Raw genomic sequence first — 57,671 nt, forward strand, 5'->3', positions numbered from 1 at the left:
CCCGAGACGCCGCTGTTCGGCGATCACCCATGGCGGGTCATCGCGTTCCGGTGGGTGCTGCTGGTGACGTGCACGGTGCTCGGCTTCTGGAACACCATCGCGGCGGTGATCGACGAACTGCGGGCCCAGACACTCATCCTGTACGTGCCCGTGCCCGTGCCCGTGCCCGTGCTCGTGGTCCTGAGCCTGATCGCCGTCGTCGGGGTCTCGTGGCGCGACTTCGACGAGCCACCCATCCACGACCGGCAGACCGACGTGATCGTCGGAATCGTGGTGATCGTCCTGGCGGTGGCCGGCAAGCTTCTCGTCACGCCGCGCTACGGCCGGGCCTATCTGACGTCGCACATGGATCTGCTGGCGCTGTGGATGTTCGTGCTCGGAGCGTCGATCCTGCTGTTCGGTCTGCGGCCGGTCTCCCGCTACAAGTGGGCCTGGCTGGTGTTCCTGCTCATCTTCCCCATCCCGGTGCGGGGGTTGGTGCTGGCGCTTGGCGGCACCTCGATGGCCGCCGGGTTCGCCCTCGTGCTGATGGCCGTCGCCGCCACGGTCGTCGCGGTGGGACGTACCTGGCGGCGCAAGGCGGTCGCGGCGCTCATCGCCGGTGCGGTGGGCCTTCTCGCACTGCTGGTGCTCAACGCCCTCGAGGCGCCGCGCAATGTGCTCGTCCCCGGACCGGCTCTGATCGCGGCCGTCGCGACCTCCGGGATCATGCTGGTCAGTTACCGGCGACGCGGCGGGCGGAGATGGTCACCGCCGGTGCGAGGGGAGGTCAAGGATCCGACGGTCGGCTTCGTCGGGCGGCCCGTGCTGGTGGTGGTCCTCGCGGCCATCCTGCTGGCATTCATCCCCACCCCGCCGGTGGGCAGTACCTGGCAGAGCAACACATACCCGCAGCTCGAGATCGGCGGGCAGCTCAACATCCCACCGGGCTGGCGTCAGGAATCGGTTCGCGTCTACGGCTGGGTGTCCCGCCTGTACGGTCCCGGTGCGGTCCTCACCCGCCAGGTGCTCGTCCAGAGCCGGGGGACACGGGCATTCGACAAATTCGCCCGACCCCGCCGCGTCGTCGTCGACAGCGTCGACAGCCGGCGACCGCTCGCGCTCGAGGTGTATCCCGACATCTTCCGCTACGACCTGTCCGACGAACGCTCGAACGAACCCGTCGACGTGGCGTTGCCGTTCGGGGTTCGCGGAAAAATGTGGAGCGTGGTCGACGATGCGAGATACCTGACGTACACGGTGGTCTCGTGGTGGTGGAACAACGGGCGCCGCACGCAACAGGTGATGATCTGGGCCGTCGACGATCACGAGCCGGCGGCGTACTTCCCGGAACCGCGGATCACCCTCCTGGAAAACCTCACCTCGCTCATGACGATCCTGTTGCGCGGCAACGCGGTTCTCCTCGACACCGACCCGCAGTACAAGGATCGCGATCTCCTGGTGGGGCTCGCCGGCGGGCTGGTGCGGTCACAACTCGTCGAGGTCGCGAGGGCCGAGCCGTGACCATCGACGAACGCGACGCCGACGCGCCGGGGGGTGGCGCGCAGCACGCGGCCCCGGCGGCCGGTCGCCGAACTGCTCGCCGACGAGGACTACCGTGCGGAAGCGCTCCGCGACGCCGTCGACCGGTTGCGCGAGGCCGATGCGGACATGTCGGCATCGGTGGCGTTCAACCGGATTCAGAAGATCATCGGGTTCACGCTGCTCGGCGTCATCGCCGTGCTGATGGTCTTCTTCCCGGTGGGCACCTGCGCGGCGCTGGTGTCGACGGCGACCGTCGCCTACGTCGTCACTCTCGCCGATCGGCTGGTGATCTTCCGGCGGGGACCGGTGAACGGGGCAATCCGGGTCAGCGACGAGCAGGCCCGGTCGATCCCCGACGAGGAACTTCCCCGCTACACGGTCCTCGTCCCCGCATACGGTGAGCCCGAAGTGGTCGGCGACCTCGTCGCCGCCATGGAGACCATCGAGTACCCCCGCGAGAAGCTCCAGGTCCTCCTGCTGCTCGAGGAGGACGACGAGCCGACGATCGAAGCCGCACGCGGGGTCGAGGCGAATGGCCTTGTCACCGTGGTCCTCACACCGCCGGCACAACCGCGAACCAAACCCAAGGCGTGCAATTTCGGCATGCACTTCGCGACCGGTGACATCGTCACCATCTTCGACGCCGAGGACAAACCCGATCCCCTGCAACTGCGTCGTGCGGTCTACGTGCTGAACAACTCCGACGACGAGTCGGTCGTGTGCGTCCAGGGCAAGCTCAGCTTCCACAACGTCCGCGACAACATGCTCACCGAGTGGTTCACCGCGGACTACGGGATCTGGTTCGGCTTCCTGCTGCCCGGGATGATGGTGAGTCGGGCGCCGATTCCGTTGGGCGGCACGTCGAATCACTTCAAACGCGATGTGCTCGACCGGATCGGGGCGTGGGAGCCCTTCAACGTCACCGAGGACGCCGACCTCGGGTGCGGATCGCCGACCACGGTTACCGCACGGTCGTGCTGGACTCGATCACGCTGGAAGAGGCCAACGTCGACGCCATCAACTGGGTGCGCCAGCGATCCCGTTGGTACAAGGGCTGCATGCAGACCTGGCTCGTGCACATGCGTCACCCGGTCAAGCTGTGGCACATCCTCGGACCCGTTGCGTTCGTCCGCTTCACGCTGCTCATCGCGGGCACGCCGGTGATCGCGTGCGTCAACATGGTGTTCTGGCTGATCCTCGCGCTGTGGATCGCGGGGCAGCCGCTGATCGTCGTCGACCTCTTCCCGGGACCCATCTACTACCTCGCGCTCGTCTCGATGCTGCTGGGCAACGGTGCGGCGATATACATGAACCTGATCGCGATCCGGGAGGACGACCGGAGCGAACTGCTGTTCTCGGCGTTGCTGATCCCGCTGTACTGGCTGATGATGAGCGTCGCGGCCATCAAGGGCATGTGGCAGATCCTGGTCAATCCGTCGTACTGGGAGAAGACCTTCCACGGCCTGTCGACCAGCCATCAGGAATCCGCGGCGGACGATCCCGGTGAGCAGGGCGCACACGGCACGAGTGGGGAAGAGCCCGGAGGCGCCACGTGAACCGGCGGCTTCGGGTCGGGGTCCTGATCTTCCTGGCCGCCTGGTTGCCGTATCTGGTCGTCGGGGTGTACCTGGCGACCGAGGTGCATCTCTTCTTCGGTGACGCGTTGTCCAGGGTCCAGTCGGCGCAGAGCGTGTTGTTCAGCCGGACACCGCGTCTGTCGGCCATCGGCTTCGTCTTCACCCCGCTGACCGCGGTGGTGCAACTGCCCCTCGTCGCGTTGAGCCCGTGGTGGCCGGAGATGACCACCCACGCGCTGTCGGCGGTGATCATGTCGTCGATGTTCATGGCCGGTTCGGTCGTCCAGGTCTCGGGTATCGCTCGCGATCGGGGTCTCGATCCGGTTGTCGCCGCGGTCTTCACGATCTGTTACGCAGCGAATCCGATGGTCGTGCTGTACGGCGCCAACGGGATGAGCGAGGCGCCGTACCTGTTCTTTCTCGCCTGGGCGTCGCGCCGCCTGATCCGCTGGGTCTCCACCGATGACGTACACGAGCTTGTCGTCGCGGGAATCGCGCTCGCACTGTCCTACCTCACCCGCTACGACGGCGGGGCGGCCGCGCTGGCCGCCGGATGCGTCGTCGGATGGGTCACCTACCGCCGCCGCGACGGGCGAAAACGTCTGTCGCGAAGCCTCGTCGACATCACCCTCGTCGTCGCCCCGAGCGCGCTGGCCTTCCTCGCCTGGGCGGCGACCGGCTGGCTGATCACCGGGAACGCGTTCGCACAGTTCACCTCCGAGTACGGCAACGCCGCCATCATCGCGCAATCCGGCGGCAGCGGATCGTCGACGACGAGCGAAGCCATCTGGTTCTCCATCACCGAGTTGGCCATTCTCGCGCCGCTGTTGCCGATCCTCGTCGTGGGGCTGATCGGCGTGCGTGCGCGGCGCCACCGGCTGTCACCCCTGTTGCCGGGGCTCATGATCGTGGCGGTACTGGCCTTCCAGGTCTTCGGCTACGCGCGGGGTTCGACCTTCGGCTTCCTGCGGTTCTACATGACGGTGATCCTCCTGGCCGCCATCGTGGCGTTGATGTCGGTACCGCTGCGCCGGCCGATCCCGATGCGTCGCGCGGGCGCCCACGCGGACCCGGCGCCTGTGCGGCCCTACGCATCGCGGTGGGGGGTACACGATCGCGTGCACGGTGGCCATCGTGGTGATGGCGTCGGCGCTGCCCGTGACCGCGATGGGGATGACGTCACCGAAGTACGCCCCGCAGGAGTTCGCGCTGGGATCGGTGGTGAACCCGCAACCGCAGTCGGTTCAGCAGAAATACCTCGTACGAGCAACGCGTGGTCCGCTCGTTCTCCACCGAACGTGCTCTGGCCGAGTACCTCGACGGGCTTGCCCTACCGGACGGTTCGGTCCTGTGTGACACCGTCTACGGATTCGCGGTGGTCGTGCAGTCCGAGCGGCCGCGACAGTTCGTCATCCCGTCGGACCGGGACTTCGCCCAACGGCTCAACGCTCCCGCGGACCTCGGTGTCAGGTACTTCCTCACCGTTCCGGTCGAGGGTCGAGGTGTGGCCGATGCGATCAACCAGCGTTATCCGACCATGTACGAGAACGGTGCCCAGATCGGGGCGCTCGTCCTCGAGGCGCGCAACGACGGTGCGGACCTGCCGGATTGGCGTGTCTATCAGATCATGAGATGACGACGATCAGCGCGCATGGTCGCGGACGACCTTCCACGCGGGATCGTGTGGGCCGATGTCGTAGGTGCATTCCGAGGTGCGGGGGTCGGGTACATACGACCACAGCAGTGCGCCCGCGGTTCCGGCGTCGCGCTGGCGGGTGATGATGGCGTCGAGCTGCCGCGCCCGGGTGGACAGCGGCAGGCACGATCCGGCTTCGACGCCGATCTCGTTGACCACCAGTGGTTTTCCGAGCTGACGCGACTGGGTGATGCGTGTGGGCAGATTGCTGCCGCGCGGTCCGGAGTGCGTGCCGGAGCTGTAGTCGTGGAAGTCGAGGACATCGATCCCGCTCGACCCGGCGACCTCCGCATAGGCGTCCCCGGCGATTCCGCACTGGTCGCCACCCACCAGTCCGGAGAAGATCGGTCGTGCGTCGTCGAAGGAACGGAGGTGCGCACCGGCCTGATCGAAGAAGCCTCGCAGCACCGCGGTGGCGTCGTCGGGGCACACCCGGTTCCGCCAGTCGCAGGCGGTGCCGCAGCTGCTGGCCTCCGGTTCGCCGACCAGTTCCCAGCCGATGATCGACGGTTCGTCATGCCACCGGGTCACGGCCGTCTGCACCCACTCGGCATAGGTCTGGTGACTTCGCGACTTCTGGGTGCGCCAGCCGTTCACATAGAAGCCACGGTCCTTGAACCGGCCGTCCTCGCAGTCTCCCGATCCGCCCGTGAGCACCGGCAACACCAGCTGCCGATGACGGGAGGCGGCCGCGAAGACCCGGTCGAGCGGTCCGAAATCCATAAGCCCACTGCGCTTGTCGACGACAAAGGACGAATACAGGTTGAAACGGGTGAGCGCGCGCGGCGGCAGTTGCGCGAAATAGTCGTCGAGATCGACCTCCGCGCCACAACCGGTGTTGACCGACCAGTCCGTGCCGAGCTGGTAGGCGTTGAAACCGACGGGCCACCACGGCTTCCCGTCGAGGGCGAGGCCGGTGGGCGTGGCGCGGACTCGGTGGGATTGGGTGGACTCCGGTGGACCGGCCAGCGGGGTGAGGGCGCAGCCGGTCATGCAGATCAGTCCGCCGAGCACGACGACGAGGGCGGCGGCGAGCATCCGCATCGTGCGCCGGTGTCTCACACAGCTGCAGGCTACTCGTCGCCTAGGGTGGCGTCATGAGGAGTACGTCGATGGCACAAACGAGGGCGCGGATCTTCGCTTCTGCCTGCGCCGGTGGTGTCGGCGTCGCGATCGTCCTCGGCGGATGTGGTTCGACCGAACCCGCCGGTACCGGTGCCCCGATCAGCGCCACCCCGAGCAGTACGACGCCGGGCAGTGTCACGCCCAGCGGTGTCACGGCGGGGGCGGCCACGACGACCCACGGGGCGAGCGACTCGCCGACCACTCCGACGGTGGTCTACCGGGCACCCTTCATCGAACGCGTCGAATGGACCGACACCGAGGTCGGTCCCAGCCTCTCGGTGTTCCCGACCACTTCCGGGCGGTACACGCAGGACCCCACGGCCATGGCCGCGGCGTGGCGGGAGGTCGTCGGACTCGACGCCGGCGCCGACACCCCCGGCATGCAGGCGCAGTTCGAGTGCCACTGGCGCTTCGCGCGGATCGTCGAACCCGAGAAACCGAGCTGGAACCTCGAACCGGGACGCCCCGTCGTCACCGAAGAGGACATGATCGGCGCCCGCTGCAATCCGGGGTTCGCCGAGGAGTACTGACGCCAGGAGTACTAGCGCCCAGGAGTACTAGCGCGTGGCGTGCACGCGGCGTGAGCCGATGAAGCGGCACACGACGTAGATCACGAACGAGATGATCGTGACGAACACCGAGACCGGGAGTTTCGGCGCGAGTGACATCAGCAACCCGCCGACCGCGGCGATCTCGGCGAAGACGACCGACAGCACCAGAGCCCGAGCCGGATTCGCGGTCACCCGCGCCGCCGCCGCACCCGGGGTGATCAGCAGCGACATCACCAGCAGCGCGCCGATGATCTGGACACCCTGGGCCGCCGCGAGTCCCATGATGACCGCGAAGACGACGGACAGCGTCCGGACGGGCACGCCATGCGCCTGCGCGACCCGCGGATCGGTGGATGCGAACAGGAGCGGTCGATAGATCACCGCCAGCACCGCGACGACCACGGCGGTGGTGATCGCGATCGCCACGAGACCGTCGATCCCGACGCTGACGACCTGTCCGGTCAGCAGCGCGAAACCGGTACCGATGCGGCCGTAGAGGGCGAGGAACAGGACACCGATTCCGAGGCCGAACGCCATCACGACACCGATCACGGAGTCGCGTTCGCGGGCCTTGTTGCCGAGGAACCCGAATACCGCGGCCGCGATCACCGCACCGATGACACCACCGAGATTGACACTGAAGCCGATCAGCAGAGCGGCCGCCGCACCCGTCACGGACAACTCGCTGCAGCCGTGGACCGCGAACGACATCTGCCGCGCCACGATCAGCGGTCCCAGCAGCCCGCCGAGCAGTCCGAGCAACATCATCGCGAGCAGCGCCTGCTGCATGAAGTCGTAGCCGAGCAGGTTCACGGTTTCGGAGAAGTCCCAGAGGTCGCTGAACCGACGTTCGACGGCCAGCGAGGTCACGCTCATGCGGACTGGCTTCCGGCGTCGGCGATGTCGACGCAGTGGTGTGCGTCCTCGCCGCCGATCACGATGAGTCGACCATTGACCCGGAGCACCTCGACGTCGCTGCCGTACAGCTCGCTGAGCGTCTCGGTGGTCATCACCTCGTCGGGGGTGCCGATGCGGAACCGCCCGCCGACCAGGTAGAGCACACGATCGACGTAGGGGAGGATCGGGTTGATCTCATGCGTGACGAACACGACCGCGGTCCCGGCCTGACGTCGACGCTGGTCGATGAGGTCGACCACGACCTGCTGATTGGTGGGATCCAGGCTCGCCAGCGGCTCGTCGCACAAGAGGAGGGCGGGATCGCTGACGACGGCCTGGGCCACGCGCAGTCGCTGCTGTTCGCCGCCGGAGAGGACGCCGAGCGGTGCGTCGGCGTAGGGGAGCGAATCCACCGCGGCGAGCGCCCGGTCGACGAGTTCGCGCCTGCGCGACCGGCCGCGCAGGCCGAGACCCCACCGGCTGCCGTCGACGCCGAAACCGACCAGGTCCCGGCCGCGGATCGCCATGGGGTCGGCGTCATCGGCGTGTTGCTGCGGGATGTAGCCGATCGCGCCGGTGGTCGCGACGGCGCCGCTGTCGAGAGGGTACTGACGCAGCAGGACACGAAGTAAGGACGTCTTGCCGGAGCCGTTGGGACCGAGCACGGCGACGAACTCACCCGGGCGGATCGTCAGGTCGAGGTCGTCCCAGAGCACGCGGTCGCCGAAGCCGAGTCGCGCACCCGAGAACGTCACCACCGGGTCGGTGCCCACCGTCATCGCGGTCACCTCTTCTCGGTGTCGAGGGCTGCCGCGAGCGCGTCGATCTGTGCGCGCTGCCAGGCGAGGTAGTCGGTGACGCCGTCCGGGAGGGTCTCGGTGAACTCGACAACCGGCACCTTCGAGGATTTCGCGACGTCGAGCATCGCCTGGGTTACCGGGTCGATGGCCTGGACGTTGTAGATCAGGACGGCGACGCCGCGGGATGCAAGGAGATCCTGCATGGCGGCGCGGTCCGCGGCGGACGGCGACTGACCCTCCTCGACGGCCTGGGTGAACCCGGCGGGAGCCGCGTCGGCCAGGCCGGCCTCGGTGAGCAGGTAACCCGCGAGCGGCTCCGTCTGGGCGACCTTCGTGCCGTCGTGCGCCTTGCGGATGCCGGCGAGCTCGGTCCGCAGACCGTCGATGCCGGAGGTGAAGGTCTCGGCGTTCGCACGGTAGGTCCCGGCGTTCTCCGGGTCCTGCTCGGACAGCGCATCGGCGATCTTGCCGGCGACCTCCGCGACCACCGGCAGGTCGTAGAAGACGTGCTCGTTCTCGGTGCCGTGGTCGTGACCTGCGTCGCCATGGTCGGTGTGGTCGCTGGCATCGTGCTCGTCGCTGCCGGCGAGTTCGAATGCATCGACGACGGTCGCGTCCGAGGACTTCGCGGCCTGCTCCATGTAGGCGTCGTAGTGACCGCCGTTCATCACGAGGATGTCGGCGTCGGCGACCGTCGCGGTGTCGGCGGCGGACGGCTCGAACTCATGGGGATCGCCATCGGTGCTGGTGTACAGGGCGGTGACGGTGGCCTTGTCGCCGGCGACCGCGGAGGCGACCGAGCCCCAGACGTTGGTCGACGTCACCACGGTCGGGGTGCCGTCTCCGTTCCCGGAGTCGCTCGAGCAACCGGTGAGCACCAGCGCGGCGGCGGACAGAACTCCGGCCGCGGCCAGAAGCGATTTCCTCATGACACCCTTTTTCGCAAATGACAATCGTTACCGAAAACAGTGTAGGGGATCGTCGGGCCGGACGCGAAGCCGCGGGACTGCTCGGGTGAGCGCTGGTGGAAGCGGAGGGCGCGCGTCACCGTCGACGCCATTTCTCTAAGGTGGAGGCCATGACCTCCAGCCCGTTGCCGCGGCGTGTCGCGCTGATCTCCGTGCACACCTCGCCGTTGGCGCAGCCGGGCACCGGTGACGCGGGTGGGATGAACGTCTACGTGTGGCAGACCGCGATCCGGCTGGCGCGGCGCGGTATCGAGGTCGAGATCTTCACCCGGGCGACGTCGTCGTCCGATGCGCACTCGGTCGCGGCCGCTCCGGGCGTGACCGTCCGTAACGTGGTCGCCGGACCGTTCGAGGGCCTCGACAAACGCGACCTCCCCGCTCAGTTGTGTGCCTTCACCGCGGGGGTGTTGCGGGCCGAGGCGGCGCAGGCGCCCGGCCACTACGACGTGATCCACTCGCATTACTGGCTGTCGGGACAGGTCGGCTGGCTCGCGCGCGACCGATGGGGTGTGCCGCTGGTGCACACCGCCCACACCCTGGCCGCCGTGAAGAACGCCGCACTGGCCGAGGGCGACACCGCCGAACCGCAGCTGCGGGTCATCGGCGAGCAGCAGGTGGTCGGCGAGGCCGATCGGCTGGTCGCGAACACCGAAACCGAAGCGGTGGAACTTCTCTCGATGTACGACGCCGACGCCGACCGCATCGACGTGGTGACGCCGGGCGCCGACCTCGAGTGCTATACCCCCGGATCGTCGGCGGAAGCCAGATCGATCCTCGGCCTCGACCCCGACGAGACGATCGTGACATTCGTGGGACGAATCCAGCCGCTCAAGGCGCCCGACCTCCTGGTCTCGGCGATCGCGCCCCTGATCAAGGATGCGTCCGCGTCCGGGCGACAGCTGCGGCTCCTGATCGTCGGCGGGCCTTCGGGTTCCGGGCTTCAGCGGCCGACCGCGCTGATGGATCAGGTCGCCGAACTCGGGATCTCCGAGTCCGTCACCTTCCTCCCGCCGCAGCCGTCGGACCGCTTGGTCCAGGTGTACCGCGCGTCAGATGTGGTCGCGGTGCCGAGCCATTCCGAGAGTTTCGGGCTCGTGGCCATCGAGGCGCAGGCCTGTGGGACGCCGGTCATCGCCGCCAACGTGGGAGGTCTTGGCGTCGCCGTCGACGACGGCCGCACCGGCGTGCTGGTCAACGGTCACGCGGTCGGTGACTGGACGAATGCGCTGGAAAAGCTTCTCGCGCAACCCGATCGGCTGGCTGAACTCGGCCGCAACGCCCGTCGGCACGCCGAGAGGTTCTCCTGGGAGCACACGGTTGACCAGCTGATCGAGAGCTACCGCCACGCAATGCACTCCTTCGCCGCCCAGTCGGATGCCGCCCACGCAGAGGCCGAACAGGCGGCGGCGCAAGGCCCGGGTGGGCCCGCACGAGTACGCCGGCGCTGGCGTCGGCGGCGTAACCGGGTGACCGTCTGAACGGTCTCGCCGAACCCCGTTCCCCAGCTGAGAGGATGTCGTGAGTCGCACCGAGGTCGTCGACCTGCTCGAAAAGACACTGACCGAGAACGAGATCGCCTACTCGCGGAAGAGCGGCGGTGGCGCCGACGTCGACCACGTCATCCTGGAACTGCCGGGTGAGCAGAAACTCAAGACGACGGTGCTGCTCACCGCCAGTGAGCACGGGGTCAGGGTCGAGGCCTTCGTGTGTCGCCGGCCGGACGAGAACCACACCGGCGTCTACAGATACCTCCTCAAGCGCAACCGTCGGCTGTACGGCGTCGCCTACACCATCGACAACACCGGGGACATCTACCTGGTCGGCCGGATCTCGGCCGACGCGCTCGGCTCGGATGAACTCGACCGCGTCCTCGGGCAGGTCCTCGAGGCGGCCGACGGTGACTTCAACACCCTGCTCGAACTCGGGTTCCTCACCTCGATCCAGCGCGAATGGGCGTGGCGCGTCTCGCGTGGCGAATCCCTGCGCAACCTCCTGGCTTTCGAGCACCTCATCGACAAGGACGCGCTACCCGAGGCCGGCGCTCCGCTCGAAGGGCGTTATGTCCCAGGCGAATCCGTGGTCGAGGGGGCTCAGACCTCCAGCGACCAGGAGGATTCCGGCGCCTGAGGAATCCTCCTGGCCACCTCGGGTAACCGGATTTCCACTGTGGAGTTGTCAAGGAACGGATGCGGTCCCGGCTGGTGGCCGGGTGCCTCTGCTGGTTGAGTAGGTGAGGAGCTTGCGACGAGCCGTATCGAAACCCGCTGCGCGTGAGTCTGTTTTGTCAGGCGGCGATGTCGTCTAGGCGCATGATGCGGCGGTTGTAGGCGGGTAGCGGTCGGCGCTGAGGGTCGATGTCGGCGGGTGGGATGAGCCAGGGGTGGCGGTCGTAGCCGAGGAGGATGTCCCAGCCGTTGTGGTGGACTTGGGTGTGGCAGCGTTGACAGAGCAGGCAGCCGTTGTCGAGGTCGGTGTCACCGTCGGCGGTCCAGTGCTGGATGTGATGGACCTGTGTATGGGATGGCGGCGCACCGCATTTGATGCAGGTCTGGTCGCGGATGATGATCGCTTTGCGTAGGTGGGCTGGGAAGAGTCGTCGTTCGCGGCCCATCTGCAGTGGCACGGTCTCGCCGTCGATGATGATCTCGGTGAGGGTCCCGTCGCAGGACAGTTGTTTGGCGATGGCGTGGGTGACCGGTCCGGTCCAGGGTAGGAATGCTGGGTTGCCGCCGTCGGCGGGGATGGTCAACGCCACTTGGGTTCTGGGGGTGCCGATGGTGTCCATCGCCGCACCTGCGGCAGCTTGATCTAACAGCACCTCCAGTGCGTCCGCGCGGATCTGGGCGGCCGAGCGTCGATCGGGCGACCCGTCGGGTTCGGGCTGGGGGAGCTGCGTTCGTCGATCATCGCGATGAACTTCTCGCCCACGAGTTGCGTCACGTTGGCATGGATTTCGACTCGACTGTCATCGGTCGTGTGGTGGGAGAGGGTGTCGAGGGTGCGGTCGTCGCTGGCTGGGATGCCGCCCTGATCGTCAGCGATGGTGTTGCCGATGGTCTGGGCGTGTTTCTGTATTTCGGTGGGTGTGGCGCCGGACAGGGCCTGGGTGAGGAGCTCGGTCTCGTAGATGGCGTGGTCGCCGTCGGAGAGCTGTGTGGGGGAGCGTTTCTTGATGGTCGACATTCCGCGCACCATGGCGTCGACGACCTCGGCGGAGAGACGTCCGTCGGCCGCGCAGGCCTCGACCTTGCCCAATGTGTCCATCGCGTCGGCGATGCGGGTGGTGCGTGTTGATACTGCGGGGGCGAATCCCATCTCGATCAGCAGCTTCTTGGTGGTGGAACCAGCCTTTCTGCAACGCGTAGATCATCGAGTTTTTCTGCATGCGTTGCGATCTGGTGGTCGGCGACGTTGCGTATCAACCGCCAGGTGTCGAGTTGTTCGAGAGTTGTTCGGCCGGTGGGGTCGTCGGTGGGTGGGGTGATCTCGATGAGCTGGTCGAGAAGTGTGGTGAGCTCCGCCATGACTCCAATGTACTCGAACATGCGTTCGATGGCCAGGCTTCTCCACAACCGATTGGTTGGCGAAACCATGCTTGTGTCAGGGTGTTTCGCATTCGTGAAGGATGCTCGCGCCACTGGTGAACACCAGTCGCACGAGGTGCACGAGTCGCGGAATTCCGGGCGAAGTTGGCGCCGTGATGGCGGGGGCAGGCGGCAATGTCGAGAGATCGGCACCGGCCTGACTGTGGAGGCTGTGGTGGCCGGGTGGTTCTCATGGTGCCGTCCGGAACTCTCGGCCGCGCGACTCGTCCCGAAATACTCGACGCCGCGGAGGTGATTCGGGAAGACTGGGCGATGAAAGAGGTCCAGGTCACATCGTATTAACGAGTGTTGATACGATGCGCAGGCGAAACCCACCCACCACTGGAGGTGCCATGAGCTTCACGAGTCCTTTCCCCGACGTCGAGATCCCCGATGTGAGTGTCTTCGACTACCTGTTCGGGTCGATCGCCGACGAGGACCGCGAACGGATTGCCCTGGTGGACCCGAAGTCGGGTACGACGACCACCTACGGTCAGCTCGTCGGGCAGATCGAGGCCGCCGCCGGGGCCCTCGCGTCGCGCGGAATCGGGGTCGGGGACGTGGTGGGCATCCTGTCGCCGAATATTCCGGCGTTCGCGACGGTGTTCCACGGCATCCTGCGGGCCGGCGCGACGGCGACGACGATCAACGCACTGTTCACCGCGCCCGAGATCGCCAAGCAGTTGCGGGATTCGGGTGCGAAGATGCTGGTCACGATATCGCCGATGTTCGAACAGGCCAAGGCGGCCGCCGACGAGGTCGGGCTGCCCGCGGAGAACCTGATCGTCCTCGACGGTGAGGGGCAGGAGGCCTCGGGTCACCCGAACGCGGTGGATCTGCTGGGTGCGAATCTCCCCGCCCCGGATGTCTCCTTCGACCCGAAGACCCATGTCGCGGTGCTGCCGTACAGCTCGGGGACGACCGGAAATCCCAAGGGCGTTGCACTGTCTCACCGCAACCTCGTGGCCAACGTCGCCCAGCTGCGTCCGCTGCAGGGCATGACCGCCGACGACGTGGTGATCGCGGTGTTGCCGTTCTTCCACATCTACGGCATGACGGTGTTGCTCAACGCGGCTCTGGCCGCCCGCGGATCGCTGGTCATCATGCCGCGTTTCGACCTCGTCGAGTTCCTGGAGAACATCCAGAACCACAAGGTGACGATGGCCTACATCGCGCCGCCGGTGGCGGTGGCGCTGGCCAAGCACCCGATCGTCGACAACTACGATCTGTCCTCGCTGCACACGATGATGTCGGGGGCGGCCCCGTTGGATGACGAGCTCGGTCAGGCGGTGGCGAAGCGTCTGGATCTGCACATGTTGCAGGGCTACGGGATGAGCGAGCTCTCCCCGGTGTCCCACACCATCCCGTTCGACACCCAGGCGACGCTGGGGCGTGAGGATCCGCCGTTGTCGTCGACCGGCTGGCCGGTGCCGAACACGGTGAACAAGATCGTCGATCCGGCCACCGGCGAGGACCTCCCGCTGCCGCAGGAAGGGCTCTCGGAACCCGGCGAGCTGTGGGTGAAGGGCCCGAATGTGATGCTCGGTTACCTCAACAACGAGCAGGCCACCGCGGACACGATCGATGCCGAGGGGTTTTTGCACACCGGTGATCTGGCGCAGGTCGATCCGACGGGGTGTGTCTACATCGTCGATCGGCTCAAGGAGCTCATCAAGTACAAGGGTTATCAGGTGCCGCCGGCGGAGTTGGAGGCGTTGTTGTTGACCCATGAGGGGGTCGCCGATGTTGCGGTGATCGGGGTGATCGATGCGGAGTCGGGGGAGGAGATCCCCAAGGCGTTCGTGGTGCGGCAGCCGGATGCGCAGCTCACCGCTGATGAGGTGATGGGGTTCGTGGCGTCGAAGGTGGCTCCGCACAAGAAGGTTCGTGCGGTGGAGTTCATCGAGGCGATCCCGAAGTCGTCGTCGGGCAAGATCCTGCGCAAAGACCTGCGCAAGTAGAGGCCCAGGCCTCGCTCGGGCGACCGATTAGGTCTGCTGCCGTCCCGCCGATAGTGTTGCTCACTGCAACGCGGGGTGGAGCAGCTCGGTAGCTCGCTGGGCTCATAACCCAGAGGTCGCAGGTTCAAATCCTGTCCCCGCTACGAGAACACCGACCCCCACCCGGGTGATCACATCACCGGGTGGGGGTCGGTGTATTCGGCCCGGTCCGCGTTGGCCGCGAGGACGGTCATTTCATCTGATGCGGCGGAACCTCGTCGTAGCTGACGGCATGGCCGCCGGACCGCTTGTGCCACCAGTACGTCAGCGCCCACAGGACCACGCCGAGCAACAGGAGCCAGCCGGCGATCACATACTGTTCGGGGTCACGGCCGGTGAACGGCAGGGTGAGGTAGCCGCACGTGATCGCGCCGACCACCGCGACGGGTGTGGAGGTCCGGAAGTGCTTGTGCTCCACCTTGTCCCGCCGCAGGACGAGGACCGATACGTTGACCACGGTGAACACCGCCAGCAACAGCAGCGCGGTGGTGCCACCGAGCAGTCCCACGACCGAACTATTCGGATCGGAGCTCACATAGGTGAGTAGTAGCAGGGCGATGACCGTGGTGAAGAGGACGGCCGCGAACGGCGTCCGGCGACCCGGGTGCACGTACGACAGGACCTTGGGCAGCACGCCTCGTTTGGCCATGCCGTAGAGCAACCGGCTGGCCATCATCATGTTGATCAGTGCGGTGTTGGCGACGGCGAACATCGAGATCCACGGCAGCAGGTCCGACATCGGGAAGTCCGGTGCCGCTGCCTGCACGACGTCGACGAGCGGCGTCTCGCTCTCGGCCAGCACGCCCACCGGCACGATCGCCACCGCGCAGATCGCGATGAGGACGTAGACGAGTGCGGTGATGCCGAGGCCGCTCAGCATCACCTTCGGGAAGATACGGGTCGGCTCCTTGCACTCCTCGGCCATGTTGACCGAATCCTCGAAACCGACGAGCGCGAAGAAGGCCAGCGAGGTCGCCGCGGTGACGGCGACGAAGGCGGTCTTGTCATCGGGACTCTCGAAGGCCACCACCGCATCCCAGTGTTCGGCGTTGCCGCCGACGATGAACCAGTACCCGATGAACAGCACGAGCAGCAGACCGGAGAGCTCCACCAGCGTCAGCACCACGTTGGTGCCGACGCCCTCGGCGACGCCGCGGAAGTTGATGAACATGACGAGCAGCAGGAAGCCGATGGCCACCGCGTACAGGGCCGGATTCGTGGCGTCGGGGGTGTCGCCGCTGAACGCGGTCAGCATGTTGACCGCGAAGGCACGAGACGCCGTCGTCGCCGATGTGATGCCCGAGCACATCACCGTGAACAGGACGATGAAGGTGACGAAGTGGATACCGAAGGCCTTGTGCACGTACAGCGCTGCGCCTGCGGCCTCCGGATACTTCGTCACGAGCTCGAGATACGAGAACGCGGTGAGCGTCGCGACGGTGAAGGCGATGAGGAAAGGTAGCCACGCCGCGCCCCCGACCTCGCCGGCCACCTGTCCGGTCAGCGCGTAGATGCCGGTGCCCAGGATGTCGCCGATGATGAACAGGAGCAGCAGCTTCGGACCGAGTACGCGTTTGAGTTCGGGCTGCTGTTCGGCATTCTTGCCGGTCTCCCCGGCATTTGTGCTGGCAGTCATGGGATCACGCTAGCCCTCGGATACCAGGGCCGCCGAGCGAATTGCGCCGGTCACCGCCGATTCGTCGGACGGGCCGATCCGGGGGTGGGAGGGGTCGGGGCGACGGGAGAGGGCGGGGTCGGGGGCGGTGGGAAGTGGGCCCAGCGCGTCTGTGCGAAACTATCGCCCATGAGCAACGGCACCCTGATCCTGATGCGTCACGGCGAGAGCGAATGGAATGCGTCCAACCAGTTCACCGGATGGGTGGACGTGGCGCTCACGGACAAGGGAAAGGCCGAGGCCGAGCGGGCCGGCGAACTGCTCGTCGAGCATGACCTCCTGCCCGACGTCCTGTACACCTCGGTTCTGCGACGCGCGATCTCGACGGCGCAGATCGCCCTCGACCGCGCCGACCGCCACTGGATTCCGGTGGTCCGCGACTGGCGTCTCAACGAGCGTCACTACGGTGCGCTCCAGGGCCTGAACAAGGCCGACACCCTGGAGAAGTACGGCCAGGAGCAGTTCATGCTGTGGCGTCGCAGCTACGACACCCCGCCGCCGGCCATCGAGCCCGACGCGAAGTACAGCCAGGTCGGCGATCCGCGGTACGCCGACCTCGACCAGGTGCCGCTGACCGAGTGCCTCAAGGACGTCGTGGCGCGCATGATCCCGTACTTCACCGAGACGATCGCCGCCGATCTCCGGGCGGGCAAGACCGTGCTCATCGCCGCACACGGCAACTCGCTGCGGGCGCTCGTGAAGTACCTCGACGACATCTCCGACGAGGACATCGCGGGCCTGAACATCCCGACCGGCAACCCGCTGCGCTACGACCTCGACGAGAACCTCAAGCCGCTGAATCCGGGTGGCACCTACCTGGACCCCGAGGCGGCTGCCGCCGGCGCGGCTGCCGTCGCGGCCCAGGGTCAGAAGTAGGCCTTCACGGCGGCGCGCCCGCCGTCCGGGAGGCCGTGCGAGGAGCGTGTAACATAATCGCCATAGCTTCTTTGGTGTGACCCGCGCTACATTAGACGCTATGGCGGATGTGGGCACCCTGCGGATCGATCATTCCCCCGCTCAGGAAAGGTATGAGGCGGTTCTCGTCTCTGATTCCTTCGGCGAGGACGAGGTCGTCGGCTATCTCGACTATGTCTCCGAGTACTACCAGGTCGTGCTGACCCACACCGTGATCCGTGAGCAGTACAGCGGGCATGGCTATGCGGGACAACTCGTTCGGTTCGTCCTCGAGGACATCCGGGCGAGCGGCAAGCAGGTGGTCCCGGTGTGTTCGTACGTTCAGCGTTTCATCGAGCGCCACCCGGAGTTCGCGGACATGGCGGTCCCGGTCCCGCAGTGACCTCGCGCCGGCGGCGGGGTCATCACCCGTCGACGGTCATCCGCGCCGACCGCCACCTCTTCGGCCAACGGCGCGTGAACAGCTGCCGAACAGCTGCGACCTATGTGCGACCGGAGTTGGTTCGGCCGTAAGCTGAGCGGGTGGCCGCCGCAATCTCAGCCGCGACGATCGCGTTCGTACTCGCGCTCATCCTCGGAGTCATGCTGGGCCGTCGACTCGACGCACCCCGGCGGTCCCGACGCCTCGCGCTCCGCTCATCGTCCAGCCGGGGACGTGCACCCGCGGAATTCCAGTGCTCTCCAGACGCTGCCCTGCCGGTTCCGGCCACCGACCGCGCGCTGGTGCCGCGGGCCGTGTCGGCATCCGCCGAGATCCGCGATTCCGACGTCGCGTCGACGACCGCCGACGGCCGCATGACCAAGGCCGGCCTGTTGAGCATGGTGGTCCGCCATTCGTCGACCGCCGTCGCGGTGGTCGACGAGTTCCGGGATGTCGTGATGTTCAACCAGCGGGCCGTCGAACTGGGCATCGTCCGCGAGATGCTGCTCGCCGACCCCGTCTGGGATGCGGTCAAGGACGTCCTCGACTCCCACGTCGATCACCACTTCGAGTTCAACCCGCCCACCTCGACCCTCGGCTTCGTCTCCACCGGCCGCACCCCGCGACCCATCGTCGAACACGTGCGGTGCCTCGCCAAGGTGGTGGCACAGGACGACGAGCGCTACGCCGTGGTCTACGGCCTCGACGACACCGAACACAAGCGTCTGGAGGCCACCCGGCGCGACTTCGTGGCGAACGTGTCGCACGAACTCAAGACGCCGGTCGGAGCCATCGGATTGCTGGCCGAGGCCCTCCTGGAATCAGCCGACGACGTCGAGTCGGTCCGGCACTTCGGGCAACGGGTGGTCGGGGAGACCAAACGCATGGGCAGGCTGGTGAGCGAGCTGCTGGCCCTGTCCCGCCTGCAGGAGGGCGACACCCCCGAGTTCACCCCGGTCGGTGTCGACGAACTGATCGACGACGCCCTCTCGGCGGCGACGCTGACGGCGGAGGCGGCGGCGATCGAACTGCGGTCCGACGACCCGATCGGCGCGACGATCCGCGGCGACCGGCTCCTGCTGCTGACCGCTCTCAACAACCTGATCACCAACGCCATCGCCTATTCGCCTCCGGACACCGTCGTCTCGATCAGCCGCCGCATCATCAAGATCGACGGCCGGCCCATGGTGGCGATCGCCGTGACCGACCGGGGCATCGGCATCGCGCGCGCCGACCAGCAGCGTGTCTTCGAACGGTTCTTCCGCGTCGACCAGGCGAGGTCGCGGATGACCGGTGGTACCGGACTGGGCCTGGCCATCGTCAAACACGTGGCCGCCAATCACGGCGGCACGATCAACCTGTGGAGCGAACCCGGTACGGGCTCCACCTTCACGCTGTGCATCCCCGAGGACCTCTCCGACATGGACTGGTCCACCGAGGATGGGGGGTCCAGGTGAGTCCCCACCATCTGCCGATCCGATCGGCCACCCCTGCGGTGACGACAACGAAGGAATCTGAGAGTTGACCCACGTGCTGATCGTCGAGGACGAGGAATCGCTGGCTGATCCGCTGGCGTTCCTACTGCGCAAGGAAGGGTTCGAGGCCAGCATCGTCAACGACGGTGCGCAGGCGCTGCCGACCTTCGACCGCGTGAGCCCCGACATCGTGCTCCTCGACCTGATGCTGCCCGGGATGTCGGGGACAGAGATCTGCAAGGCCCTACGGGCCCGGTCGAATGTGCCGGTGATCATGGTGACAGCCCGCGACACCGAGATCGACAAGGTCGTCGGCCTGGAACTCGGTGCCGACGACTACGTGACCAAGCCGTACTCGGCACGGGAACTCATCGCCCGCATCCGGGCGGTCCTGCGACGCGGGGGCGACACCGCCGAGGAGGACCTCGATCTCGGTGTCCTCGAGGCGGGCCCGGTCCGGATGGACGTCGAGCGTCATACCGTCGCGGTCAACGGTGAATCGATCACCATGCCGCTCAAGGAATTCGATCTCCTCGAATACCTTCTGCGCAATGCCGGCCGTGTGCTGACGCGCGGGCAGCTGATCGATCGCGTCTGGGGTGCCGACTACGTCGGCGACACCAAGACCCTGGACGTGCACGTGAAGCGCCTGCGCTCCAAGATCGAGCCGGACCCGGCCAACCCGAAACACCTCATCACCGTTCGCGGACTCGGATACAAACTGGAGGCCTGAGCCGGGTGCGCGGGGTGTCCCCGCGCACCCGTGTCACTCCGGCGGCTGCAGCTCGTATTTGACGTCGGTCTCGCGACGCGCGGTCGCGGCTGTTGTTGCCGGGTGAACGGCGATGAGCCCCAACCCGTTCCGGCGCCGGCATGCGGCCGCGAGGGCCTCGTAGGCGGCGGCGCCGATGAGCTCGGTCAGCTCGGGCGCATAGGACTCCCAGACCTGCTTCGCGCCGACGTGTGCGTCGGGCGATCCCGAGCAGTACCACTTGAGATCGTGCCCGCCCTCGCCCCAGCCACGGCGGTCGAACTCGGTGATCGTGGTCTGCAACACCTGGGTGCCGTCGGGACGTTCCACCCAGTCCTGCTCACGGCGCACCGGCAGCTGCCAGCACACGTCGGGCTTGACGGTGAGCGGCTCGAGGCCCTTGCGCAAGGCCATCGAGTGCAGTGCACAACCCACGCCGCCGGCGAAGCCCGGACGGTTCAGGAAGATGCACGCGCCCTTGTGAAGTCGCGTCTTCAGCGCGGGCTCGTCATCGAGGTCACCCTCCTCGAGGTAGCCCTTGGGGCCGAGTGGGTTCTTGCCGGAACCCTTGTTGTGGAACTGCCAGTCCTCGGGGGTGAGCATCGAGACGCCGTGGGCGAGACGTTTGCGGTCGTCGGAGTCGGACAGGTAGGCGCCGTGGCTACAGCAGCCGTCGGTCTCGCGTCCGGGCAGGATGCCCTGGCAGGCCGGGGTGCCGAAGACGCACGTCCAGTGCGACAGCAGCCAGGTCAGGTCGGCTCTGATGTGGTGTTCGGGATCGGCCGGATCGACGAATTCGTACCATTCGCGCGGAAAGTCGAGTTCGACCTCCGGGGCGGGGGTGATTCGTGGCGCGGACGGCGAGATGGCGGTCACGACCACAACGGTAGCCGGGATCGTGCCGCCACGACGCCTGCACTACCGTTGACGCGTGCGCTTAGGAGTTCTGGATGTGGGTAGCAACACTGTCCACCTCCTGGTGGTCGACGCCCATCGGGGCGGTCACCCGACCCCCATGAGTTCGACCAAGGCGGTTCTACGGCTGGCCGAACAGATCGACGACGACGGCCGGATGAGTGACAAGGCCGTGGCGAAGCTGATCGACTCGGTTGAGGAGTTCACCCACATCGCGGCCACCTCCGGATGCGAGCAGATGATGGCCTTCGCGACGTCGGCCGTCCGGGACGCCACCAACTCCGACGATCTGCTCGACGAGGTCGAGAGGTGCACCGGTGTGCGCATCGCGGTCCTGTCCGGCCGTGACGAGGCGCGGCTCACCTCACTTGCCGTCCGCCGCTGGCGCGGGTGGAGCGCGGGACGCATCCTCGCCCTCGACATCGGCGGCGGGTCCCTGGAGATGTCCAACGGCGTCGACGAGGAGCCCGATGTCGCGCTGTCGCTGCCCCTGGGCGCCGGCCGGCTGACGCGTGAGTGGCTGCCGGACGATCCACCGGACCGGCGTCGGATCGGTGTCCTGAGGGACTGGCTCGACGCGGAGTTGCGTGGACCGGCCAAGGAACTCCTCGGGCCCGGTTCACCAGACCTCTGTGTGGGCACCTCGAAGACCTTCCGCAGCCTCGCCCGACTCACCGGGGCCGCGCCGTCGAGCGCGGGACCCCGCGTTCGTCGCGAACTGACCACAGGTGGCCTTCGTCAGCTGATCTCCTTCATCTCCCGGATGACCCGCTCCGACCGCGCCGAGCTCGAAGGCGTCAGCGCCGATCGTGCCGGTCAGCTGGTTGCGGGGGCGCTCGTGGCGGAGGCGGCTATGCGGGCCTTCCAAGTCGATACACTGGAAATCTGTCCGTGGGCTCTGCGGGAGGGCGTCATCCTGCGTCGACTTGACGCGGAACCGGCCGACTCGTTCGAGCCCTCACAGACGACTGGCGCCCGTGGCGGCGTCGGCTGATCCGGTCTGCGATGCCCACGGGTGCGCGGGATGGGGGAGAAGGTCGACGGTGTGGTCCACGAGCGCCGAGAGTTACCCAAGCGGATGCGCTCGACCGGCATCCGGTGACGTTCGAGGACGGAGAGCCACTTCATGTCGAAGGATTCGGAACCCGAATCTCGACCCATTTCGGTATCGGAACTACTCGCCCGGTCGCAGGCGGCCGGCGGTACGACGCCGACCCGGCGTGACGGTCGGGGACGGCGGCGTGCGGGTCGCGACGGCTCGGTCTCGGTTTCCGAACTGACCGGAGAGATCCCGAAGATCAACGACGCGTCCGCACCGCAGGCCGACGAGAAGATCGCGCCCGCAGACAAGGGTGCGTCCGCGGAGGCCCGGGAGGCCGAGGCTCCGACGGTCGAGGCCCCGGAGGCCGAGCCCACCGAGGCGACCACCACCGAGGCCGAGGCCACCGAGACCACCGAGGCCGAGGCCACCGAGACCGCGACCCCGGCTGCGCCCGAATCCGCCGCGCCCGACGCGTCCGAGGCGAAGCCGACCGAGGCGAAGGCCTCGGAGCCGAAGGACACCGGGACCTCCGCCGACAAGACCGCATCCGGGCCCGCGACCCGCGGATGGAGCCCCACGGGCCGGTCGGGGACCGAGACCCCGGGCGGTCCGTTCCCACGGTCGGGGAATCCCGTTGCGCGTCGCGCCGCCGACGACCGCCCGGTCGCCGATCGGCCGCGCCCGGACCGGCCGTTCGCGCCGGGAGGTCGCACCGCCAGCGGGATGCCCGGCTTCGGCGCGACGCCGCCGGCCACCCGTGACTTCAGCTCGGACGCCGTGGCCCGCCGCATGAGTCCGCCGCGCGATTCGGAGCCCGTCGACGAGGAGTCGGCGAACGCGGTCACCGGGATCATCCCGATGGTGGACGGGGCCGATGGCGGCACCGACGAAGGTCTCGTCGTCGTCGAATCCGATGATGTGGTGACCCACGACCTGACCGAGGTCGACTCCGGTTCCGGACCGCGTGAGCGCGGTGACAGCGGGTTCTCCGACGTCATGGACTTCGACGCCTACCGCAACTTCGCCGACGTGGAAGGCGACGCCGGCCCCGGTGCACAGCCGACCGGTACGAGCAGGCTCAAAGGCGCCAAGGCGCTCGGCGGGCTCGCACGCAAGCTCTTCGGCCGGAAGGGGGCCGTCGGTTCCGGGACCCAGGCCGGCACGTCGGCGGCCGAGGACACCGGCACGCGGTCCGTTCCGGGTGGCCGTGCGCGAGCCGCCGCGGCACGGGCACGCCGTGACGACGACAACCCGACCGAGATCATCGAGCCCATCGCGCCCCCGGAAGACGACTCCACGCGCGAGGACACCGCGCGGGACGAGACCCGGCCGGAGGAGACCCGACCCGAGGAAACAGAGGCCTGGCAGGCGTCGGCCCAGTGGTACGACACCGAGGCGTGGTCGGCGCCGGTCGTGGACGAAGAGGACAACCAGCAGGACGAGACGACCCCCGAACCGGCCGAGGGCTCCGAGGCGGTGGTCCTGTCCAAGCACGAGACCGCACGCGTGGAGGAGACCACTGATCTCGACGAGACCCCCGACGTCGTCGCCGACGGGTCGTCGGAGGAGACCGCCGCCATCTCGGCGGGCGCCGCGGACTCCGAGCAGGGCAAGGTCGAGAAGCCCGCGGTCGCCGGCAGCGAGGTCGGCGAACCGGAGGCTGGGGAGGAGCGGTCACCGGCCCTCGCCTGGCTCCTGATCCTCGGTCAGGCAGTCGTGGGTCTGCTGGTCGGCATCGGTCTGTTCTGGGGATTCACCGAGCTGTGGCGCTGGAACCCGTACTTCGCGCTGGTCCTCGCGGTGCTGGTGATCTTCGGGATCGTCACGCTCTCGCACGTCGTGCGGCGCACCAAGGACCTGGCGACGACGCTGCTCGCATTGGGCGTCGGGCTGTTGGTGACCATCGGTCCACTTGTGTTGCTGGCAACGTGACGTCGTCCGAGCCACCCCTTCTCCCCAGACCAGAGATACCCATCGGTCTGTCCACCGCCTCGGTCTACCCGCAGAACACCGAGGCGGCCTTCGCCTACGCGGCGGATCTCGGTTACGACGGGGTCGAGCTGATGGTCTGGGGCGACCCGGTCAGCCAGGACATTCGCCGCGTCGGATATCTGTCGGACCACTACCAGGTCCCGGTGTTGTCGATCCATGCCCCGTGCCTGCTGATCTCACAGCGCGTCTGGGGCCGGGACCCGGTGGTGAAACTGGCCCGATCGGTGCAGGCGGCCGAGGATCTGGGTGCCCCGACCGTGGTGGTGCACCCACCGTTCCGCTGGCAGCGCGGCTATGTGTCGGCCTTCGACGACCTCGTCGGCGAGCTCGAGGACGACAGCGGGGTCGCGATAGCCGTGGAGAACATGTTCCCGATGCGTGCCGACCGTTTCTTCGGATCACGTGAACCATCCGTGCGACGACTCCAGAAGCGGGGCGGTGGGCCCGGTCTCGCCGCGTCCGCATTCGGCAAGTCGATCGATCCCACCGACGACGGATACGCGAACTACACCCTCGACCTCTCGCACACCGCGACGGCCGGGGTGGACGCCCTCGATCTCCTCGATCGCATGGGACGCAACCTCAACCACCTCCATCTCGCCGACGGGCACGGTGCGGCGACCGACGAACACCTCATCCCCGGCGACGGTGGACAACCGTGTGCCGAGGTGTGCCGCCGGATCGCGGCGAGCGACTTCGCCGGTGCCGTGGTGCTGGAGGTCAGCACCGGCAGCGCCCGGACCAAGCCCGAGCGCGGTGCACTCCTGGCCCGTTCGCTAGATTTTGCGCGGCAGCATCTCAAACGGGAGCTGCACCCCGAGAGCGCCGGCCGGCGCAACAACTGACGCCGGAGATCGTCGCGTTGCGGTCTTCGCCGGCGTCGGGGTCGGCACGACGAAAGCGGGGACCATGACCAGCAAGATCACCGAGGTGCAGATCCTGACCGAGGTGGACCGCGGTGGTCCCGACGCCATCACGCTGCGTGCGCACATCGACGAGACCTTCACCATCGGACCCAAGGTGCACGGCGGCACCCTGCAGATGGTCGTGGCGAAGGCGGCGCGCACCGCACTCACCGCACTCACCGCCCTCACCCCGTCCGACGACCCGAAAGTCGCGGATGCGTCCGCCGCGATGATCCCGGTCGCCATCGCCAGTGACTACCTGACCGCCCCGGACGCCGCGGACATCGATTTCGCGATCACCGTGCGCAAACGCGGCCGGACCGTGACGGTCCTGCACGTCGACGCGGTCCAGCAGGGTCGTACGGTCGTCTCCTCGTCGGTGACGATGGCGCGTCCCGACTCCGGGACCCCGCACCACTCCGGTCCGAACGTGCTCGACGGCACGCCAGTCGAACCGCCGTCGACCGGCATCCCCCTCGACGGTTCGCCGATCGCCGAGGTCAACCACCTCGGCGCGGCGATCGACCTGGTCCTCGACCCGGAGACGTTCCCGATCGTCCGCGGTGAGACCGGTGAGCCGCTCGTGCGCGGGTGGATCCGTCCGAAGGACGTCGATCCCGACGAATACTTCTCGGTCCTCGTCTGCGACATCTCGCCGCCGGTGGTCATGAATCTCGCGTTGTTCGGTTGGGCGCCGACCGTGCAGCTGACCACCTATGTCCGACGGCATCCGGCGCCCGGGTGGCTGCGCTTCGCCGCGACGAGTACCGAGGTCGGGCCCGGAATGTTCGAGGAGGATCATCTCGTGGTGGACTCGACCGGGACGGTTGTCGCCCAGTCCCGCCAATTGGCACTCATTCCCGCAGGAAGGTAGACATTCGTGACCGAACGCATCGCCATCATCGGTGGAGGCAAGATCGGGGAGGCGCTCCTGGCCGGCCTGATCGGCGCCGGAACCCCGACGAAGGATCTCGTCGTCGCGGAGAAACTCGAATCCCGGGCGTCCGAGATCGCCGACGAGTACGGGGTCCTGGTCACCGACGTGAAGACGGCCGCCGAATCCGCGCACTACGTCTTCCTGGCCATCAAGCCGGACGACGTCGACTCGGTGCTCCACATCCTCGCCTCGGCGGAGGACAACGCCGAGAGCGAACGCGTCACCGTGACCCTGGTGGCCGGCATCCCGCTGGAGCGCTACGAAAGCGCCCTACAGGCCGGTTCGCCGGTCATCCGTGTCATGCCCAACACCCCGATGCTGGTCAACGAGGCCATGTCCGCGGTCGCTGCCGGCCGCTACGTCGGCGAGGAGCAACTCCAGGCGGTCGTCAGACTCCTCAAGACCGTGGGGCGGGTGGCCGTGGTACCGGAGAAGCAGATGGACGCGGTCACCGCCGTGTCCGGGTCCGGACCCGCCTACGTCTTCCTGCTCGCCGAGGCGATGATCGACGCCGGTGTCGGGCTCGGACTCACCCGCGCCCAGGCGTCCGAGATGGCCATCCAGACCATCCGCGGTGCGGGGGTCCTGCTCAGCGATTCGGGTATGTCACCCGTCGACCTGCGGGCCGCGGTGACCTCTCCGGGCGGGACCACCGCCGAGGCGATCCGCGAGTTCGAGGCGAACGGTCTACGGCACGCCGTCTACCAGGCGACTCGCGCGTGCGCGGCCGCCAGCGCACGAGGCGGACGTCGAGTGGAAGTCGAGGGTTTGGCGTCGGGACACGCGGTTTCCGACACCCCATGAGTAGTGGTCGACAGGCAGCTAAACCCCAGCATGTTGGGGTCGAGTCACAGAAATCTCAGGAATCACGGCCCCTCACGTCGCTTTTTTCACATCTGCCACGCTAAGCTGCTTTAAGCACGTGCGTGTCTGATGTCCGCAGGAGGGGAAGCCTGCGGCCGCGACGCGTGCACCGGAGGTATGAGTGATCAATGGCACCTGCAGACACTCCTGGTGACAGGACGGCCTCGGTGAGCAACGCGACCTCTGGGTCGCAGTTCCTCACCGTCGCCGAGGTTGCGTCGCTGATGCGCGTTTCGAAGATGACCGTCTACCGTCTCGTCCACAACGGCGAACTGCCTGCGGTTCGGGTCGGACGCTCGTTCCGTGTGCACGCGAAAGCGGTGCACGACTACCTGGAGACGTCGTACTTCGACGCCGGATAGGTTCGGTCTCGGCTGACGCGCCGATCAGCAGTTTCACACAGCACTCCCGAGGGTGGCCCCGTCGCCGCCCCGGGAGTGTTGTGTCTGGAGCGGCTGTTCGCCTGTGCCGGCAGCCGGTTTCGCGCCGTCATTTCGGACACCGCGATTTCCTGATCCGACACACGGCCCGGTAGGCTCAGTGGTCGCGTACCTGGATGTACCGGTGAGCTCCTCGACCCGGGTCGTCGACGCCAGTCGACGATCACTGACGAAGCCGATCGAGTGCAGGCCAGGGTCGGTCAAGTTCATCAGTGTCAATCGTGAGGAAGCGCCCCGATGGGTTCAGTGATCAAGAAGCGCCGCAAGCGCATGTCGAAGAAGAAGCACCGCAAGCTGCTGCGTCGAACCCGGGTGCAGCGCCGCAAACTCGGCAAATAAGCACTCGCATGGCACCAGGACCCGCCTCGGCGGGTCCTTTTGCTGTTGCAGACCCGCCTCGGCGGGTCCTTTTGCTGTTGCAGACCCGCCTCGGCGGGTCCTTGTGGTGTCCGGGGCTGTTGCCGCTGGGGTCTTTTGTCACACGAATGATGTGGTTTCGGGGTCGTTCGTCACCGATGACGCCGATCTCCGCCCCTCGGCGGGCTGAAACGGGTTGATGCCGTTAGCCTCGACGCCATGGCCGAATCCTCCGCAGTGCTACCTCGGGTCGTCCTGGTCACGGGAGCGTCGACTTTCCTGGGCGGGTATCTGGTCGCGCGGCTCGCAGCCAACCCACAGATCGAACGTGTGCTGGCCGTCGACTCCCGGGTGCCGCGCAAGGACCTGCTGCGCCGGATGGGGCGGGCGGAGTTCCTGCGCCTGGACATCCGGCGTCCCACGATCGCGAAGGCCCTGGCGTCGTATGGGGTCGACACGGTGGTGCACGCCGCCACGTCGATCGCCGACACCGCGCCGCACTCGGCGGCGATCAAGGAATTCAACGTTCTCGGCGCGATGCAGGTCTGCGCCGCCTGTCAGCGGACGCCGTCGGTGAAGCGTCTCGTGCTGCGGTCCACGGCGATGGTCTACGGGGCCAGTGCACACGACCCGTCGCACTTCTCGGAGGAGACCCGCGCGCGCCGCGAGCCCAAGCGCGGCTATGGCCGCGACCTCCTGGACGTGGAGGGCTACGTGCGCGGTCTCGGGCGCCGGCGCCAGGACATCGACATCACGATCGTGCGTCCGCAGGCGATGTTGGGTCCGCGGATCACCACGCGTATGGGTTCGTATCTGTCGGCGCCGGTGGTGCCGACGGTCCTCGGCTACCAGCCGCGTCTGCAGTTCCTGCACGAGGAGGATGCGCTCGCGGCGATGGAGCATGTCACCCTGGCGGGCAAGCCGGGCACGTTCAATCTCGCGGGCGAGGGCGTGGTGACGCTGACGCAGGCGATCCGTCGGCTCGGGCACATCGAACTACCGGTCCCGAGCGGTCTCCTCGCGCCGATCTCCGGCGTCTTCCAGGATCCGCGTTCGGCGAAGCTGCGTTCGTCGCAGACCGAATTCCTGACCTATGGCCGGGTGCTGGACACCACCAGGATGCGCACCGAACTGGGTTTCGTGCCGCGGTACACGACCATGGAAACCCTCGATGACTTCGTCGAACGCAGCGGCGTGACACCGGTGATCGGGTCCGACGCGTGGCGTGCGTTCGATCAGCGAGTCGTGTCTGCCGCACATCAACTCCAGTGAAATGCGAGACGAGATTTGTACGACGAGTTCCGGTCAAGGTGCGCAACGTCACTGCTACCTCTAGACTGGGTCATCAGACCCACACTGCGCGCAGGGGCAGCCACTCCACCGCGGGCGAGGGTGAGGACTTCGGGAACATGCCGGCGATCACGCGGGGAAGATCGTGGCCGTTCCCAGGTCCCGTTTCATGTCATCGACAACGCGGCGCTGCGTCTGTAGATCCGAAGGAATGGCCTGTGACGGAACGATTGCCAGTAGTTCAGGCAGCCCCGGTTCAAACCGTCGAGCGGGGGTTCGCCGACACACGGACGATCCTAGGAACAGGAACAAGGGGTGAGCGCCTTGGCAGGTAGCGGAGCGACAGATGCACGTACCGCGAAAGTCATACAGCTCTATGCGTCATCGTCGGGACCAGACGCCACCGCGGATCGCCGCGGTGCACGTGATTCCGGCCGTCGCCGACATCCGAGCCAGCAGACGCCCGAGCGGCGTGTGAAACACGGTGTCACGCAGGGAGATTCGACGGGCCTCGGTCATCCCAACACCGATGGATTCGGACGTCCGCCCGCGCGGGTGACCCCGATCAGCAGCGAGATCGCCCTGTCGGACGAGGCGCTCGGTGTCGAACACCGAGGGCCGTCGAAGTCGAGCCCGCTGTTCAGTCTCGGTGGCATTCGGAACGCCGTCGCCGACACCTTGACCTCCACCGCCGGCTTCATCCGCGAGCGGATGACAGGCGAGTACGAGGTCGACGAGTTCGGATTCGATCCCCATTTCACCGAATCGGTGTGGTTTCCGGCAGTTCGGCAGGTCTATGAGAAGTGGTTCCGCGTCGAAGTGACCGGAATCGAGAACCTGCCCCTCGAGGGCGGTGCGCTCCTCGTCGCCAACCACGCCGGCACCATCCCGGTCGACGCGATCATCACCTCGCTCGCCGTCCGCGACAACCATCCCGACCATCGGTACCTGCGTGTCCTCGCCGCCGACATGGCCTTCGACTCGCCGGGCATCAGTGAGGTCGCGCGCCGGATCGGTGCGACGCTCGCCTGCAACAGCGACGCCGACCGGTTGCTGCGTGCCGGGGAGCTCACCGCCGTCTGGCCGGAGGGGTTCAAGGGCATCGGCAAACTCTACAAGGACCGCTACAAGCTGCAGCGGTTCGGCCGGGGCGGCTTCGTGACCACCGCACTGCGCAACGCGGCGCCGATCATCCCGGTGTCGATCGTGGGCTCGGAGGAGATCTATCCGATGCTCGCCGACCTCAAGCCGCTCGCCAAGGTGCTCGGCCTTCCGTACTTCCCGATCACGCCGCTGTTCCCGTTGCTGGGCCCGCTGGGCATGGTGCCGTTGCCGTCGAAGTGGCACATCCACTTCGGCCGCCCGATCGAGACCGGTTCCTACGACGAATCGTCGGCCGACGACCCGATGGTGGTCTTCGACCTCACCGACCATGTCCGCGAGGAGATCCAGCAGACCCTGTTCCGGATGCTGAGCCGGCGGGGGAGTGTCTACTTCGGCTGACGGGATCCCCGTGCGGCTGATACTCATGAGGCATGCGTGCAGTCGTGTGTCGAGCCGGTGAGCTGACCGTCCAAGACGTCCCCATGCCCGTTCCGGAGACCGGACAGGTGCTCCTGCGGGTCCTGCGGGCGGGGATCTGCGGGTCTGACCTCCATGCCCGCGTGCACTGCGACGCGACCGCGGACGTGTCCGACGAGGTCGGCTATGGCGCGTTCATGCGTTCGGACCAGTCGGTGGTGTTGGGCCACGAATTCGCCGGCGAGGTGGTGTCCTACGGGCCCGGATGCCGCAAGCGGTGGGCGCCGGGGACGCCGGTGGTGTCGGTGCCGATGATCCGGCACGGCGACGAGGCGCATCTGACCGGGCTGACGGCGTCGGCTTCGGGCGCCTACGCGCAGTTCGTGCTGGTGTCCGAGGACATGACTTTTGAGATTCCCCACGGCCTGTCGGTCGAACTCGCGGCCCTCACCGAACCCCTGGCCGTCGCCCATCACGCGGTCCGCCGCGGCGAGGTCGGCCGGCGCGACGTGGCCGTGGTGATCGGCTGCGGACCCATCGGGCTCGCGGTCGTCGCGATGCTCAAGGCGTCGGGCGTGCGCACCGTGATCGCGAGCGATCTGTCCGCGGGGCGCCGGGCCCTGGCCGGGCGCGTCGGCGCCGACATCGTCATCGATCCGGCCGTGGAGTCACCGTTCGACCGGTGTGCGCGCGAGGGCAAATACGTCACCGCGGCGCAGGACCTGCTGGGCACCGCCTTCGATGCGATGCACACTCTGCGTCGAATCCCGTTGGCGCCGTGGGACTCCCTGTTCCGAATCGCCGATCGGCTCGGCGCGACGCCGAAGGGGCCGGTGATCTTCGAATGCGTGGGCACTCCGGGCATGATCGAGCACGTCGTGTCGAATGCCCCGTTCCGCTCACGTGTCGTCGTGGTCGGTGTGTGCATGGAACCGGACACGTTCCGCCCGGCGATGGCGCTCAACAAGGAGATCGAGCTGCGGTTCGTGTTCGTCTACGATCCGGCCGAATTCCACGAGACCCTGCAGATGATCGCCGAGGGCAAGGTCGACGTCGGGCCGATGATCACCGCGACCGTCGGGCTCGAGGGGGTGGCGCCGGCGTTCGACGCGCTCGGCGCGGCCGCTCACCATGCGAAGGTGCTGATCGACCCGATGAGTGAGATCGACTCGCTCTGACGAGGTTTCAGAGGGTGAGGTCGAGCGCGGCGCGGACGATCGAGTCGGTGTCGATGCCGTGGAGGCGGTACACGTCCTCGAGCGAGCCGACCTGACCGAATCGCCTGACGCCGAGCGCCGCGCCGGGCACGTTGTTGACACCCGTCAGGAAGGCCAGCGTGTGCGGGTGCCCGTCGAGGACGGTGACCATCGGTGCCGCGCGGCCGGCCGGGAACACCTGGTCGAGAATCCACGACGGTCCGTCGGCGAGTCCGCGGCGGGCCTGCAGTGCCTCGAAGATCAGTCCGGGACTCGTCACGCACACGACGTCGGCGGCCACACCCTGTGCACCCAGTCGGTCGGCGGCGGCGAGGGTCTCGGTGATCACCGCCCCCATCCCGACCAGTGTGACCTGTGGGGATTCGCTCCGGCGCAACAGGTATCCGCCGGCGACCACCTGGCGTCGACGACGTTCGCGGGCCGCCGCGTCGGTGGGGACCGCGGCGAGTCGCTGATCGACCGGGCGGGTGGACAGGCGCAGATAAGACGAGGTCCCGTCCGGACGTCCGAGCTTTCCGATGCACGACAACAGCGTCCATTCGACGTCGACCGCGAAGGCGGGTTCGTAGCTGACGCAGCCGGGTTGCTCCAGGCCGATCGATGGCGTCGTGATCGATTGGTGCGCTCCGCCTTCCGCGGCCAGGGTGACGCCGGACGGCGTGCCCACCAGGATCGACTGCCCGCCGGCGTAGATCCCGTACGACCAGGGCTCGAGGGTGCGTTCCACGAACGGGTCGTAGAGCACGCCGATCGGGAACAGCGGTTCGCCCCAACGACTCCAGGTGGCGCCGAGCTCGCCGATCAGGCCCGCCAGATTCGTCTCGGCGATACCGAGTTCCATGTGCTGGCCGGTCGGGCGTTCCCGCCAGTGCATGATCGTCTCCGCGTCGTCGGCGAACCAGTCGCGCCGCTCGTCCGGCGACCACACCCCGACCTTGTTCAACCAGCCGGCCAGGTTGGTCGTCGAACTGACGTCGGGGCTCACCGTGACCACCCGGGCCGACGCCTCGGGAGCCTCGCGGGACAGGGCCAACAGCGTACGGCCCAGTGCCGCTTGCGTCGTCGACGTTCCCGACGGTGTCTTTCCGGTGTCGACCGGAACGGCGGGCGGTGTGGTGAGCGGAACGGGCCGGCGCCGGAGTCGCTCGGCCACCTGTGCGCACAGCAGGGCCTCGTCGGTGCCCTCGTCGAACCGGCCCCACGGGTGTGCCGGGTCGAGCCCCAGTGATGCCGCCAGCTCGTCGTACTGATCGACGGTGAGCAGTGAGGAATGGTTCTGCGGGTGGCCTTCGATCGGCAGGCCGTTGCCCTTGATGGTGTAGGCGAGGATGACCGTCGGACGGGTGTCGACGATCTGCGCGTAGGCGCCCATCAGGGCATCGAGGTCGTGTCCGCCGAGATTGCGGATCGCCTTCAGGAGCGTCTCGTCGTCGACGTCGGCGATCAGCGTCGCGACGGCATTCGCGTCGGGACCCGATCCGGGCAGACGTACACGGACCTCGTCGGCGTCGCATCGCAACAGCCGCTGATACTCCGGATTCGGCATGTCGAGGATGCGCGCGCGCAGCGCCGTCCCACCCGGGCGGTCGAACAGTTCCTCCAGCAGCCGGCCGAATTTCACCATGATCACCTGCCATCCGGCGGCGGCGAACATGGCCTCGAGGCGCCCGGCGGCGATGTTGGGGACCACCCGGTCCAGCGACTGGCGGTTGAGGTCGACGATCCAGACGATCTCACCGAGCTCGGCCACCGAGGGGTCGAGGATCGCCTCCCAGACCGCGCCCTCGTCGAGTTCGGCATCACCGACGAGCGAGTACTGCCGGGCGAGCACGGTGGGTGAACGGCGGTCGGCGGCAACCGCATCGGGGCCACCGATCGTCGTGTCGAGATAGCGGCGGGCCACTGCGCCCCAGATCGGTGCGGTCGCACCGATTCCCACCGATCCGGTCGAATAGTCCACTGCATCGGGATCTTTGGTGCGGCTCGGATACGACTGCAGTCCACCGAACTCCCGCAGCGTCGTCAGGTACGACTCGTCGAGCCCACCGAGCAGATAGTTGATGCCGTGCAGGACCGGTGACGCATGCGGTTTCACCGAGACCCGGTCGCCCGGCCGCAACTGGGAGAACCACAGCGAGGTCATGATCGACACCATCGAGGCACACGACGCCTGGTGTCCACCGACCTTGAGTCCAGACGGATTCGGCCGAACCCGGTTGGCGTGGTGGATCATCGACGTCGCGAGCCACAACACGCGCTGCTCGAGCGTGCGGAGCGTGTCGGGTGTCCCGGTCTCGACTGCGCTGCTTCGGAGATCGGTGAGGGTCTCGTCGGTCATGGGGGTCCTCTCCGGGGTGGGGGTCTCTCCGGGTGCGGTCACCGGCGCCGCGACGAGGCTCGGTCAGCGGTGCCGCAGCAATCGTGCGGCGGCCGCGGCACCGCCACCGGCGGCTCCCAGCACGATGGCGGTACCGGCACCGTACTTCGCCGCCTTGCGCGCTGTCCGGAAGTCGTACATCTCCCATCCGCGGACCTTTGCGACGTCGCGCAGGTCGGTGTCGGGATTGATGGCGACGGCCTTGCCCACCAGCGACAGCATCGGGACGTCGTTGTGTGAATCCGAGTAAGCGGTACAGCGTTTGAGGTTCAGGCCCTCGCGGATGGCGAGTGCGCGCACCGCGTGGGCCTTGCCGGGCCCGTGCAGGATGTCGCCGACGAGGCGTCCGGTGAACACGCCGTCGACGCTCTCGGCGACCGTGCCCAGCGCACCCGTGAGTCCGAGTCGGCCGGCGATGGTCTGCGCGAGCTCGACGGGTGTCGCGGTGACCAGCCACACCTGCTGGCCGGCGTCGAGATGTCGCTGTGCGAGAGCGCGTGTGCCGGGCCAGATCTTGTCGGCGATGTAGTCGTCGAAGATCTCCTCGCCGAGTTCGGCGAGCTCGGAGGTCTGCCGGCCGGCGATGAACGACAGCGCCTTGTCCCGGCCCTCGGCGACGTCGCGGGCGTTCTCCTTGCCGGTGATCCGGAACTTCGCCTGGGTCCACGCGAATTCCATGATGTCGCTGTACGTGAAGTACTTCCGTGCGGCGAGACCGCGGGCGAAGTGCACGATCGACGCGCCTTGGACGAGGGTGTTGTCGACGTCGAAGAAGGCGGCCGCGGTCAGGTCCCGCGGGGTCTCGGTGGGCTCGACGTCGGACGGTTCGCGCAGCCGGAGCGAATCGACGGCGGCCTTCGCGCTCGCCTCGCCGGCGAGGGTCTGGCGGAGCTCGTGCGCGGTCTGGCGGAATCGGCCGGTGGCCGCGGAGGCACGCTGCGAGATCCACGTGGTGACCCGGTTGGACTCGTCGTCGGTGAGGTCGTGGAGTTCGGCGTCCTCGTCGAAGTCGTCGTCGAAATCGATGCGCGCGGCCTGCGACTCCCAGTCGTCACCGGTGTCGAGCGGGGTGGCGGCGAAGCTCTCGTCACCCAGGGCATCCGGTCCGGTGGTGTCGTGCGCAGGACCATCTGGTGTGTTGTCGGGTTGCTCGTCTCCCGGGCTCGGGGTCTTGCCCACTGCCCACCTCCCACGCTTGGCGCCAGCACTGCCTGCGCGGACCAGCCTAGCCGGACCGCCCCTCGTCGCCGGTGAGGTGGATGCCCGGCGTCTCAGGTCCTCGGGGAACCGCCGGAAATCGCCTCGAGGCGAGCGTGGCCGGCCCCTCGGAGGCGTCTCACACGGACCAGTCGGACAGCGTGCAGTCGTGTGGGTACGGCCGGGCGTGGGCGATCGGGGTCGCGTCGTGGGCGACAGGCAGCGCTGGGAGGATGGTCGGCATGACCGTCGAACTGCTGACCCGTGAGGGATGCCAGATGTGTGCGACTGCTCGTCGCGATCTGACGCGGATCTGTGGCGAGCTCGGAGTGGAGTTCACCGAGGTCGACGTCGACCGCGCCGCGGCCGACGGCCGCCCCGAGATCCGTGCGGAATTCGGGGACCGGCTGCCGGTGGTGTTGCTCGACGGCGACGAGCACAGCTACTGGGAGGTCGACGAGCCCCGACTACGCGCCGACCTCACCCGTCAGGGCTGAACCGGCCGGTCCGGCGACGATCCGCCATCGCGTAGAAACGATGATGTCTAACACAGCCCGGCGAATCATGAGGGTCCATGTGAAGAGTTTCACAGGGGGTTGTATCCTCGATGGGTCGTGGTGTGTGAAGGGGAGTGGAGGTGAGCGTGGGCGCCGATCGTCAGAAGCCGGGCGACGCCGAGCCTCCCGCGTCCGCACTGCCACCGCCGGCCCCGGAGGTCGCAACGGACATTCCGGCGCCCACAGTGGCCCGGCTGGCCACCTATCTGCACGTCCTGCGCTCGTTCAGTCAGCGCGGCATCCTGGTGGCCTCCAGCGGGGAACTGGCCACCGCGGCCGGCGTGAACCCGGCCATCCTCCGCAAGGACCTCTCCTACGTCGCCGCGAACGGTGTGCGCGGCGTCGGATATGACGTCGGTCGTCTCACCGCACGGATCTCGATGACCTTGCACACGGACAGCATCCACACGGTCGCCCTCGCCGGTGCGGGGCAGCTCGGACGTGCCCTGCTCGCCCACACCGGCTTCGGTCGTGGGTTCCGCGTGGCGGCGATGTTCGACGCCGATCCGGCCCTCGCGGGCACATCGTTCGAGGTCGGCGGGCCGCGGATCGCCCCGCTCACCGAGATCGCGTCGGTCTGCGCCGAGGTCGAGCCCGCGGTGGAGATCGGTGTCGTGGCCACCGCCGACGAGGACGCCCGAAGTGCCTTCGATGCCTTCGTCGGCGCCGGGATCCGGCAGGTGCTCAACGTCACCCCGGTGGCCCTGACGACGGAGGCGGATGTCGTCGTCAGACAAGTTGATCTAGCCTTGGAACTACAGGTGTTGGCGTTCCAGGCATCCCGTGGCACGACACAGGCCCCACGGAACGACCTCAAGATCTCCTCACGCAGCGACGTCGGTGCGCCTCGCGAGGTGAAGGCGGCCGATGGGCGCCGCGGAAACGCAATGGGTGAAGAAACGGTGACAGCGTGAGTGTTCTGTTGTTCGGGGTGTCGCACCGCAGTGCGCCGGTCGAGGTGCTCGAGCGGTTGGCGGTCTCCGACCACGACCGTCCGAAGCTGGTCGACGAGCTGCTCTCGTCACGGGCGATCTCCGAGGCCATGGTGGTGTCGACGTGCAACCGCGTCGAGATCTACGCGGTCGTCGACGCGTTCCACCCGGCTCTCGAGGCGGTCGGCGAGGTCCTCGGCGACCACTCGGGCATGACCGTCAACGACATGACCCGGCACGCCTACGTGCGTTACTCCGAGGCCGCTGTCGAGCACCTCTTCACGGTGGCTGCGGGCCTGGACTCGCTCGTCGTCGGCGAGCAGCAGATCCTCGGCCAGATCCGCAACGCCTACCTGAGCGCGGACGCCAACGACTCGGCCGGACGTGTCCTGCACGAACTGGCCCAGCAGGCGCTGCGGGTGGGCAAGCGGGTGCACACCGAGACCGGCATCGACCGTGCCGGCGCGTCGGTGGTGTCGGTGGCCCTGCATCGCGCCAAGTCGCTGCTGACCGATCCCGCGACCGGGGCGCACCGCCTGCGCACCGCGGTGGTCGTCGGTGCGGGCGCCATGGGTGGTCTCGCGACCGCCCAGCTGGCCCGTGAGGGCGTCACCGAGATGTCCGTGGTGAACCGCACGGTCGAGAATGCGCGCCACCTGGCCGACAACATCGCCGCCAACCACGGCATCACCGTGCACGGCGTGGGCCTCGACCAGTTGCCGGCCGCCATGGCCGCCGCCGACGTCGTGGTGAGCTGTACCGGTTCGGTCGGCTCCGTGGTCAGTGTGGGTGCCGTGCATTCGGCTCTCGCCGAGCGAAACCTCCGCGGGGATACCACGCCGATGGTGATCTGCGACCTCGGGCTGCCACGCAACGTCGATCCGGCCGCGGCCCGCCTGCCCGGTGTGCACGTCGTCGACATCGAGGGTCTGCGCGGCGACTCGGAGACCCAGGCCGCCGAGAACGACACGCTCGCGGCCCGGTCGATCGTCGCCGCCGAGCTCGCCGACTACCTGACCCATCAGCGTCAGGCCGAGGTCACGCCGACCGTCGCAGCGCTCCGTCAGCGCGCCGCCGACGTCGTCGAGGCCGAGATCCTGCGTCTCGAGACCCGGCTCCCGAACCTCGAGAACAATCAGCGCGACGAGGTCGCCAAGACCGTCCGACGCGTCGTCGACAAGCTCCTGCACGCACCGACGGTGCGTGTGAAGCAGCTGGCGTCGACTCCCAACGGTGACCACTACGCGGAGGCGCTGCGCGAATTGTTCGAGCTCAAACCAGGTGCTGCAGAGTCGGTCTCGGCGCCCGATCGGCTGGGGACCACGGACTCGGCCGGCGAGCAGGGTGACCGATGAGCGAAACTCGAACCGCGCCGATCCGGGTCGGTACGCGGGGTTCCCTGCTGGCCACCACCCAGGCCCAGACCATCGCCGACGGGCTGACCGACGCCGGGCACCCGGCCGAGCTGGTGATCATCAAGACCGCCGGTGACGCGTCGGCCGCACCGGTCGCCGAGATCGGCGTCGGGGTCTTCACCACCGCCATCCGCGTCGCACTCCGCAACGACGAGGTCGACGTCGCGGTGCACTCCTACAAGGACCTCCCGACCGCTCCCGAGGACGACCTCACGATCGCGGCCGTCCCGACCCGCGTGGACCCGCGAGATGCGCTGGTCAGCCGGGACGGGCTGGTGCTCGGGGAGCTACCGCCGGGGTCGGTGGTCGGCACCTCGGCGCCCCGCCGGGCGGCACAGCTTAAAGCATTGGGTCTCGGTTTGGAAATCCGCCCCCTAAGAGGCAACCTAGATTCTCGGTTGGGCAAAGTCGCCAGCGGCGAACTCGACGCAGTCGTGGTCGCCCGCGCCGGCCTCGTGCGGATCGGACGGACCGAAGTGGTCTCCGAAGCGCTCGATCCGGTCGTCATGCTGCCGGCTCCGGCGCAGGGTGCTCTCGCTGTGGAGTGCCGCTCAGACGATGCCGAACTGGTGAGAATACTCGCCGAGTTGGACGACCCGTCCACCCGGGCGGCCATCGAGGCCGAACGGTCGGTGCTCGCGGCTCTCGAAGCCGGATGTACCGCACCGGTCGGAGCGATCGCCGAGGTGGTCGAGTCGATCGACGAGGACGGGCGCATCTTCGCCGAACTGTCGCTGCGTGCGGCGGTGGCGGCCGAGGACGGATCCGATGTGATCCGCGCTTCGGTGGTGGGCCCGGTCGATCGGGCCGTCCAACTGGGTAATGATCTCGCCGCCGAACTGCTGGAGCTGGGAGCGGGCGAACTCGTCAACTCTCCCTAGCAGAGAACGAACTGCAGCCCTCCACGCGAGGGCAGGAGAGTGCGAACCCATGAGCCGTACGAAGAAGGCAAATCCCGGACGGATCCTGTTCGTGGGGTCGGGTCCAGGTGATCCCGATCTGCTCACCGTGCGGGCGCGCACCGTGATCATCAATGCGACCACGGCCTACATCGATCCCGATGTGCCGGCTGCCGTGGTGTCGCTGATCGGCAGCGCACACCGCGAAGAACCCGCACCGAACACCCGCCGGTCGGCCAAGAAGGCAGACAAGGCGGACGAGAAAGCCGATACCGACGCCGCCGGCACCGCGTCGTCCGACGGCACCACCGCCGCGGCCGCACCCGAGGCCGGCCAGTCCGACGAGGAGTCGGTGGTTCGTCCGGCGCTGGGCGACCCGACCGAGGTCGCCAAGACCCTCGTGGCCGCCGCTCGCAACGGTGACGACGTGGTCCGCGTCGTCGCCGGCGATCCGCTGACCACCGATTCGGTGCTCGCCGAGGTCAACGCCGTGGCCCGGCACTCGGTCACCTTCGAGGTGCTGCCCGGCCTGCCCGCCGCCTCGGTCGTCCCGAGCTACGCCGGCATGCCGCTGGGTTCGACCCACACCGAGGCCGACGTGCGCGGCGAGGTCGACTGGGCCGCCCTGGCCGCCGCCCCGGGCCCGCTGGTCCTGCACGCCACCTCCGGCCACCTGGCCGAGACGGCGAGCGCGCTGACCGAGCACGGGATGGCGCCGCAGACCCCTGCGGCCATCACCATCAACGGCACCACCTGCGCTCAGCGCACCATCGAGGCCACCCTCGCCACCCTCAACGAGCAGGGCAACGCACTGACCGGACCGCTGGTCGTGACCGTCGGCAAGGTCGTCGGTTCGCGTGGCAAGCTCTCGTGGTGGGAGTCGCGTTCCCTCTACGGCTGGACCGTGTTGGTGCCGCGCACCAAGGATCAGGCCGGTGACATGAGCGACCGCCTCGTCAGCCACGGCGCCATGCCCAAGGAAGTGCCCACGATCGCAGTCGAGCCGCCGCGCAGTCCCGCGCAGATGGAGCGCGCGGTCAAGGGACTCGTCGACGGTCGCTACCAGTGGGTGGTGTTCACCTCCACCAACTCGGTCCGCGCCGTGTGGGAGAAGTTCGCCGAGTTCGGACTCGACGCCCGTGCGTTCTCCGGTGTGAAGATCGCCTGCGTCGGCGAGGCCACCGCGGACAAGGTGCGTTCCTTCGGTATCAACCCCGAACTCGTGCCGTCGGGTGAGCAGAGCTCGCTGGGCCTGCTCGAAGAGTTCCCGCCCTACGACGACGTGTTCGATCCGGTCAACCGAATCCTGTTGCCGCGCGCCGACATCGCCACCGAGACCCTCTCCGAGGGGCTGCGCGACCGCGGCTGGGAGATCGACGACGTGACCGCGTACCGCACCGTGCGCGCCGCACCGCCGCCCGCCGAGACCCGCGAGATGATCAAGACTGGCGGCTTCGACGCGGTCTGCTTCACCTCGAGCTCGACGGTCCGCAACCTCGTCGGCATCGCCGGAAAGCCGCACGCGCGCACCATCGTTGCGTGCATCGGCCCCAAGACCGCCGAGACCGCAACGGAATTCGGTCTGCGCGTGGACGTCCAGCCGGAGAACGCCTCGGTCCTCGAACTGGTCGACGCGCTCGCCGAGCACGCCGCCCGGCTCCGTGCCGAGGGCGCACTGCCCCCGCCGCGCAAGAAGTCCCGTCGATCGCGTTCGTGACCGCCCTGCTCCCTGAGGTGTGAGGAGCGATAGCCGCCGGGCTGAGTGAGCGACGAAGGAGTGAATCGAAGTCGACGAGCCTCGAAGGGCCCGGGAGACGAAGGAGACGACATGCCGCCCGTGATCCGTCCCCGCCGGTTGCGCACCACGCCGGCGATGCGTCGGCTGGTCGCCGAGACCACCCTCGCGCCAAGGCAACTCGTATTGCCGATGTTCGTCGCCGACGGCATCGACGAGCCGAAGCCGATCTCGTCGATGCCCGGCGTCGTGCAGCACACGTTGGACTCGCTGCGCGCCGCCGCGGCGGAGGCGGTCGAGGCCGGCGTCGGCGGTCTGATGCTGTTCGGCGTGCCCCGTCCGGAGGACAAGGACGCGGCCGGCTCGTGTGCCGACGCCGAGGACGGAGTCCTCAACCGGGCACTGCGCGCGCTGACCGACGACCTCGGTGACTCGACGGTCCTCATGGCCGACACCTGCCTCGACGAGTTCACCGACCACGGGCACTGCGGCGTGCTCGACGGCCGTGGACGCGTCGACAACGACGTGACCCTCGACCGCTACGTGTCGATGTCGCTGGCGCAGGCCCGCGCCGGGGCCCAGCTCCTCGGGCCGAGCGGGATGATGGACGGCCAGGTCGCCACCATCCGCGACGCACTCGACGCCGAGGGCTTCACCGACACCGGGATCCTGGCCTATTCCGCCAAGTACGCGTCGGCCTTCTACGGGCCGTTCCGGGAGGCGGTCGGCTCGTCGTTGCAGGGCGACCGACGCACCTATCAGCAGGACGCGGCCAATCGGATCGAGTCGCTGCGGGAGGTGCGCCTCGATCTCGAGGAGGGCGCCGACATGGTGATGGTCAAGCCCGCGATGAGCTATCTCGACATCGTGCTCGATGTCGCCGAGATGAGCGACGTCCCCGTCGCCGCCTATCAGATCAGCGGTGAGTACGCGATGATCACGGCCGCCGCGGAGCGGGGCTGGATCGACCGCGACGCCGCGATCCTGGAGTCGCTGACCTCGATCCGCCGTGCCGGAGCGTCGGTCATCCTGACCTACTGGGCCACCGAGGTCGCGAACCGGCTGTCCTGACCCTTCCGCACGGGACCTCGCCGGACGTGTGCGCGGGCCGGTGACGCGTCCCACTAGGCTGGTGCCATGTCCGCACCGTTCGACCCGATGCGCGCCTCGTCAGAGTCCGACGCGGAGCTGCGCCCGAGGATCCCGGATTCGATCTCGATCGCCGTCGAACTGTGGGCGGTGGTCGTCGTCGGACAGGTCGTCGCGCTGTTCGCGCAGACGGGCACCTTCGTCGACCTCGTCCGTGATCAGGTCCGCGACAACCCGCCGAACGGCGTCTCCGAGGACCAGCTGCAGTTCATGACGTCGTCGGGTTTCGTCATCGGGATCCTCGTCGCGATGTCGGTGTTCCTGACCGCGATCACCGCGCTGGTCGTGTGGTTCACGCGCAAGGGTTACAACTGGGCCCGCATCGTGCTGGGTGCGATGGGTGTCTACATCGTCGTCAACCTGGTCTTCTCCCTGTTCGGCGACACCGACCCGGCGTGGGCGATGGTGCCCCTGGTCATCAGCGGCGTCGCCGCACTCGGCGCGACCGTGCTGTTGATGCGCGCCGACTCCGAGAAGTACTGCCGGCGCATGGCGGAAGAGCGCAAGCCCCGGCCGGTGCCGCCGCCCGCACCGCCGTATCCGTACGGCCAGAACCCCTACGGCCAGAACCCGTACGGCCAGAACCCGTACGGCCAGAACCCGTATGGCCAGAACCCGTACGGCCAGTACCCCTACGGCCAGAACCCGTCACAGCCGGGGATACAGCCCGGTGACACACCGTATGGTGACAGTTCACCCGAGGCCGCCGCCCGCGGCGGGTCATCCGAGGCCGGCGGCGCCGGAACACCCGACCTCCGCAAGCCCGAGAGCCCAAACCCCGAGAACACCGACTCCGACAGCGAAGGACCGAAGAAGCAGTGACAAGTCCCGACCCGGCGAAGCGTCCGAAACTCGTCGTCTGGGCCTACCGGTGCTGGGTGGTGTCGGGAGCGCTCCTGGCCCTTCTCGGTGTCCTCGTCGTGGTGCTGTCCGCGGTCGACGACTCCGGGTCGATGGCCTCGGCGATGCTCGGCATACTCGTCCTGCTCGTCGGTGTCGCCTACATCCTGCTCGGCAGCAAGGCGTTCACCGGTGATGCCCGGTGGCGGTCGTCCCTGTCGGCGCTGACGCTCGTCGTCGTTGCCATGCTGCTGTTCCTCAGCGTCGGCCTCGGATCGCCGGTGTTCGCCCTGGCACTGCTGGCCGCCATCATCGGTCTCTTCGGGTCGCTGCTGGCCTACCGGCCGGACTCGGAGACCTGGTACACGGGCAAGGCGCCCGAACCCAAGAAGCAGCGCACACAGCGCAAGAAGAAGCCGTGACCGACGAGGCGCCAGACCCGGTCGACGGAACCGAACCCGGCGAATCCGATCCGGGAACGGATCCGGGTGAGGTCCTGTTCTACGAACCCGGCGGGAGCAGGTGGGTGGTCCTCATCGGTCCCGCGCTCGTCCTCGCGGTCCTCGTCATGGAGATCGTCGGACCTGGACAGGTGCACTGGCCGGTCCTGATCATCTTCCTCGTGATCCTGTTCGGTTTCTCGCTCGTCCAGGTGACCGCGGCGCGACGACACGTCAGCGTCGAACTCACGGAGACGACGCTGCGTCAGGGCGCGGTGACGACCCCGCTCGCCGACATCGAGGAGATCTACCCGCCCAACAACTCGCCGACGCCCGAGGACTGGGAGAGTGCTCCGGCGCTCGGTGAACTCCACGGTGTGCCGCGACGCCGGAAAGGTGTGGGGGTGCGGCTGACCTCCGGGAAACTCGCGCAGGCCTGGGCCCGGGACGTCGAGGTGTTCCGCAGTGAACTCGCGCAGGCCCACGCCGCCGTGCGGATGGGGCTACCGCCCTCTGGCCGGAAAGCGGACGCCGGCGAGCCCGAGTCCGGAAGATCCGAGGAGAAGGATCAGGACACCACCGAGTGACGTCCCTTTCGGCTGTCGCGGTAGGCGCGTCGACGCAGGTCACCCAGCCATGACGGCGCGAACTCGACCCCGTCGGGACGGTGGAGGATCGGATCGAAGTCGATGTCGAGCCCGGTCAGCACGTGGTCGAGTTCGATCCGGGCCAGGGGAACGAATCGCCTGCACCCGGCTTCGAGGATGATCACGACCGGCCGCTTGGTGCGCAGGCACGCGGCGAGATCCTCGACATCCAGACCGGACGGCCCGGTCGGCTCGATGATGCGGGCACGAATCCAGTACAGCTCGCCGTCGTATCGGTAGGGCGTGAGGCTCGAGACGGCGGTCGGGGCCCAGTGCGTGGCCGGGAGCGGGACGGGGAGGCGGCCGGACAGCGGTGCCGGTCCGGCCAGCAACAGGTCCCATGCGCCGGACGCGGCGTGGCCGGTGCCCTTCGCCGGCGTCGGGGCGTCGGCCGGGACGTTCGTCGGGGCCGAGGCGGGGAACCGCACGGCCACGCCGACGATGTCGGGCAGGCCGCCCGGGGTGCCGATTCCCTTCGACAGACGGACCGTGACCGGCCCGGAGCGGAAGGGCAGCGGGTGGTCCCCGGAGACCGACGCCTGGCCCCCGCACAGCAGACCGTCGGGATGGAACACCCGCGCGTGCCGCAGCGCACCGAGCCAGCGGAACGGCGTCGTGATGAGGTCGGGCAGGTCGGTCATGGCACCTCCGTAGATCGGGCGACACCGCCGTCGGCACGGCAGGCCGCGAACGCTCGGGGAGTCCGCGGCCTGCCGCACCGGCGACGGGTCTCTATCCGGTCGGATCGGGATCGACGACGTCCTTGATCTTGCCCATGACACCCTTCTCAGTGCCGAACTTCGGCTTCTGCGGGGTCCCCATGGCGCCATCGTAGGTCGCATAGAGCTTCGGATCCGGCGGCGGGCCGGATTGGCGGTCGCCGAGGGGCTGCGGATCGGCGAGGAACTTGAACTCGTGCTTCCCGTCAGGGGTGGGACCGCTCGCCCAGCCGCCCTTGTCCGAGTCCGCACCGTCCGACAGATGCCACAGCGTGCTCGCGTGCTCGCTGAACTCCTCGTCGAACAGGTCGTCGGGGGCGATGGTGCCCTCGAGGCCGTCCGCCTTGAGTTCCTCGATGGCCTTCAGCCACAGGTTCTGGTGATAGGTGTCGCGGGCCAGGTTGAACCGCAGCATGTCCTTCACGCCCGGGTCGTCGGTCATGTGCCACAGTCGCGCGGTCTGGACGCGACCCTGCGCCTCGGCCGTGACGTTCGCGTGGAAGTCGGCGAGCAGGTTGCCGCTGTGCACGATGTAGCCCGCGTTCCACGGCACGCCGTTGCTGTCGGCGAGGCGCGGGCCGCCACCGGAGAAGACGGCCTGGGTGGGATCGCTGCCGCCGAGGACCGCGGCGACCACAGGATCGCCGAGGGCGTTGGCGGTGGAGTCGGTCACCGGAGCGCCCTCGAGGAGGCGGGCGACCATCGTGGCGATCATCTCCACGTGACCGATCTCCTCGGTCGCGATGTCCATGATCAGGTCTTTGTACTTGCCCTTCATGCGGCAGTTCCAGCCCTGCATGAGGTACTGCATCGTCACGGTCATCTCGCCGAAGGCGCCGCCGAGCAGCTCCTGCAGCTTGCGCGCGTAAACGGGGTCGGGCTTCTCGGGTTTGACGTCGAACTGCATGTAATCGGTGTGGCGGAACATGATTCCCCTGACAGTCGTGTTGGGTGGGCGGCGAGCCAGCGAGAGGCGTCGACGACGACGGGCTTTCTGCGGGCAGTGTTGATCGCAGTGGCCGCGCGAAGCAGCGAACCCCTGTCGGCGACGAGTGTGCTCTGTTCCCAGGACGATTCGCGTCCACGTCCTGGGCCGAGTCGACCCAGCGGCGCAGTGCGAGACCGTCCGGGTCACGTCGCGGCGGGTGTTTTCACAGCGGCGTCGGGAGCAGTGTGCCCGGGTTGTGACAATTCAAACCCGAACATCGAAGAAACCGCGCCCGGCCTGTGCGGGTACAGGCCGGACGCGGTGGGGTCGGATCGATGCCGGGTCGCGCAGGTGGTCGGGTCAGCCGTTCTCGAGCATCGGCGCACGCAGCAGTTCCTCGGGGACGCCGAAGGCGTCGACCAGCGAACGTGCGTGCGGGCGCAGTTCCTGACACAGCTCGTTCACACCGCGCCGGACCGCCTTGGCCCGCTCCACCGAGATGTGCCGGTGCATCATGAACCAGGACAGGTCGGCTTCGAGCGCGGAGTACACGAACAGGTCGCACACCTTGCCCAACAGTTCTGCAGCAGAACGTGAATCACAGTTCTCGATCGCCTCGACGAACGCTTCGAGCACCACCCGCTCGATGTGCGCGTGCCCGACCTTCAGCAGGTGGTCCTGCGCGTTGTTGAAGACGTCGAAGGCGTCGTTCTCGTCGTCGAGCGCACGTCGCAACCGCTGCGCACACGTGCGCACCAGGTGGTCCTCGCGGTTGCGAAACAACCGGATCTGCGTGCTCCGGTCGGTGAGCGCCGACTTCTCGGTGTCCTCGTCGGAGCTATCGAGCAGCGTCTGCACCACCTGGCGGACGGCGGTCTTCTCGGCGACCACGTCGCGCGCCATCCCGGCGATGAAACGGACCCATCCGCCCGCCGAAAGGCCCTGCACGTCATCGGAATACGACGACAGCAGTTCCTTGGCGATGAGCTGCATCATGATCGTGTTGTCACCCTCGAAGGTGGTGAACACATCGATGTCGCCGCGGATGATCGAAAGCTGGTTCTCGTCCAGGTATCCCGCGCCGCCGCAGGCCTCGCGGCTGACGTTGATCGAATGTGAGGCGTGCCAGGTCGCGTAGGCCTTGAGGCCTGCGGCCTGTCCTTCCAGCTGGCGTTGCCGGCCGGCGTCGGAATCGTCCGGCGCCACCGACTGGACCTCGTGCAGTTCGGCCACGATCTCGTTCTGGGTGAACGCGATGGCGTACGACTTCGCGATCAGGGGCAACAGCTTTCGCTGGTGGCCCAGGTAGTCCATGACGGTGATCTCGTCGGTGGCGTCGGGCGCCTCGAACTGCTTGCGGATCAGGCCGTAACGGGTGGCGAGGGTCAATGCCTTGCGGCCCGCCGCACCCGCGGTTGCGGCCACGCTCACGCGTCCACGGATGAGGGTGCCGAGCATCGTGAAGAAGCGACGGTTGATGTTCTCGATCGGCGAGCTGTAGCTGCCGTCCTCGGCCACGTCGGCGTAGCGGTTGAGCAGGTTCTCCGCCGGGACCCGCACGTTGTCGAACATGATGCGGCCGTTGTCGACACCGTCGAGACCGCCCTTGTGGCCGCAGTCGCTGGTGGTGATGCCGGGCAGATCGTTGCCGTCCTCGTCGCGGATCGGCACGACGAAGCAGTGCACGCCACGTCCCTCGGGCTCCTCGTCGGGACCGCCGGTGATCAGCTGGGCGAAGACCGCGGCGAAGCGGGCGTGTTCGGCCGCCCCGCCGATGTAGTCCTTGCGCGACGACGGGGTGGGGGAGTGGATGACGAATTCGCGGGCGTCGCGGTCGTAGGTGGCCGTGGTCTCGATGGCCTGCACGTTGGAGCCGTGACCGGTCTCGGTCATCGCGAAGCAGCCCAGGATGTCCATGTTGATGATGCCCGGTACGTACTTGTCGTGGTGGCGCTTGGTGCCCAGGTTCTCCACGGCACCGCCGAACAGCCCCCACTGCACGCCGGCCTTCACCATCAGCGACAGGTCGGCATATCCGAGCATCTCGATGGCGGTGATGGAGGCGCCGATGTCGCCGGTGCCGCCGTGGTCGGACGCGAAGCCGGCCGCAGCAAAGCCCTGCGACGCGAGTTCGCGCATCACCTCGAGGGTGTGGGCGCGTGCCTCCTCCAGCGTGCGGGAGGGGTCGGGCAGCAGATCGGCTCGGTTGGAGTTCTCGCGGACCGTTTCCCGGGTGGCACGCCAGCGTCCGTCGAGGACGAACCGGAGGTTGTCGACGAGCAACGCCCGTTCGTCGGCCGACAGTTCGTCGTCGGCGGAGACTTCGGCCGGGGCGACCGGATCATCGACGGTTGGTTCCTTGGCGATCGGAGTGGGTCGCGACGGGGTGGGACTCTCAGTGGGAGTTGCCATGGATCCACCGTACGTAGTGCACCGGGCTCCGTCCCACATTTTGTGGTGCCCGCTATCCGCGCGGTGCGTGCACCGATCCGGTCACGGTGTCGGGCTCGAACCCCCTCTTCGGAGGGTGCAGGCGTTTCGATGTGATCAGTACCCTAGATCGCCGTCGCACGTACGGGCCGTCACAACCTCGGGCCCGGTCGCACGGTCGCGAGAAAACGGAGGAACGATGTCGGTCTCCACGCCCGATGCATTTGCGACGGGCACGGGCCCGTCGACCACGGAATGGGGCGGGGCCAACCGCTCCGAACTGAGCCCGCTGCGCTTCCTGGAGCGTTCGGCGGCGGTCTTCCCCGACCGCGCGGCGATCCTCTACGGGCAGCGTCGACTCACCTACGCCGAGTTCGCCGACCACGTGCAGCGCCTCGCTCGCGTCCTTGCCACGAAGATCCACTCGGGGGACCGCGTGGCCTACCTGGCCCCCAACATCCCGGAGATGCTGATCGCGCACTACGCGGTGCCGCTCGCCGGGGGCGTCCTCGTCGCACTCAACTCGCGGCTCGCCGGACCCGAGTTGGTCTACATCCTCCAGCACTCCGGGGCCAAGGCCCTCTACTTCGACGCGGAGTTCCGCGACACCGTCTCTGCGATCATCGGGCAGGTGCCCGAGGTCGAGACGGTCGTCGAGATCGCCGACCCCGAGTTCGGTGTGACCCCCGGTCCCGTCGTCGACGCCGGCATCGACGGCCTCGTCTCCTACGACGACCACCTGACCGCCGCCGACGACCTCGATCCGGCGCCGATCGCCTGGACGGTCGACGATGAAAACGCGATCATCTCGATCAACTACACGTCGGGAACCACCGGTAAACCCAAGGGCGTCATGTACACCCACCGGGGTGCCTACCTGAACTCCTTCGGGGAGACCTTCCACAACCAGTTCACCGGGTCGTCGCGCTACCTGTGGACGTTGCCGATGTTCCACTGCAACGGCTGGTGCACGCCGTGGGCGGTGACCCACGCCGGTGCCACCCACGTCTGTCTGCGGGCCGTCCGCGCGGACGCCATCTGGGACGCCATCGACGATCTCGGCGTCACCCACATGTGTGGTGCGCCGACGGTCTGCACCACCATCGTCGGCTCGCCGCGGGCGCATCTTCTGAACCGTCCGCTGCACATCACCACCGCGGGTGCGCCGCCGTCGCCGACCGTGATCGGTGCCCTCGAGGCGATCGGCGTGACCGTGGTCCACGTGTACGGCCTCACCGAGGTGTACGGCCCGTACACCATCTGTGAGCATCAAGAAGCCTGGAGCGCACTGGAACCCGCCGACCGCGCTGCGAAGCTCGCCCGCCAGGGCGTGGGGATGGTGCAGGCCGAGACGGCCCGCGTGGTGGTGCCCGAGCAGGTGCCGCTGGTCGATGTACCCGCCGACGGCGAGACCATGGGCGAGATCGTGCTGCGCGGCAACAACGTGATGGCCGGATACTTCCGCGACGCGGACGAGACCCGAAAGGCCTTCGCGGGCGGCTGGTTCCACACCGGCGACCTCGGCGTCATGCATCCCGACGGTTACATCCAGCTCCGCGACCGCGCCAAGGACATCATCATCTCGGGCGGTGAGAACATCTCCACCATCGAGGTCGAGCAGGCGCTGGTGAGTCACGACGCCGTCGTCGACGTCGCGGTGATCGGTGTACCGGACGAGAAGTGGGGAGAGCGACCGCGTGCCTACGTCCTGTTGCAGCCGGGTGCGACGCTGACCGGCGAGGAGCTCATCGAGCACGGTCGTCGACTGCTCGCCGGCTACAAGGTGCCGCGCGACATCATCTTCGCCGACGAACTCCCCCGTACCCCCACCGGCAAGGTCCTGAAGGGCGAGCTGCGTGACCGTGCCCGCGCCGAATAGGGCGTCGCAGCAACCCAATCCGAGTCGAAAATCGGCCACTGCTCGGGACCTCGCGGGCAAACGGTCGCGTCTCGGGCCGCGTCGTGGATTCCGGGCGGACGCCGGCCTCGACGTGAGCCCGCGGCCGACCGGTGCATTCGGGCGCCGGGAACATCGTTCGGCCGGCTACTGATTCGGGTGGTGCGCCCGTGCGGGCGCTCATGTGGTGATACTTGACCCATGTCAGTTGCCGATGTCGACAGCGCGGGTTTCCGCATGCGCGTCGTCGCCGAGTCGATCCGGCTGTTCAGCGAACACGGCTACGAGTCGACGACGGTCGAGCAGATCGCGTCGGCCGCCGGGATGTCCCGTCGCACCTTCTTCCGGCAGTTCGGGTCCAAGGAGGACGTGATCTTCGCCGATCACGAGTCCCTGCTGGGTCAGGTCGACGACACCCTGGCGTCGTACGTCGGGGATCCCTGGTCGGCGGTGTGTGCTGCGGCCGAGGTGGTGTTCCGGCACTTCGAACGGGACCGCGATCTGGCCGTCCGGCGCGCCCAGGTGGTGCAGGAGGTCCCGGCGCTGCGTGATCGCGAGCTCGTCACCACCTACCGCTACCAGGGCGCCTTCGAGGAGTTCCTGCGTCGGCGACTGCCCGACGAGCCGCCGGTGCACATCGTGGCCTACGTCGCGGCGATCACCGGCACCCACAACTATCTGCTCCGGCAGATGATCCGCGGTGACGCCGACGCGACCCTCGAACGCCTGCGCCGCGAGCTCGCCCGGATCGCGGTGGCACTCGGTGCCCGAGGCTCGGTGGGCGGTGCCGTGGGCGATCCCGAGTTGCTGCAGCAGCAGGTCACCGTCGTGACCTATCCGGCCGGGACGTCGCCGGACGAGGTGGCCCGTCGTGTGGCCGATGAGCTGCGAAAACCCTGAGCATCTGGGGCAGGTTCGGGACAACGCCGGACCCGGCGAGGAGAATCGATGACGTGGGTGGCATTCCCGCTGTGTCGCGGCGCGTTGACATGGCACTGAGTGCCGTGATGCACTGGTAAGTAACCACCAATTTGGCACCCCGTGCCGTGAGGAGTTGTCATGGGTTTCGGAAATCCCGACTTCGACGTCTTCCAGCTTCCGGAGGAGCATGTCGCTCTGCGTGAGGCGATCCGCGCGCTCTCCGAGAAGGAGATCGAGCCGCACGCCGCCGACGTCGACGAGAACTCGCGCTTCCCGCAGGAGGCCCTCGACGCGCTGAACGCATCGGGCTTCAACGCCATCCACGTCCCCGAGCAGTTCGGCGGCCAGGGCGGCGACTCGATCGCAGCCTGCATCGTCATCGAAGAGGTCGCCCGCGTGTGTGCCTCGTCGTCGCTGATCCCCGCCGTCAACAAGCTCGGCACCATGGGCCTGATCCTCAACGGCTCGGACGAGCTGAAGCAGCAGGTGCTGCCCGGCATCGCCTCCGGCGAGGCCATGGCCTCGTACGCGCTGAGTGAGCGCGAGGCCGGTTCCGACGCCGCCGGCATGAAGACCCGCGCCCGCAAGGACGGCAACAACTGGGTTCTCAACGGCTCCAAGTGCTGGATCACCAACGGCGGCAAGTCGACCTGGTACACCGTCATGGCGGTGACCGACCCGGAGAAGAAGGTCAACGGCATCTCCGCGTTCATGGTCCACAAGGACGACCCCGGCTTCACCGTCGGCCCGCTGGAGAAGAAGCTCGGCATCAAGGGTTCGCCCACCGCGGAGCTGTACTTCGAGGACTGCACCATCCCGCTCGACCGCATCATCGGCGACGAGGGCACCGGCTTCAAGACCGCCCTGCAGACCCTCGACCACACCCGCCCGACCATCGGCGCCCAGGCCGTCGGCATCGCGCAGGGTGCGCTCGACAAGGCCATCGAATACGTCAAGGACCGCAAGCAGTTCGGCAAGCCGATCAGCTCGTTCCAGGGCGTCGAGTTCATGATCGCCGACATGGCGATGAAGGTCGAGGCCGCGCGCCTCATGGTCTACACCTCGGCCGCCCGCGCCGAGCGTGGCGAGAAGAACCTCGGCTTCATCAGCTCGGCGTCGAAGTGCTTCGCCTCCGACGTCGCCATGGAGGTCACCACCGACGCCGTCCAGCTCTTCGGCGGCGCCGGCTACACCCGCGACTTCCCGGTCGAGCGCATGATGCGCGACGCCAAGATCACCCAGATCTACGAGGGCACCAACCAGATCCAGCGCGTCGTCATGAGCCGCGCGCTGCTGCGCTGATCACCCACACCGCTGGTTGAGCCGCGTCGAAACCAACGCGATTCGCCCCGTCGGCTTGTGCCGGCGGGGCGTTTTCGTTCCCGCGGAGCCGTTTCCCTCCCGCTGATTAGATCCGACAAGCGGAAGGGAAACAGGTTGGGCGGGAGGGAAACCTGCACGCGGAGAGTGGTCGCGGCTTGGCTCACACCGCGGCGAGACTCACGGCCGGGGTGTACTTTTCCCGCCGAATACGACGCGGCGGAATGCGCCGGCGCTTGAGTGCCTTGACCCCCGCCTCGACCATCGCGGGTGGGCCGCAGAGATAGGCGGCGTGATTCCGGCAGGACGGAAGGTCCTCCATCATCGCGTCACCGACGTATCCGGTTCGCCCGGGCCACTGTTCGCGACTCAGGCACGGGATGTACCGGACAGCGGGATAGGTGGTCGCAAGTCCTTCCCAGAAGTCGACGTCATAGAGCTCGGCCCGGGTGCGGACGCCGTGGTAGACGTGGATCTCACGTTCGGGGTCGTCCTGAAGCGCTGCCCGGGCGATGGCCTTCAGCGGAGCCAGGCCGGTCCCGCCGACCAGCAGGACCAACCCGACGCCGGACTCCTCCGGCTCGTAGCAGAAATCGCCCCACGGGCCGGACATTCGTGACCGGGTCGCCGACGTCCAGAGACTCGAAGATCCAGCCCTCCGTCGCCAACCCGCCGGGCTGTCGCCGGATGTGGAACTCGAGCTTGTCGGGTTCGCTCGGCGGATTGGCCATCGAATACGGCCGTGTCTCAACGGTTCCCGGCACCGTCAGCTCGACGTACTGGCCGGCCGTGAACTCCAGCGGCTCGTCGAAGAGTACCGTCACCGACACGGTGTCGTCGGCAATCGAAGTGACGGCACCGACGGTTCCGGCGATGTCGCGCAACACATGTCGTGGTGAGCCCGTTTCTTCGGCCGGCGGGTCGATGACGACGTCGGAGGCGGGCGTGGTCTGGCAGGAGAGCACGAAACCCTGTTCCTGCTCGGCGATCGACAGCACCGTGTCCGGGGCCGGTGGGTGGTCGACGGTTCCGCGCACGACGCGCACCTTGCAGGTGCCGCAGGTTCCCTGGTTGCACGAGTTCGGGACCCACACCCCGTTGCGCAGGAACGCATCGAGCATCTTCTGGTCCGGTCCGCACTGCACCGACGACTTCCCGGCCTCGACCGTGAAGGTGTCTGAGCTGCACATGATGATCACACCTCCCAGGTGGTGTGCAGCGAGGTCGGGCCGCGGAAGCCCCAGCCCCAGAACTCGACGTCGGAGCCGGTGTCGCGCTCGAGGTTGGGGATTGCCTCGAGCAGTTCTTCGAGCCCGATCCGGCAGACCTGATTGGCGAAGTAGATACCCGCACATGCGTGGTTGCCGGCGCCGAATGCCAGGTGCCGCAGCGGGGGTCGGGTGAGGTCGAATTCCGAGGGGGCGTCGTAGACGGCGTGGTCGTGGTTGGCCGAGCCGTAGGACATCAGCACCACTGATCCCTCGGGGAGTTCGACCCCGGCCACCTCCACGTCCTTCGTGCTGATGCGGGCGGTCGCCGACCAGATCGGCGAGGTCCACCGCATGCCCTCCGAGATGGCGCGGGGGATCAGGGCGGGCTCGTCGATGACTCGCTCGAGCTGGTCCGGTGGATTGAACAGCCCGACGAGCGTCGAGCCCATCGCGTGCCCGGGCTCCTGCATGGCGCCGAGGAGATAGACGTAGAGGGTCGGGTAGATGTACTCGCGGTCGCGGGTCTGACCTTCGGGCATGCCGTCGTGCAGCCAGTGGGAGATCGCGCTGTCGTCGGGGTTGACGATCCAGTTGTCGAGCAGGGGGTCGACGATGGAGCGGATCTCCTCCTTGGCGGCATCGGCCTCGGCGAATCCCTCGGGGTTGGTGAACGCGCCGTTCTCGTCGACGCCCGCATTGGTGAACGAGTTCGACAGCTTGTGGAACCATTCGCGCAGCTTGTCCGAGCTGACCGAGTGCAGTCCGAGCAGGTCGCCGAGAGCGCGGACGCTGACGGGCTCGCAGTACTGGGCGATGAGTTCGGCACGCCCGGTGTCCTCGAACTCGCTCAGGTAGCGGCGCGCGATCGGGCGGACCAGATCGTCGATCCAGCGGTCGACCTCCTGTGGCTGCAGGGCGGGATCGACCATGGAACGGAGGTCGTCGTGGATCGGTCCGTTGACACCGATGACGGCAGGGTGGCCGAATGTGCGTCCGCCGGCCTTGGTGATGACGGCCTCGAAGTCGGGGCTGGTGGCGATCGAGCGGCAGATGTCGGCCGTGGTGGCACGCAGACCAGTGATTGGGAGGCGGCACACCGGGCCATCGAGCAGGTGTACTTCCCGCATGAGCTGACCGCGCTGTCGTCGCCCGACCACCTCGAGCTGAATCTGCAGACCGTCGACCTGGGCCCGGTCACAATCGGCCGGCTGAACTGGGGAACCGAGGTGTCGATCGCCTGCGACTACCCCGACGCCTACGAGATCAACATCCCCGTCAGTGGCGTCCTGGAGTCACGCGCCGGGTCGGTCCGCACGACGTCGGAGGCCGGGCAGGCCACCGTGTTCGCCGCCGACCGGCCGTCCCTCATCACCCGATGGTCTGCCGACTGCCAGGTCGTCGGGGTGAAGTTCGACGCCGAATACCTCGAGCGTGAGGCCGATCGGGTCCGGGCCGCCCCACTTCGCTCGAGACTTCTCCTCCCGGACCAGATCGACCTCAGCGGGCCCGACGAGAAGTCGTGGTTCGCGCTCGTCCGCGCGCTCACAGCGCAGCTTCGGGAACCGGCCGACCTGCTTGCGAACCCCCTCGTCGGTCCGCAACTCGCCAGTGCGGTCAGCAGCGCGTTTATCCTGGCGGTCTCACCGGAGGAGGCCGGTACCGGCCTGCGACCGCGGATGGTGAAGCGGGTCCTCGACGCGTTGCACGACGATCCGGCTCGCGACTGGCGGCTGGCAGACATGGCCGAGGTCGACGGATCGAGCCTGCGGCGACTGCAGGAGGGTTTCGCCGAGCATGTCGGCGCCACCCCCACGGAGACGCTGCGCGACATTCGTCTGAGTCGGGCACGCGCCGACCTGACGTCGTCGGATGATTCCGGAACTGTCGCCGAAGTCGCTGCGCGGTGGGGATTCTCGAGTGCGAGCAGGTTCGCTGCCGCTTACCGGAAGAGGTATGGGATCGCGCCGTCGGAGCATCGTCGTCGGTGAGCCGGACGCCCAGTTCGGCACGAATCCCGTTCCCGCGGAGCCGTTTCCCTCCCGCTTATTGGATCCGCTGACTGCCAGCCTGGTCGTGAGACAGAAGGTCGGTGTCGGTGGGGAGACGGTACGTCGGTGGGCCGTGCAGCGCAGGTCGATGCCGGCGCCCGCTCCGGGACCACCTCGAAGGAGTCCGCCGAGATCAAGCGACTCAAGGCGGAGAACAAGCTGTTGCGAGAGGACGTTGCCATTCTGAAAGCGGCGACAACTTTCTTCGCGGGGGAACTCGACCCCCGCAACCGACGATCGTGACGTTCATAGATCAGATGCGCGCCAACGGTTTTGCGGTCGAGTCGATCTGCCGGGTTCTGCGCGAGCAGGGCTGCATGATTGCCGCACGAACCTACCGGGCATGGCGCACTCGCGCTCCCGCCACTCGTACCGTCTCCGATGCCCACGTCGTCGATGCGGTGCGCAACGTAGTCTGGCGCACCGATGACGACGGCCGGCGGAAGATGACTCCGGAGGGCCTCTATGGGCGGGTTAAGATGCACGCCCATAGACACCCGACAACACTGCCTGGGGTGTCCTATGGCGCGGTCGATCGAGCGATGAAGGTGTTAGGCCACAATGGAATTCGAAGGCCCAAGGGAGTTCGGACGACGGTCAGGTCCGCCGATGGTGTACGCGCGGAGGATCTGGTGAACCGACAGTTCAGTGCCGCCGAACCGAACCGGGTCTGGGTGACCGATTTCACGTACTGCCGGACATGGGCTGGGTGGGTGTACGTGGTGTTCATCATCGACGTGTTCTCCCGTCGAATCGTGGCGTGGTACGCATCGACATCGAAGACGGTGGAGCTGGTGACGGTCCCGCTTCGGATGGCACTGTGGCAGCGGAAACGAGAGGGACATCCGGTGAAAGCTGCTGAGCTGATACATCATTCAGATGCCGGAAGTCAGGGCGGATTCAACTGGTCGTCGCAACACCATGATCGTGGAGGTGTTCGCGGTGGCTACGGCGGACTGGAGTTGGAAGACCAGCGATGTGGCGGTAGGTGTTCGTCGGCAGTGGCGTGCTGATCGTGCACTTCGGCCGGCGATGCGATCGCCGGGGCGGCCGGAGCCGTCGCGGCAGGTGCAACGTGAGTTTTGGCGGGTGGTCGCGACGGGGGTGAGCACGGCGCAGGCATCGATCGCTGTCGGTGTGTCGGTGCCGGTGGGTACACGCTGGTTCCGCCACGCTGGCGGCATGAGGCCGCTGAGTCTGGATGAGCCTTCGGGCCGCTATCTATCGTTCGCCGAACGGGAAGAGATCGCGCTGCTACGCGCCCAGGATCGTGGGGTGCGTGAGATCGCACGGCGGATCGGGCGCAGTCCGGCCACGATCTCGCGTGAGCTACGGCGCAACGCCGCAACCAGGAGCGGGAAGCTCGAGTATCGGGCGTTGGTGGCGCAGTGGAAAGCCCAGCAGGCCGCCAAGCGCCCAAAAACAGCGAAGCTCGTGGCCCACGTCGAGTTGCGGGAGTACGTACAGCACCGCCTGGCCGGCGTTGTCCGCCGTCCCGATGGCACGATCGCTGCGGGCCCCACGCCACCACCGTGGAAGGGGCTTAACAAACCGCACCGTGCCGACCGGCGGTGGTCGCTGGCGTGGAGTCCAGAGCAGATCTCCCAGCGTTTGAAGGTCGACTTCCCCGATGATGAATCCATGCGTATCAGTCACGAGGCGATCTACCAGTCCCTGTTCATCGAGGGCCGCGGCGCGCTCAAACGTGAGCTGGTGGCGTGCCTGCGCACCGGACGTGCACTGAGGGAGCCGCGGGCCCGCTCGCGCAACAAGCCGCAGGGTCACGTCACCTCCGACGTCGTGTTCAGTCAGCGCCCTGCCGAGGCCGAGGACCGTGCCGTCCCCGGGCACTGGGAGGGTGATCTGATTATCGGAACTGGGAGATCGGCGATCGGCACTATCGTTGAACGTCGTAGTCGTGCAACACTTCTGGTGCATCTGCCACGCCAGAAGGGCTGGGGTGAGCAGCCGCCTGTGAAGAACGGGCCCGCACTCGGTGGCTACGGTGCCATCGCGATGAATGCAGGACTGACAGCGTCGATGGCCGTGCTGCCGCAGCAGTTGCGCAAAACGTTGACGTGGGATCGCGGCAAGGAACTGTCTGCTCACGCCCAGTTCGCGATGGACACCGGAACGCAGGTGTTCTTCGCCGATCCGCACTCACCGTGGCAGCGACCGTCGAACGAGAACACCAATGGTGTTCTGCGTCAATATTTTCCTAAGGGAACTGATCTGTCGCGGTGGTCAGCTGAGGACCTCGAGGCTATCGCCTACACCCTCAACAGCCGTCCTAGAAAAGTCCTCAACTGGAAGACCCCCGCCGAAGTCTTTGGCGAACAACTACACTCGGTACAACAACCCGGTGTTGCATCGACCGATTGAACGCGCCCAGTACACATCGGCTACACTGACCGAGCGGTTGCGGCTCGAAGACATCGCCGCGTCGATCGGGTCGGGCGGGGACGCCTACGACAACGCTCTGGCCGAGTCGGTAAGCGGGTTGTACAAGACCGACTGCATCCGGACCACGATCTTCCACTCCAGCCCGTACAAGACCGTCTCCGACGTCG

The 57,671-nt window shown here is 67.6% G+C and carries 45 protein-coding genes, 1 tRNA gene and 6 pseudogenes (2 of these 52 running past the window's edge); 38 read left to right on the forward strand and 14 right to left on the reverse strand.

Annotated elements, in window-relative coordinates; genetic code table 11:
- From GAA2_RS03930 to GAA2_RS03940, 3 genes and pseudogenes are all read left to right on the forward strand, one after another.
- Positions 1–1,503, forward strand: the 3' portion of a protein-coding gene (locus tag GAA2_RS03930; protein ID WP_096273160.1) for a hypothetical protein. It extends 48 nt beyond the left edge of the window; 1,503 of the gene's 1,551 nt are visible here — the last part of the coding sequence; the start codon falls outside the window, past its left edge; its stop codon occupies positions 1,501–1,503.
- A pseudogene (locus GAA2_RS03935) lies at positions 1,500–3,080 on the forward strand (glycosyltransferase). The gene GAA2_RS03930 and the pseudogene GAA2_RS03935 overlap by 4 nt, the downstream one beginning before the upstream one ends.
- Positions 3,077–4,737 (forward strand): annotated as a pseudogene (locus GAA2_RS03940) (ABC transporter). Before GAA2_RS03935 ends, GAA2_RS03940 begins: the two co-directional pseudogenes overlap by 4 nt.
- Positions 4,738–4,743: 6 nt before the next feature.
- Here the strand turns inward: GAA2_RS03940 and GAA2_RS03945 are convergent.
- A complete protein-coding gene (locus tag GAA2_RS03945; protein WP_191834975.1) occupies positions 4,744–5,835 on the reverse strand; it encodes a beta-mannosidase in 1,092 nt (363 codons plus the stop codon).
- Between the two features lie 74 nt (positions 5,836–5,909).
- Here GAA2_RS03945 and GAA2_RS03950 point away from each other — a divergent pair, with 74 nt between their 5' ends.
- Positions 5,910–6,452 (forward strand): DUF2599 domain-containing protein, encoded by a 543-nt coding sequence (locus GAA2_RS03950; protein ID WP_006435651.1) that lies wholly within the window; start codon positions 5,910–5,912, stop codon positions 6,450–6,452.
- A gap of 27 nt (positions 6,453–6,479) precedes the next feature.
- On the opposite strand, the gene GAA2_RS03955 is transcribed toward GAA2_RS03950, so the two are convergent.
- The 3 genes from GAA2_RS03955 to GAA2_RS03965 are packed head-to-tail and all read right to left on the reverse strand — an operon-like array spanning position 6,480 to position 9,099.
- Positions 6,480–7,349, reverse strand: coding sequence for a metal ABC transporter permease (locus tag GAA2_RS03955; RefSeq protein ID WP_006435650.1), 870 nt, complete (start codon positions 7,347–7,349; stop codon positions 6,480–6,482).
- Entirely contained in the window at positions 7,346–8,149 is an 804-nt protein-coding gene (locus tag GAA2_RS03960) for a metal ABC transporter ATP-binding protein (protein WP_006435649.1), read from the reverse strand. The genes GAA2_RS03955 and GAA2_RS03960 overlap by 4 nt, the downstream gene beginning before the upstream one ends.
- Positions 8,150–8,154: 5 nt before the next feature.
- Positions 8,155–9,099, reverse strand: a complete 945-nt coding sequence (locus GAA2_RS03965; RefSeq protein WP_096273162.1) for a metal ABC transporter solute-binding protein, Zn/Mn family — start codon at positions 9,097–9,099, stop codon at positions 8,155–8,157.
- 149 nt (positions 9,100–9,248) lie between these two features.
- Between GAA2_RS03965 and mshA the strand changes: the two genes are divergently transcribed.
- Together mshA and GAA2_RS03975 are read left to right on the forward strand one after the other, a co-directional pair.
- Positions 9,249–10,616: a D-inositol-3-phosphate glycosyltransferase gene (mshA, locus tag GAA2_RS03970; RefSeq protein WP_024500058.1), complete on the forward strand. Its 1,368-nt coding sequence runs from the start codon at positions 9,249–9,251 to the stop codon at positions 10,614–10,616.
- 40 nt (positions 10,617–10,656) lie between these two features.
- Positions 10,657–11,265 (forward strand): YbjN domain-containing protein, encoded by a 609-nt coding sequence (locus GAA2_RS03975; RefSeq protein WP_006435646.1) that lies wholly within the window; start codon positions 10,657–10,659, stop codon positions 11,263–11,265.
- A gap of 157 nt (positions 11,266–11,422) precedes the next feature.
- Here the strand turns inward: GAA2_RS03975 and GAA2_RS03980 are convergent.
- Positions 11,423–12,662, reverse strand: a pseudogene (locus tag GAA2_RS03980) (DUF222 domain-containing protein).
- A gap of 413 nt (positions 12,663–13,075) precedes the next feature.
- On the opposite strand from GAA2_RS03980, the gene GAA2_RS03985 reads away from it, so the two are divergent.
- Together GAA2_RS03985 and GAA2_RS03990 are read left to right on the forward strand one after the other, a co-directional pair.
- Entirely contained in the window at positions 13,076–14,683 is a 1,608-nt protein-coding gene (locus tag GAA2_RS03985) for a 4-coumarate--CoA ligase family protein (RefSeq protein WP_024500054.1), read from the forward strand.
- A gap of 69 nt (positions 14,684–14,752) precedes the next feature.
- Positions 14,753–14,826, forward strand: a tRNA-Met gene (locus GAA2_RS03990).
- An 86-nt stretch (positions 14,827–14,912) separates the two neighbouring features.
- On the opposite strand, the gene GAA2_RS03995 is transcribed toward GAA2_RS03990, so the two are convergent.
- Positions 14,913–16,358: an APC family permease gene (locus GAA2_RS03995; RefSeq protein WP_006437540.1), complete on the reverse strand. Its 1,446-nt coding sequence runs from the start codon at positions 16,356–16,358 to the stop codon at positions 14,913–14,915.
- Between the two features lie 168 nt (positions 16,359–16,526).
- On the opposite strand from GAA2_RS03995, the gene GAA2_RS04000 reads away from it, so the two are divergent.
- The 4 genes from GAA2_RS04000 (at position 16,527) to GAA2_RS04015 (ending at position 19,941) form a co-directional block, all read left to right on the forward strand.
- A complete protein-coding gene (locus GAA2_RS04000) occupies positions 16,527–17,273 on the forward strand; it encodes a phosphoglyceromutase (RefSeq protein ID WP_006437541.1) in 747 nt (248 codons plus the stop codon).
- A gap of 100 nt (positions 17,274–17,373) precedes the next feature.
- Positions 17,374–17,694: a GNAT family N-acetyltransferase gene (locus GAA2_RS04005; protein ID WP_006437542.1), complete on the forward strand. Its 321-nt coding sequence runs from the start codon at positions 17,374–17,376 to the stop codon at positions 17,692–17,694.
- Between the two features lie 140 nt (positions 17,695–17,834).
- Positions 17,835–19,190, forward strand: coding sequence for a sensor histidine kinase (locus GAA2_RS04010; RefSeq protein WP_006437543.1), 1,356 nt, complete (start codon positions 17,835–17,837; stop codon positions 19,188–19,190).
- Positions 19,191–19,254: 64 nt separating this feature from the next.
- On the forward strand, positions 19,255–19,941 hold the full coding sequence (locus tag GAA2_RS04015) for a response regulator transcription factor (protein ID WP_006437544.1): 687 nt from the start codon (positions 19,255–19,257) through the stop codon (positions 19,939–19,941).
- A 33-nt stretch (positions 19,942–19,974) separates the two neighbouring features.
- On the opposite strand, the gene GAA2_RS04020 is transcribed toward GAA2_RS04015, so the two are convergent.
- Entirely contained in the window at positions 19,975–20,835 is an 861-nt protein-coding gene (locus GAA2_RS04020) for a hypothetical protein (RefSeq protein ID WP_024500053.1), read from the reverse strand.
- Between the two features lie 55 nt (positions 20,836–20,890).
- On the opposite strand from GAA2_RS04020, the gene GAA2_RS04025 reads away from it, so the two are divergent.
- The 10 genes from GAA2_RS04025 to GAA2_RS04070 all read left to right on the forward strand — a co-directional run bounded on the left by GAA2_RS04025 (position 20,891) and on the right by GAA2_RS04070 (position 31,400).
- Positions 20,891–21,868, forward strand: a complete 978-nt coding sequence (locus GAA2_RS04025) for a Ppx/GppA phosphatase family protein (RefSeq protein ID WP_006437546.1) — start codon at positions 20,891–20,893, stop codon at positions 21,866–21,868.
- A 132-nt stretch (positions 21,869–22,000) separates the two neighbouring features.
- Positions 22,001–23,848 (forward strand): hypothetical protein, encoded by a 1,848-nt coding sequence (locus tag GAA2_RS04030; protein ID WP_096273166.1) that lies wholly within the window; start codon positions 22,001–22,003, stop codon positions 23,846–23,848.
- Positions 23,845–24,753, forward strand: coding sequence for a sugar phosphate isomerase/epimerase family protein (locus tag GAA2_RS04035; protein WP_006437548.1), 909 nt, complete (start codon positions 23,845–23,847; stop codon positions 24,751–24,753). Before GAA2_RS04030 ends, GAA2_RS04035 begins: the two co-directional genes overlap by 4 nt.
- Positions 24,754–24,817: 64 nt before the next feature.
- On the forward strand, positions 24,818–25,687 hold the full coding sequence (locus GAA2_RS04040; protein WP_096273168.1) for a thioesterase family protein: 870 nt from the start codon (positions 24,818–24,820) through the stop codon (positions 25,685–25,687).
- Between the two features lie 6 nt (positions 25,688–25,693).
- Positions 25,694–26,554, forward strand: coding sequence for a pyrroline-5-carboxylate reductase (proC, locus tag GAA2_RS04045; protein WP_006437550.1), 861 nt, complete (start codon positions 25,694–25,696; stop codon positions 26,552–26,554).
- Positions 26,555–26,742: 188 nt separating this feature from the next.
- Positions 26,743–26,976: a helix-turn-helix domain-containing protein gene (locus GAA2_RS04050; protein ID WP_006437551.1), complete on the forward strand. Its 234-nt coding sequence runs from the start codon at positions 26,743–26,745 to the stop codon at positions 26,974–26,976.
- 315 nt (positions 26,977–27,291) lie between these two features.
- Complete coding sequence (locus tag GAA2_RS04055; RefSeq protein ID WP_003402602.1) at positions 27,292–27,393, forward strand: 30S ribosomal protein bS22; 102 nt, start codon at positions 27,292–27,294, stop codon at positions 27,391–27,393.
- Positions 27,394–27,630: 237 nt separating this feature from the next.
- On the forward strand, positions 27,631–28,683 hold the full coding sequence (locus GAA2_RS04060) for an NAD-dependent epimerase/dehydratase family protein (RefSeq protein ID WP_006437552.1): 1,053 nt from the start codon (positions 27,631–27,633) through the stop codon (positions 28,681–28,683).
- A gap of 333 nt (positions 28,684–29,016) precedes the next feature.
- The gene (locus GAA2_RS04065; protein WP_024500051.1) at positions 29,017–30,204 is read left to right on the forward strand and encodes a lysophospholipid acyltransferase family protein; all 1,188 of its coding nucleotides are present in this window, start codon (positions 29,017–29,019) and stop codon (positions 30,202–30,204) included.
- Between the two features lie 32 nt (positions 30,205–30,236).
- Positions 30,237–31,400, forward strand: a complete 1,164-nt coding sequence (locus GAA2_RS04070; protein ID WP_006437554.1) for a zinc-binding dehydrogenase — start codon at positions 30,237–30,239, stop codon at positions 31,398–31,400.
- A 7-nt stretch (positions 31,401–31,407) separates the two neighbouring features.
- Here the strand turns inward: GAA2_RS04070 and GAA2_RS04075 are convergent, their stop codons facing one another.
- Complete coding sequence (locus tag GAA2_RS04075; RefSeq protein ID WP_096273170.1) at positions 31,408–33,777, reverse strand: transketolase-like TK C-terminal-containing protein; 2,370 nt, start codon at positions 33,775–33,777, stop codon at positions 31,408–31,410.
- Between the two features lie 63 nt (positions 33,778–33,840).
- Positions 33,841–34,995 carry an HAD family hydrolase gene (locus GAA2_RS04080; RefSeq protein ID WP_006437556.1) on the reverse strand — a complete coding sequence of 385 codons (1,155 nt, stop codon included), beginning with the start codon at positions 34,993–34,995 and terminating at the stop codon, positions 33,841–33,843.
- Positions 34,996–35,255: 260 nt separating this feature from the next.
- On the opposite strand from GAA2_RS04080, the gene GAA2_RS04085 reads away from it, so the two are divergent.
- The 9 genes from GAA2_RS04085 (at position 35,256) to GAA2_RS04125 (ending at position 43,567) form a co-directional block, all read left to right on the forward strand.
- On the forward strand, positions 35,256–35,510 hold the full coding sequence (locus GAA2_RS04085; protein WP_006437557.1) for a glutaredoxin family protein: 255 nt from the start codon (positions 35,256–35,258) through the stop codon (positions 35,508–35,510).
- Between the two features lie 146 nt (positions 35,511–35,656).
- Positions 35,657–36,484 (forward strand): redox-sensing transcriptional repressor Rex, encoded by an 828-nt coding sequence (locus GAA2_RS04090; protein ID WP_006437558.1) that lies wholly within the window; start codon positions 35,657–35,659, stop codon positions 36,482–36,484.
- On the forward strand, positions 36,481–37,857 hold the full coding sequence (locus tag GAA2_RS04095) for a glutamyl-tRNA reductase (protein WP_006437559.1): 1,377 nt from the start codon (positions 36,481–36,483) through the stop codon (positions 37,855–37,857). Before GAA2_RS04090 ends, GAA2_RS04095 begins: the two co-directional genes overlap by 4 nt.
- Complete coding sequence (hemC, locus tag GAA2_RS04100; RefSeq protein WP_006437560.1) at positions 37,854–38,798, forward strand: hydroxymethylbilane synthase; 945 nt, start codon at positions 37,854–37,856, stop codon at positions 38,796–38,798. Before GAA2_RS04095 ends, hemC begins: the two co-directional genes overlap by 4 nt.
- A 49-nt stretch (positions 38,799–38,847) precedes the next feature.
- A complete protein-coding gene (locus tag GAA2_RS04105) occupies positions 38,848–40,533 on the forward strand; it encodes a uroporphyrinogen-III synthase (protein WP_006437561.1) in 1,686 nt (561 codons plus the stop codon).
- A gap of 111 nt (positions 40,534–40,644) precedes the next feature.
- On the forward strand, positions 40,645–41,622 hold the full coding sequence (gene hemB / locus GAA2_RS04110) for a porphobilinogen synthase (protein ID WP_006437562.1): 978 nt from the start codon (positions 40,645–40,647) through the stop codon (positions 41,620–41,622).
- A gap of 66 nt (positions 41,623–41,688) precedes the next feature.
- On the forward strand, positions 41,689–42,522 hold the full coding sequence (locus tag GAA2_RS04115; RefSeq protein WP_096273172.1) for a hypothetical protein: 834 nt from the start codon (positions 41,689–41,691) through the stop codon (positions 42,520–42,522).
- Positions 42,519–42,962: a hypothetical protein gene (locus GAA2_RS04120; RefSeq protein ID WP_006437564.1), complete on the forward strand. Its 444-nt coding sequence runs from the start codon at positions 42,519–42,521 to the stop codon at positions 42,960–42,962. Before GAA2_RS04115 ends, GAA2_RS04120 begins: the two co-directional genes overlap by 4 nt.
- Positions 42,959–43,567, forward strand: coding sequence for a hypothetical protein (locus GAA2_RS04125; RefSeq protein WP_024500048.1), 609 nt, complete (start codon positions 42,959–42,961; stop codon positions 43,565–43,567). The genes GAA2_RS04120 and GAA2_RS04125 overlap by 4 nt, the downstream gene beginning before the upstream one ends.
- On the opposite strand, the gene GAA2_RS04130 is transcribed toward GAA2_RS04125, so the two are convergent.
- The 3 genes from GAA2_RS04130 to GAA2_RS04140 all read right to left on the reverse strand — a co-directional run bounded on the left by GAA2_RS04130 (position 43,549) and on the right by GAA2_RS04140 (position 47,686).
- A complete protein-coding gene (locus tag GAA2_RS04130; protein ID WP_096273174.1) occupies positions 43,549–44,268 on the reverse strand; it encodes a hypothetical protein in 720 nt (239 codons plus the stop codon). The two genes, GAA2_RS04125 and GAA2_RS04130, sit on opposite strands and share 19 nt — an antisense overlap.
- 91 nt (positions 44,269–44,359) lie before the next feature.
- A complete protein-coding gene (locus tag GAA2_RS04135) occupies positions 44,360–45,274 on the reverse strand; it encodes a manganese catalase family protein (protein WP_006437567.1) in 915 nt (304 codons plus the stop codon).
- Between the two features lie 360 nt (positions 45,275–45,634).
- Positions 45,635–47,686, reverse strand: a complete 2,052-nt coding sequence (locus tag GAA2_RS04140) for an acyl-CoA dehydrogenase (protein ID WP_191834746.1) — start codon at positions 47,684–47,686, stop codon at positions 45,635–45,637.
- A gap of 217 nt (positions 47,687–47,903) precedes the next feature.
- On the opposite strand from GAA2_RS04140, the gene GAA2_RS04145 reads away from it, so the two are divergent.
- The 3 genes from GAA2_RS04145 (at position 47,904) to GAA2_RS04155 (ending at position 51,824) form a co-directional block, all read left to right on the forward strand.
- A complete protein-coding gene (locus GAA2_RS04145) occupies positions 47,904–49,583 on the forward strand; it encodes an AMP-binding protein (protein WP_159406259.1) in 1,680 nt (559 codons plus the stop codon).
- A gap of 219 nt (positions 49,584–49,802) precedes the next feature.
- Positions 49,803–50,501 carry a TetR family transcriptional regulator gene (locus tag GAA2_RS04150; RefSeq protein ID WP_096273180.1) on the forward strand — a complete coding sequence of 233 codons (699 nt, stop codon included), beginning with the start codon at positions 49,803–49,805 and terminating at the stop codon, positions 50,499–50,501.
- Positions 50,502–50,660: 159 nt separating this feature from the next.
- Positions 50,661–51,824: an acyl-CoA dehydrogenase gene (locus GAA2_RS04155; RefSeq protein ID WP_096273182.1), complete on the forward strand. Its 1,164-nt coding sequence runs from the start codon at positions 50,661–50,663 to the stop codon at positions 51,822–51,824.
- Between the two features lie 181 nt (positions 51,825–52,005).
- On the opposite strand, the pseudogene GAA2_RS04160 reads toward GAA2_RS04155, so the two are convergent.
- Both GAA2_RS04160 and GAA2_RS04165 read right to left on the reverse strand, forming a co-directional pair.
- A pseudogene (locus tag GAA2_RS04160) lies at positions 52,006–53,032 on the reverse strand (2Fe-2S iron-sulfur cluster-binding protein).
- 5 nt (positions 53,033–53,037) lie between these two features.
- Entirely contained in the window at positions 53,038–54,150 is a 1,113-nt protein-coding gene (locus GAA2_RS04165) for a cytochrome P450 (protein ID WP_159406262.1), read from the reverse strand.
- Between the two features lie 6 nt (positions 54,151–54,156).
- Between GAA2_RS04165 and GAA2_RS04170 the strand changes: the two genes are divergently transcribed.
- From GAA2_RS04170 to GAA2_RS23055, 4 genes and pseudogenes are all read left to right on the forward strand, one after another.
- Positions 54,157–55,041 carry an AraC family transcriptional regulator gene (locus GAA2_RS04170; protein ID WP_096274900.1) on the forward strand — a complete coding sequence of 295 codons (885 nt, stop codon included), beginning with the start codon at positions 54,157–54,159 and terminating at the stop codon, positions 55,039–55,041.
- Between the two features lie 82 nt (positions 55,042–55,123).
- Positions 55,124–56,000 (forward strand): annotated as a pseudogene (locus tag GAA2_RS04180) (IS3 family transposase); the annotation flags it as partial.
- Between the two features lie 283 nt (positions 56,001–56,283).
- A complete protein-coding gene (locus tag GAA2_RS04185; protein ID WP_157228367.1) occupies positions 56,284–57,483 on the forward strand; it encodes an IS30 family transposase in 1,200 nt (399 codons plus the stop codon).
- 4 nt (positions 57,484–57,487) lie between these two features.
- Positions 57,488–57,671 (forward strand): annotated as a pseudogene (locus GAA2_RS23055) (integrase core domain-containing protein) (its annotated part continues 154 nt past the right edge of the window); the annotation flags it as partial.

Origin of the sequence: Gordonia ajococcus (genome assembly GCF_012974285.1) — a bacterium.
GTDB classification, from domain to species: Bacteria; Actinomycetota; Actinomycetes; order Mycobacteriales; family Mycobacteriaceae; genus Gordonia; species Gordonia amicalis.

Coding starts and splice junctions, on each gene's coding strand:
- GAA2_RS03945 (WP_191834975.1), bottom strand. CDS start 5,835: ATGCTCGCCGCCGCCCTCGTCGTCGTGCTCGGCGGACTGATCTGCATG.
- GAA2_RS03950 (WP_006435651.1), top strand. CDS start 5,910: ATGGCACAAACGAGGGCGCGGATCTTCGCTTCTGCCTGCGCCGGTGGT.
- GAA2_RS03955 (WP_006435650.1), bottom strand. CDS start 7,349: ATGAGCGTGACCTCGCTGGCCGTCGAACGTCGGTTCAGCGACCTCTGG.
- GAA2_RS03960 (WP_006435649.1), bottom strand. CDS start 8,149: ATGACGGTGGGCACCGACCCGGTGGTGACGTTCTCGGGTGCGCGACTC.
- GAA2_RS03965 (WP_096273162.1), bottom strand. CDS start 9,099: ATGAGGAAATCGCTTCTGGCCGCGGCCGGAGTTCTGTCCGCCGCCGCG.
- mshA (WP_024500058.1), top strand. CDS start 9,249: ATGACCTCCAGCCCGTTGCCGCGGCGTGTCGCGCTGATCTCCGTGCAC.
- GAA2_RS03985 (WP_024500054.1), top strand. CDS start 13,076: ATGAGCTTCACGAGTCCTTTCCCCGACGTCGAGATCCCCGATGTGAGT.
- GAA2_RS03995 (WP_006437540.1), bottom strand. CDS start 16,358: ATGACTGCCAGCACAAATGCCGGGGAGACCGGCAAGAATGCCGAACAG.
- GAA2_RS04000 (WP_006437541.1), top strand. CDS start 16,527: ATGAGCAACGGCACCCTGATCCTGATGCGTCACGGCGAGAGCGAATGG.
- GAA2_RS04005 (WP_006437542.1), top strand. CDS start 17,374: ATGGCGGATGTGGGCACCCTGCGGATCGATCATTCCCCCGCTCAGGAA.
- GAA2_RS04030 (WP_096273166.1), top strand. CDS start 22,001: ATGTCGAAGGATTCGGAACCCGAATCTCGACCCATTTCGGTATCGGAA.
- GAA2_RS04040 (WP_096273168.1), top strand. CDS start 24,818: ATGACCAGCAAGATCACCGAGGTGCAGATCCTGACCGAGGTGGACCGC.
- GAA2_RS04050 (WP_006437551.1), top strand. CDS start 26,743: ATGGCACCTGCAGACACTCCTGGTGACAGGACGGCCTCGGTGAGCAAC.
- GAA2_RS04055 (WP_003402602.1), top strand. CDS start 27,292: ATGGGTTCAGTGATCAAGAAGCGCCGCAAGCGCATGTCGAAGAAGAAG.
- GAA2_RS04060 (WP_006437552.1), top strand. CDS start 27,631: ATGGCCGAATCCTCCGCAGTGCTACCTCGGGTCGTCCTGGTCACGGGA.
- GAA2_RS04070 (WP_006437554.1), top strand. CDS start 30,237: ATGCGTGCAGTCGTGTGTCGAGCCGGTGAGCTGACCGTCCAAGACGTC.
- GAA2_RS04075 (WP_096273170.1), bottom strand. CDS start 33,777: ATGACCGACGAGACCCTCACCGATCTCCGAAGCAGCGCAGTCGAGACC.
- GAA2_RS04085 (WP_006437557.1), top strand. CDS start 35,256: ATGACCGTCGAACTGCTGACCCGTGAGGGATGCCAGATGTGTGCGACT.
- hemC (WP_006437560.1), top strand. CDS start 37,854: ATGAGCGAAACTCGAACCGCGCCGATCCGGGTCGGTACGCGGGGTTCC.
- GAA2_RS04105 (WP_006437561.1), top strand. CDS start 38,848: ATGAGCCGTACGAAGAAGGCAAATCCCGGACGGATCCTGTTCGTGGGG.
- hemB (WP_006437562.1), top strand. CDS start 40,645: ATGCCGCCCGTGATCCGTCCCCGCCGGTTGCGCACCACGCCGGCGATG.
- GAA2_RS04115 (WP_096273172.1), top strand. CDS start 41,689: ATGTCCGCACCGTTCGACCCGATGCGCGCCTCGTCAGAGTCCGACGCG.
- GAA2_RS04130 (WP_096273174.1), bottom strand. CDS start 44,268: ATGACCGACCTGCCCGACCTCATCACGACGCCGTTCCGCTGGCTCGGT.
- GAA2_RS04135 (WP_006437567.1), bottom strand. CDS start 45,274: ATGTTCCGCCACACCGATTACATGCAGTTCGACGTCAAACCCGAGAAG.
- GAA2_RS04140 (WP_191834746.1), bottom strand. CDS start 47,686: ATGGCAACTCCCACTGAGAGTCCCACCCCGTCGCGACCCACTCCGATC.
- GAA2_RS04145 (WP_159406259.1), top strand. CDS start 47,904: ATGTCGGTCTCCACGCCCGATGCATTTGCGACGGGCACGGGCCCGTCG.
- GAA2_RS04150 (WP_096273180.1), top strand. CDS start 49,803: ATGTCAGTTGCCGATGTCGACAGCGCGGGTTTCCGCATGCGCGTCGTC.
- GAA2_RS04155 (WP_096273182.1), top strand. CDS start 50,661: ATGGGTTTCGGAAATCCCGACTTCGACGTCTTCCAGCTTCCGGAGGAG.
- GAA2_RS04185 (WP_157228367.1), top strand. CDS start 56,284: ATGAGGCCGCTGAGTCTGGATGAGCCTTCGGGCCGCTATCTATCGTTC.